This window comes from Priestia sp. SIMBA_032 (assembly GCF_046535215.1).
In the GTDB taxonomy this organism is placed as follows: domain Bacteria; phylum Bacillota; class Bacilli; order Bacillales; family Bacillaceae_H; genus Priestia; species Priestia aryabhattai.
On record NZ_JAWRXD010000013.1, the window covers coordinates 1 to 57,671 of the forward strand.

The 57,671-nt window shown below is 35.3% G+C and carries 62 protein-coding genes and 1 pseudogene (1 of these 63 running past the window's edge); 41 read left to right on the forward strand and 22 right to left on the reverse strand.

The annotated features are described in order from the left end of the window. Positions 1 to 161 precede the first annotated feature (161 nt). The gene (locus SB717_RS24900; protein WP_410905109.1) at positions 162 to 398 is read right to left on the reverse strand and encodes a hypothetical protein; all 237 of its coding nucleotides are present in this window, start codon (positions 396 to 398) and stop codon (positions 162 to 164) included. Between the two features lie 250 nt (positions 399 to 648). Here SB717_RS24900 and SB717_RS24905 point away from each other — a divergent pair, with 250 nt between their 5' ends. Further along, positions 649 to 1,866, forward strand: coding sequence for an IS110 family RNA-guided transposase (locus SB717_RS24905; protein WP_410905111.1), 1,218 nt, complete (start codon positions 649 to 651; stop codon positions 1,864 to 1,866). 461 nt (positions 1,867 to 2,327) lie between these two features. Further along, positions 2,328 to 3,308 (forward strand): aldo/keto reductase, encoded by a 981-nt coding sequence (locus SB717_RS24910; RefSeq protein WP_410905113.1) that lies wholly within the window; start codon positions 2,328 to 2,330, stop codon positions 3,306 to 3,308. 225 nt (positions 3,309 to 3,533) lie between these two features. Here SB717_RS24910 and spxA read toward each other — a convergent pair whose 3' ends face one another. From spxA to SB717_RS24925, 3 genes are all read right to left on the reverse strand, one after another. After that, positions 3,534 to 3,932 carry a transcriptional regulator SpxA gene (gene spxA / locus SB717_RS24915; RefSeq protein ID WP_274582840.1) on the reverse strand — a complete coding sequence of 133 codons (399 nt, stop codon included), beginning with the start codon at positions 3,930 to 3,932 and terminating at the stop codon, positions 3,534 to 3,536. A 494-nt stretch (positions 3,933 to 4,426) separates the two neighbouring features. Then, positions 4,427 to 5,239, reverse strand: coding sequence for a MetQ/NlpA family ABC transporter substrate-binding protein (locus SB717_RS24920; RefSeq protein WP_029325524.1), 813 nt, complete (start codon positions 5,237 to 5,239; stop codon positions 4,427 to 4,429). A 35-nt stretch (positions 5,240 to 5,274) separates the two neighbouring features. Continuing rightward, complete coding sequence (locus SB717_RS24925; RefSeq protein ID WP_410905116.1) at positions 5,275 to 5,787, reverse strand: GNAT family N-acetyltransferase; 513 nt, start codon at positions 5,785 to 5,787, stop codon at positions 5,275 to 5,277. Positions 5,788 to 5,929: 142 nt separating this feature from the next. On the opposite strand from SB717_RS24925, the gene SB717_RS24930 reads away from it, so the two are divergent. After that, positions 5,930 to 6,844, forward strand: coding sequence for a LysR family transcriptional regulator (locus SB717_RS24930; protein ID WP_410905118.1), 915 nt, complete (start codon positions 5,930 to 5,932; stop codon positions 6,842 to 6,844). A gap of 785 nt (positions 6,845 to 7,629) precedes the next feature. Beyond that, positions 7,630 to 7,830, forward strand: a complete 201-nt coding sequence (locus tag SB717_RS24935) for a hypothetical protein (protein WP_209152125.1) — start codon at positions 7,630 to 7,632, stop codon at positions 7,828 to 7,830. Positions 7,831 to 7,876: 46 nt separating this feature from the next. On the opposite strand, the gene SB717_RS24940 is transcribed toward SB717_RS24935, so the two are convergent. Both SB717_RS24940 and SB717_RS24945 read right to left on the reverse strand, forming a co-directional pair. Further along, positions 7,877 to 8,023, reverse strand: coding sequence for a hypothetical protein (locus SB717_RS24940; RefSeq protein ID WP_410905120.1), 147 nt, complete (start codon positions 8,021 to 8,023; stop codon positions 7,877 to 7,879). 185 nt (positions 8,024 to 8,208) lie between these two features. After that, on the reverse strand, positions 8,209 to 8,406 hold the full coding sequence (locus SB717_RS24945) for a DUF2292 domain-containing protein (RefSeq protein ID WP_410905122.1): 198 nt from the start codon (positions 8,404 to 8,406) through the stop codon (positions 8,209 to 8,211). A gap of 465 nt (positions 8,407 to 8,871) precedes the next feature. Here SB717_RS24945 and SB717_RS24950 point away from each other — a divergent pair, with 465 nt between their 5' ends. The 4 genes from SB717_RS24950 to SB717_RS24965 all read left to right on the forward strand — a co-directional run bounded on the left by SB717_RS24950 (position 8,872) and on the right by SB717_RS24965 (position 12,166). Continuing rightward, positions 8,872 to 9,312 (forward strand): cell wall hydrolase, encoded by a 441-nt coding sequence (locus tag SB717_RS24950; RefSeq protein WP_410904902.1) that lies wholly within the window; start codon positions 8,872 to 8,874, stop codon positions 9,310 to 9,312. Positions 9,313 to 10,028: 716 nt separating this feature from the next. After that, positions 10,029 to 10,328 (forward strand): hypothetical protein, encoded by a 300-nt coding sequence (locus SB717_RS24955; protein WP_410905124.1) that lies wholly within the window; start codon positions 10,029 to 10,031, stop codon positions 10,326 to 10,328. 12 nt (positions 10,329 to 10,340) lie between these two features. Next, the gene (locus SB717_RS24960; protein WP_410905126.1) at positions 10,341 to 11,474 is read left to right on the forward strand and encodes an FtsK/SpoIIIE domain-containing protein; all 1,134 of its coding nucleotides are present in this window, start codon (positions 10,341 to 10,343) and stop codon (positions 11,472 to 11,474) included. Then, positions 11,471 to 12,166, forward strand: coding sequence for a hypothetical protein (locus SB717_RS24965; RefSeq protein ID WP_410905128.1), 696 nt, complete (start codon positions 11,471 to 11,473; stop codon positions 12,164 to 12,166). The genes SB717_RS24960 and SB717_RS24965 overlap by 4 nt, the downstream gene beginning before the upstream one ends. 739 nt (positions 12,167 to 12,905) lie before the next feature. Here SB717_RS24965 and hutH read toward each other — a convergent pair. From hutH to SB717_RS25000, 7 genes are all read right to left on the reverse strand, one after another. Continuing rightward, entirely contained in the window at positions 12,906 to 14,444 is a 1,539-nt protein-coding gene (hutH, locus tag SB717_RS24970; protein ID WP_410905130.1) for a histidine ammonia-lyase, read from the reverse strand. A 143-nt stretch (positions 14,445 to 14,587) separates the two neighbouring features. Continuing rightward, positions 14,588 to 15,961: an MFS transporter gene (locus SB717_RS24975; protein WP_410905132.1), complete on the reverse strand. Its 1,374-nt coding sequence runs from the start codon at positions 15,959 to 15,961 to the stop codon at positions 14,588 to 14,590. A 464-nt stretch (positions 15,962 to 16,425) separates the two neighbouring features. Beyond that, the gene (locus tag SB717_RS24980; protein WP_410905134.1) at positions 16,426 to 17,757 is read right to left on the reverse strand and encodes an MFS transporter; all 1,332 of its coding nucleotides are present in this window, start codon (positions 17,755 to 17,757) and stop codon (positions 16,426 to 16,428) included. A 109-nt stretch (positions 17,758 to 17,866) separates the two neighbouring features. Then, positions 17,867 to 18,850 carry an agmatinase family protein gene (locus SB717_RS24985; RefSeq protein WP_410905136.1) on the reverse strand — a complete coding sequence of 328 codons (984 nt, stop codon included), beginning with the start codon at positions 18,848 to 18,850 and terminating at the stop codon, positions 17,867 to 17,869. Further along, a complete protein-coding gene (gene hutI / locus SB717_RS24990) occupies positions 18,825 to 20,120 on the reverse strand; it encodes an imidazolonepropionase (protein ID WP_410905138.1) in 1,296 nt (431 codons plus the stop codon). The genes SB717_RS24985 and hutI overlap by 26 nt, the downstream gene beginning before the upstream one ends. Before the next feature lie 19 nt (positions 20,121 to 20,139). Further along, on the reverse strand, positions 20,140 to 21,810 hold the full coding sequence (gene hutU, locus SB717_RS24995) for a urocanate hydratase (protein ID WP_410905140.1): 1,671 nt from the start codon (positions 21,808 to 21,810) through the stop codon (positions 20,140 to 20,142). A gap of 146 nt (positions 21,811 to 21,956) precedes the next feature. Continuing rightward, a complete protein-coding gene (locus SB717_RS25000) occupies positions 21,957 to 23,444 on the reverse strand; it encodes a helix-turn-helix domain-containing protein (RefSeq protein ID WP_410905142.1) in 1,488 nt (495 codons plus the stop codon). A gap of 254 nt (positions 23,445 to 23,698) precedes the next feature. Here SB717_RS25000 and SB717_RS25005 point away from each other — a divergent pair, with 254 nt between their 5' ends. Beyond that, on the forward strand, positions 23,699 to 23,809 hold the full coding sequence (locus SB717_RS25005; protein WP_328246892.1) for a small, acid-soluble spore protein, H family: 111 nt from the start codon (positions 23,699 to 23,701) through the stop codon (positions 23,807 to 23,809). A 269-nt stretch (positions 23,810 to 24,078) separates the two neighbouring features. Here SB717_RS25005 and SB717_RS25010 read toward each other — a convergent pair whose 3' ends face one another. The 6 genes from SB717_RS25010 to SB717_RS25035 form a co-directional block, all read right to left on the reverse strand. Next, a complete protein-coding gene (locus tag SB717_RS25010; RefSeq protein ID WP_053488389.1) occupies positions 24,079 to 24,306 on the reverse strand; it encodes a helix-turn-helix transcriptional regulator in 228 nt (75 codons plus the stop codon). A 322-nt stretch (positions 24,307 to 24,628) separates the two neighbouring features. Continuing rightward, a complete protein-coding gene (locus SB717_RS25015; protein ID WP_097826788.1) occupies positions 24,629 to 25,108 on the reverse strand; it encodes a MerR family transcriptional regulator in 480 nt (159 codons plus the stop codon). Positions 25,109 to 25,338: 230 nt separating this feature from the next. After that, the gene (locus SB717_RS25020) at positions 25,339 to 25,467 is read right to left on the reverse strand and encodes a hypothetical protein (RefSeq protein ID WP_261590053.1); all 129 of its coding nucleotides are present in this window, start codon (positions 25,465 to 25,467) and stop codon (positions 25,339 to 25,341) included. Between the two features lie 37 nt (positions 25,468 to 25,504). After that, on the reverse strand, positions 25,505 to 26,293 hold the full coding sequence (locus SB717_RS25025; protein WP_410905145.1) for a ParB N-terminal domain-containing protein: 789 nt from the start codon (positions 26,291 to 26,293) through the stop codon (positions 25,505 to 25,507). 109 nt (positions 26,294 to 26,402) lie between these two features. Next, on the reverse strand, positions 26,403 to 27,704 hold the full coding sequence (locus SB717_RS25030; protein ID WP_410905147.1) for a replication protein: 1,302 nt from the start codon (positions 27,702 to 27,704) through the stop codon (positions 26,403 to 26,405). Positions 27,705 to 28,284: 580 nt separating this feature from the next. Continuing rightward, the gene (locus SB717_RS25035; RefSeq protein ID WP_043978009.1) at positions 28,285 to 28,848 is read right to left on the reverse strand and encodes a helix-turn-helix domain-containing protein; all 564 of its coding nucleotides are present in this window, start codon (positions 28,846 to 28,848) and stop codon (positions 28,285 to 28,287) included. Between the two features lie 451 nt (positions 28,849 to 29,299). On the opposite strand from SB717_RS25035, the gene SB717_RS25040 reads away from it, so the two are divergent. The 17 genes and pseudogenes from SB717_RS25040 (at position 29,300) to SB717_RS25120 (ending at position 41,022) form a co-directional block, all read left to right on the forward strand. Next, positions 29,300 to 29,620: a hypothetical protein gene (locus SB717_RS25040; protein ID WP_043978010.1), complete on the forward strand. Its 321-nt coding sequence runs from the start codon at positions 29,300 to 29,302 to the stop codon at positions 29,618 to 29,620. Between the two features lie 39 nt (positions 29,621 to 29,659). After that, positions 29,660 to 29,950, forward strand: a complete 291-nt coding sequence (locus tag SB717_RS25045; RefSeq protein WP_043978011.1) for a DUF5592 family protein — start codon at positions 29,660 to 29,662, stop codon at positions 29,948 to 29,950. A 141-nt stretch (positions 29,951 to 30,091) separates the two neighbouring features. Next, positions 30,092 to 31,114, forward strand: coding sequence for a DUF3231 family protein (locus tag SB717_RS25050; protein WP_410905150.1), 1,023 nt, complete (start codon positions 30,092 to 30,094; stop codon positions 31,112 to 31,114). A 189-nt stretch (positions 31,115 to 31,303) separates the two neighbouring features. Then, complete coding sequence (locus SB717_RS25055) at positions 31,304 to 31,639, forward strand: hypothetical protein (RefSeq protein ID WP_410905152.1); 336 nt, start codon at positions 31,304 to 31,306, stop codon at positions 31,637 to 31,639. A gap of 10 nt (positions 31,640 to 31,649) precedes the next feature. Then, positions 31,650 to 32,537 (forward strand): hypothetical protein, encoded by an 888-nt coding sequence (locus SB717_RS25060; protein WP_410905154.1) that lies wholly within the window; start codon positions 31,650 to 31,652, stop codon positions 32,535 to 32,537. A 215-nt stretch (positions 32,538 to 32,752) separates the two neighbouring features. After that, a complete protein-coding gene (locus SB717_RS25065; protein WP_410905156.1) occupies positions 32,753 to 33,013 on the forward strand; it encodes a hypothetical protein in 261 nt (86 codons plus the stop codon). Then, positions 33,010 to 33,363 (forward strand): hypothetical protein, encoded by a 354-nt coding sequence (locus SB717_RS25070; RefSeq protein ID WP_410905158.1) that lies wholly within the window; start codon positions 33,010 to 33,012, stop codon positions 33,361 to 33,363. The genes SB717_RS25065 and SB717_RS25070 overlap by 4 nt, the downstream gene beginning before the upstream one ends. After that, a complete protein-coding gene (gene mobP2 / locus SB717_RS25075) occupies positions 33,360 to 34,556 on the forward strand; it encodes a MobP2 family relaxase (protein WP_410905160.1) in 1,197 nt (398 codons plus the stop codon). Before SB717_RS25070 ends, mobP2 begins: the two co-directional genes overlap by 4 nt. Positions 34,557 to 34,558: 2 nt before the next feature. Further along, positions 34,559 to 34,996, forward strand: coding sequence for a hypothetical protein (locus tag SB717_RS25080; protein WP_410905162.1), 438 nt, complete (start codon positions 34,559 to 34,561; stop codon positions 34,994 to 34,996). 46 nt (positions 34,997 to 35,042) lie between these two features. Next, entirely contained in the window at positions 35,043 to 35,318 is a 276-nt protein-coding gene (locus tag SB717_RS25085) for a hypothetical protein (protein WP_075422172.1), read from the forward strand. Further along, positions 35,311 to 36,267, forward strand: a pseudogene (locus SB717_RS25090) (ArdC-like ssDNA-binding domain-containing protein); the annotation flags it as partial. The gene SB717_RS25085 and the pseudogene SB717_RS25090, both read left to right, overlap by 8 nt. Before the next feature lie 452 nt (positions 36,268 to 36,719). Then, the gene (locus SB717_RS25095; protein ID WP_410905164.1) at positions 36,720 to 37,304 is read left to right on the forward strand and encodes a hypothetical protein; all 585 of its coding nucleotides are present in this window, start codon (positions 36,720 to 36,722) and stop codon (positions 37,302 to 37,304) included. 45 nt (positions 37,305 to 37,349) lie between these two features. Then, positions 37,350 to 37,772, forward strand: a complete 423-nt coding sequence (locus SB717_RS25100; RefSeq protein ID WP_410905166.1) for a guided entry of tail-anchored proteins factor 1 — start codon at positions 37,350 to 37,352, stop codon at positions 37,770 to 37,772. A 62-nt stretch (positions 37,773 to 37,834) separates the two neighbouring features. Continuing rightward, positions 37,835 to 38,824 carry a toprim domain-containing protein gene (locus tag SB717_RS25105; protein ID WP_410905168.1) on the forward strand — a complete coding sequence of 330 codons (990 nt, stop codon included), beginning with the start codon at positions 37,835 to 37,837 and terminating at the stop codon, positions 38,822 to 38,824. Next, complete coding sequence (locus SB717_RS25110; RefSeq protein WP_410905170.1) at positions 38,817 to 39,485, forward strand: restriction endonuclease; 669 nt, start codon at positions 38,817 to 38,819, stop codon at positions 39,483 to 39,485. The genes SB717_RS25105 and SB717_RS25110 overlap by 8 nt, the downstream gene beginning before the upstream one ends. A gap of 648 nt (positions 39,486 to 40,133) precedes the next feature. Beyond that, the gene (locus tag SB717_RS25115) at positions 40,134 to 40,694 is read left to right on the forward strand and encodes a L,D-transpeptidase (RefSeq protein ID WP_410905172.1); all 561 of its coding nucleotides are present in this window, start codon (positions 40,134 to 40,136) and stop codon (positions 40,692 to 40,694) included. Positions 40,695 to 40,776: 82 nt separating this feature from the next. Next, positions 40,777 to 41,022, forward strand: a complete 246-nt coding sequence (locus SB717_RS25120; protein ID WP_410905174.1) for a hypothetical protein — start codon at positions 40,777 to 40,779, stop codon at positions 41,020 to 41,022. A gap of 189 nt (positions 41,023 to 41,211) precedes the next feature. On the opposite strand, the gene SB717_RS25125 is transcribed toward SB717_RS25120, so the two are convergent. Together SB717_RS25125 and SB717_RS25130 are read right to left on the reverse strand one after the other, a co-directional pair. Further along, on the reverse strand, positions 41,212 to 41,496 hold the full coding sequence (locus tag SB717_RS25125; RefSeq protein WP_116078735.1) for an AbrB/MazE/SpoVT family DNA-binding domain-containing protein: 285 nt from the start codon (positions 41,494 to 41,496) through the stop codon (positions 41,212 to 41,214). Between the two features lie 226 nt (positions 41,497 to 41,722). Further along, positions 41,723 to 42,136, reverse strand: a complete 414-nt coding sequence (locus tag SB717_RS25130) for an Lrp/AsnC family transcriptional regulator (RefSeq protein ID WP_410905176.1) — start codon at positions 42,134 to 42,136, stop codon at positions 41,723 to 41,725. Positions 42,137 to 42,253: 117 nt separating this feature from the next. Between SB717_RS25130 and SB717_RS25135 the strand changes: the two genes are divergently transcribed. From SB717_RS25135 to SB717_RS25150, 4 genes are all read left to right on the forward strand, one after another. Beyond that, entirely contained in the window at positions 42,254 to 43,021 is a 768-nt protein-coding gene (locus SB717_RS25135; RefSeq protein ID WP_410905178.1) for an MBL fold metallo-hydrolase, read from the forward strand. A 47-nt stretch (positions 43,022 to 43,068) separates the two neighbouring features. Next, positions 43,069 to 43,521: an ester cyclase gene (locus tag SB717_RS25140; protein ID WP_410905180.1), complete on the forward strand. Its 453-nt coding sequence runs from the start codon at positions 43,069 to 43,071 to the stop codon at positions 43,519 to 43,521. 249 nt (positions 43,522 to 43,770) lie between these two features. Then, on the forward strand, positions 43,771 to 44,208 hold the full coding sequence (locus tag SB717_RS25145) for an OsmC family protein (RefSeq protein WP_410905182.1): 438 nt from the start codon (positions 43,771 to 43,773) through the stop codon (positions 44,206 to 44,208). Next, complete coding sequence (locus SB717_RS25150) at positions 44,165 to 44,347, forward strand: DUF1541 domain-containing protein (protein ID WP_410905184.1); 183 nt, start codon at positions 44,165 to 44,167, stop codon at positions 44,345 to 44,347. Before SB717_RS25145 ends, SB717_RS25150 begins: the two co-directional genes overlap by 44 nt. Positions 44,348 to 44,636: 289 nt before the next feature. On the opposite strand, the gene SB717_RS25155 is transcribed toward SB717_RS25150, so the two are convergent. Then, on the reverse strand, positions 44,637 to 45,224 hold the full coding sequence (locus tag SB717_RS25155) for a cysteine dioxygenase family protein (RefSeq protein ID WP_410905186.1): 588 nt from the start codon (positions 45,222 to 45,224) through the stop codon (positions 44,637 to 44,639). Between the two features lie 313 nt (positions 45,225 to 45,537). Here SB717_RS25155 and SB717_RS25160 point away from each other — a divergent pair, with 313 nt between their 5' ends. The 11 genes from SB717_RS25160 to SB717_RS25210 all read left to right on the forward strand — a co-directional run. Next, complete coding sequence (locus tag SB717_RS25160) at positions 45,538 to 46,245, forward strand: IS6 family transposase (RefSeq protein WP_410905188.1); 708 nt, start codon at positions 45,538 to 45,540, stop codon at positions 46,243 to 46,245. A gap of 403 nt (positions 46,246 to 46,648) precedes the next feature. Next, positions 46,649 to 48,514 carry a BglG family transcription antiterminator gene (locus tag SB717_RS25165; protein ID WP_410905190.1) on the forward strand — a complete coding sequence of 622 codons (1,866 nt, stop codon included), beginning with the start codon at positions 46,649 to 46,651 and terminating at the stop codon, positions 48,512 to 48,514. Between the two features lie 17 nt (positions 48,515 to 48,531). Further along, positions 48,532 to 49,410: a ketose-bisphosphate aldolase gene (locus tag SB717_RS25170; protein WP_410905192.1), complete on the forward strand. Its 879-nt coding sequence runs from the start codon at positions 48,532 to 48,534 to the stop codon at positions 49,408 to 49,410. Positions 49,411 to 49,425: 15 nt separating this feature from the next. After that, a complete protein-coding gene (locus SB717_RS25175; protein WP_197226408.1) occupies positions 49,426 to 51,348 on the forward strand; it encodes a PTS fructose transporter subunit IIABC in 1,923 nt (640 codons plus the stop codon). Positions 51,349 to 51,847: 499 nt separating this feature from the next. Then, a complete protein-coding gene (locus SB717_RS25180; RefSeq protein WP_410905194.1) occupies positions 51,848 to 53,809 on the forward strand; it encodes a BglG family transcription antiterminator in 1,962 nt (653 codons plus the stop codon). Between the two features lie 23 nt (positions 53,810 to 53,832). Beyond that, on the forward strand, positions 53,833 to 54,294 hold the full coding sequence (locus SB717_RS25185) for a PTS sugar transporter subunit IIA (protein WP_098590819.1): 462 nt from the start codon (positions 53,833 to 53,835) through the stop codon (positions 54,292 to 54,294). Between the two features lie 74 nt (positions 54,295 to 54,368). Beyond that, positions 54,369 to 54,686, forward strand: a complete 318-nt coding sequence (locus tag SB717_RS25190) for a PTS fructose transporter subunit IIB (protein ID WP_197226404.1) — start codon at positions 54,369 to 54,371, stop codon at positions 54,684 to 54,686. A gap of 25 nt (positions 54,687 to 54,711) precedes the next feature. Next, positions 54,712 to 55,803 (forward strand): PTS fructose transporter subunit IIC, encoded by a 1,092-nt coding sequence (locus SB717_RS25195; protein WP_098590821.1) that lies wholly within the window; start codon positions 54,712 to 54,714, stop codon positions 55,801 to 55,803. A 16-nt stretch (positions 55,804 to 55,819) separates the two neighbouring features. Continuing rightward, positions 55,820 to 56,677 (forward strand): class II fructose-bisphosphate aldolase, encoded by an 858-nt coding sequence (locus tag SB717_RS25200; protein ID WP_197226402.1) that lies wholly within the window; start codon positions 55,820 to 55,822, stop codon positions 56,675 to 56,677. 23 nt (positions 56,678 to 56,700) lie between these two features. Continuing rightward, a complete protein-coding gene (locus tag SB717_RS25205) occupies positions 56,701 to 57,609 on the forward strand; it encodes a ketose-bisphosphate aldolase (RefSeq protein WP_197226400.1) in 909 nt (302 codons plus the stop codon). Further along, positions 57,572 to 57,671, forward strand: partial view of a D-lyxose/D-mannose family sugar isomerase gene (locus SB717_RS25210; protein WP_410905197.1) — the start only. It continues 413 nt past the right edge of the window; only the first 100 of its 513 coding nucleotides appear in the window; its start codon is at positions 57,572 to 57,574; its stop codon lies off the right edge, out of view. Before SB717_RS25205 ends, SB717_RS25210 begins: the two co-directional genes overlap by 38 nt.

Here is a 57,671-nt window from a genome sequence, read left to right on the forward strand (position 1 = left end):
ATAGACACGGGTATGATGTTGCAATTTCCTCGGGTCTCTTAGGTATGGAAATGCAAGGAGCCATGACCATATTTGCCCTCAATTTAAAACGAATTATGACATTATTGAAAGAAACAAAGTGAAAAGTTACATAAGTTACATAAAGAAAGGAGACTTTCCGTTCATGAATGAACAGAAAGTCTCCTTTTTATTTTGCCATACTGATATGAGGTTAAAAAACGAAAGTTTTTCAGTGGCCTCATAAAACCTTCTCTTTTTTTATTTGTCTTTATTTCCTTCTCTTTAGGATCATGCTCCCACTGCTCTTCATTATGTTCTACTTTAGCCCTTGTTGGGACATCTTTAGATCTCTGGTCTATTTCATAGAAAATATAGGCGACTAGACCAATCCCTAACATATAAAACATACTAAGATTAGTAGTGCAGACCAAGGCATTGGTTAGCACTACTATTTTTTATATAGTAGAAGTGAAGAATGGGTCGTGCTCTTTTTGGGATCTTGAATCCGTATATAAAACTGACCTTCTTCACTTACCTTATTTGAATCAGATTTTAGTATGTTGGATCCAGCGAGATCGTGTATAAGAAATGGGAATCGATAAGAGTAAGCTGAAGTCTTCAATGAAATTGAATTATTTGGAGGTAAACATGAAACATGCAATCGCCTTTGATGTGAGTATGAGTAAGAGTTATGTAGTGATTTATAATGGTTTAAAAAAGTGTATTTTTGAAGGTGAAATTAAGCATACCAAACCTGAGTTTGAGAAGTTGAGGGAACGAATCAACGAACTTATTGAAGGGTATGGAGAACAGCCCAATATTGTATTTGAATCCACTGGTGTATATTCTCGACAATTAGAACGTTTCATGCAAGAAAACAATTACTCTTATTGCGTTCTAAACCCTTTGGAAGCTAAGAAACAATGCGATTCATTAAGGATTAATAAAACAGATAAAAGTGATGCACACAAATTAGCTTTAACCCACTTTTCGATCTCCCGTAGGGAGACGCAAGGAACGGACAGCCTCTTTCATCAATTAAAATCACTTTCTAGATTTTATAGTGAGCTTGATGATGAATTAACAGTTATACGCAGTCGCATGCATAAAGTAATTCAGTTGACGTTTCCAGAGTTGGAGAAACTCTTCACAAGGAAATCTGAATTATTTCTAAATATTGTCCAATTGTTTCCACATCCCGATCATGTTCTTGGACTATCAAAAACAATTATCAAAAATAAAATACGTGCCAATACAAGTAAGAATATCTCAGCAGCGACCGCAGAAAAGAAAGCACTGGCACTAATGGAAGCATCCCAGCAGTCCTATCCAGCAGTTTCTTCTGCAGATGTATTATGCGAACAACTAAAGTCATATGCTAGACGTTACCAAGAACTTCTCCAACAGAAGGAACAATGTATCAAGGATATGGTCCATTTAGCAGAAAAACGTAGCGAGTATCAGGTGATACTGAGTTTTCCCGGGATTGGATCTAATACAGCTGTCCGCCTAATGGCCGAAATCGGAGACATCCACCGTTTTGGGAATAACAAACAGTTGAATGCTTTTGCAGGTATTGATATACGCAGATTTCAGTCAGGAAAAACCTTTTTTAAAGACAAAATTAATAAGCGTGGTAATAAACACTTGCGAAAACTGCTGTTCATAATCATTCAGAACATGATTAAACAAAGACGTTTCGGACACAATCATATCGTCGAGTATTATGACAAATTAAAAACGCACCCCTATAACAAATGTCATAAAGTTGCGTCTATCGCCTGTGTGAATAAGCTTTTGAAGAACCTCTTCTTTCTTATTACACACAATATGAACTATGATTACAGGTTGGCCACCAAATCATAGTTTTTTACATAATAACATATTCCATTGTCCTAGTAAAAAAATCTAAGTTGGCTAGGTTTATTTGGTATACCCAAAATTCAGGCACTTTTCTCCAAACTTTTATGAAAACCCTATTATATACCTTACCTTCTAAGACAATAAAAAACAAAGAAAAAATTATTGACTAATCGTAAGAAAAAAGAGTACATATTCCATGACCATCTAAAGATCACCTACTGCGGTACATTTTCTTTTTTATTTCTAGAAGTAAACAGGCAACCTTGCTGCGGTACCTACATAGTATCTAAGGAATCACTACTTCCCTCATTAATCAGTATCTATTTATTTAATGTTACCGCTTATCTTTGCGCCAGAACCCTTATTCTTTACTCGTTTCTTAATCCTAGATTATAATAAAATTGGTTATATTCAGACAATTTTAACTATTTTACACCTTAATTTAAACAGGAAGGATGATTAATATGAAGAAAAGAACACTTGGAAAATCCGATTTAGAGGTTTCATCTCTTGGTTTAGGCTGTATGGGCATGTCTGATTTTTACAGTGGACGAAATGATGATCAATCAGTAAAAACCATTCATCGTGCCATCGAACTGGGTATCAATTTTCTTGATACAGCAGATATGTACGGCGTTGGCCAAAATGAAAAATTAGTTGGTCAAGCTATTAAAGATCGACGTGATCAAGTTATTATTGCAACAAAGTTTGGGAATGTAAGAGGGGAAGATGGATCATTTTTAGGAGTTAATGGCCATCCAGACTATGTAAAACAAGCTTGTGATGCAAGTCTATCCCGCTTAGGAGTAGATTATATTGATCTTTATTATCAGCATAGAGTAGATCCTAATGTTCCAATTGAAGAAACAATTGGTGCGATGGCTGAATTAGTTCAAGAGGGAAAAGTACGCTACCTTGGCATGTCTGAGGCAGCTCCTCAAACGATCCGCCGTGCTTATACAGTACATGAAATAACGGCTATTCAGACGGAATATTCACTATGGAGCCGAGATGTCGAAGACGAAATTTTACCTGTTATCCGTGAGCTTGGAATTGGATTTGTAGCCTACAGTCCTTTAGGAAGAGGCTTTTTAACAGGGCAAATTCAAACATTTGAAGACTTGGCAGAAGGTGATTATCGTCGCTTTTCTCCTCGCTTTCAAGGAGAAAACTTTACAAAAAATTTAGATCTTGTGAATCAAATTAGAGAATTAGCAAGAGAAAAAGACTGTCAGCCTTCACAGCTGGCACTTGCTTGGATTCTGTCTCAAGGTGATGATATTGTCCCGATTCCAGGAACAAAACGAATTCAATATCTAGAAGAAAATATTGGAGCCCTTAAAATTCAATTATCCAAAGAAGAACTTTATCGTATTAATAAAGTAGCCCCAAAAGGTGTGGCAGCAGGAGAACGTTATCCGGATATGGGCAGTGTTAATTTGTAAGGTTCTGGTGCAAAAACATTCACTAGAAACATAGAGATCCTGTTCCCTTTAATATAGATGATTATATAGTAAAAAGAGGAGGTTTCCCTTCTCTTTTTTATGTAGATGTAGTTGTGTTTACTCATTTTTAGAATCTGAAATATATGCCTTACTACACTGCCAATGCTCCTTATTACAATCTCCTTTAGAAGTTAAGGTATCCGTTGATTGCTCTTCTATTACCCTCTAATGATTACCTACTGCTGACTGTTCTATAATAGTGAAGGTACGAAGTCTCCGAGGAATAAAAACTCGTATCTCCTCCTCCTTATATCCAATTTGCAACATTTTCTCATCTTGTATAATGGGTCGTCTAAGTATAGTAGGATGGGTCCTTAACAATTTATATAGCTCTTGTAACGAAAGTGTATCTATCTCTATATTTAACTTTTGAAGTATCTTTGACCTTGTAGAAATAATTTCATCTGTACCCTTTTCTGTCATGCTAAGAATGCTTTTGATTTCATCTTCCTTAAGAGGATCATGTGATATATTTCTCTCAATATAATCAATTTGATTTTCCTCAAGCCAAGCCTTTGCTTTTCGGCAAGAAGTACAACTTGTTGTCGTATATAGATTAATCATTTTTTACACCTCATCGATATTTCTTTTCTCTTCGAAATATTTAATTAATGAATCGTGTTTAAACCAGGAACTCATGCTATATAGTGTTACAGAAATCAGGTTTAATTGCTATTCCACTAGATGCAGCAAGAATACCCGGATCTTCACCTTTGCGCATTTTCCATAGCTTCGCTGCAACTACGGATTTGGCAACGAGTGATTGGTATATATATTTTTACATTAACTAATCATAAATAAAATTAACTTTAACGTCAACGTTATCTTCATCCCATAATAGAGAGCTGTATAGACATAACTGATGTACGTATAGTTTAGAGGTTAATCTTTAGAAACATAATATATTAAATACGGTTCTAGATTTTCACTCAACTTAGGAAAGTGAGACAGTATATCTAATATAGAAACAGGAAAGAACACTGCACCAATTTCAGTGAGTGTTTTTTCTGTTGTACATATTGGCTAAAAGTTGCTGCCTAATGGTAGGCTACATTCATTTACTTAGTAACAGGTAGGACAGCTCCTTTATATTTGTCTGTAATAAAGTCTTGAATTTCTTTAGAGTGTAATACACTCATTAACTTTTTAATCTTATTCGAATTCTCGTCTCCTTTTCTAACAGCAACAATGTTAACATAAGGGGATTTAGATCCTTCTAAGATTAAAGCATCTTTATTAGGAGTTAAACCAGAATCTAAAGCATAATTAGTATTAATTGCAAAAAGATCAGCTTCGTTATTTTCATAAGCTTTAGGTAACAGCCCAGGGTCAATAGGAGATTTAAATGTAATATTTTTTGGGTTTTTATCGATGTCCTTGATAGACGCTGTAACTTTATTTACTCCCTTTTTAAAGGTAATTAAATTTTCTCTCTCTAATAGCATTAGAATTCTTCCCTGGTCTGCAGAATTACTGCTGATTTGAATAGTAGCATTTTTCTTGATATCTGATACCTTTTTATAGTTTTTAGAATAAATTCCAAATGGTTCAATATGAACAGCACCTGCATTTACTAAGTTATATCCTTTTTCTTTATTCTCACTCTCAAGGTATGGTACATGTTGAAAATAATTTGCATCGATTTCCTTATCCGCCAGTGCTTTATTAGGCATCACGATATCCTGGAATACCTTGATTTTTAAATCAAATCCTTGTTTTTTTAATAATGGTTTTGCTTTTTCTAAAATCTCAGCATGTGGTACATTAGCAGCCCCAATTACAATTGTTTTATTGTCTTGTTCAGTTTTGTTTCCACAAGCAGCCAAAATTAATATAAATAATGCTGTTACAATTAAGCTTATTTTTTTCATTGTTGTTAATTCTTCCTTTGTAGTTAGTATGTTTTTTAATCTTCTATAGGGTTTTCAGGTCCATTAAGTAATAACTGATAAAATGCTAAATCAAGCCATTGATTGAATTTGAATCCTGCTTTCTCTATTGTTCCTGAATGAGTGAAACCAAAATTCTTATGCATTATAATGCTTTTTTCATTTGTTGCTTCAATTCCACCAATTAACGTCATATACCCTTTTTCAGTTGCAATTGTGATCAATTCTTTTAGTAAAGAAGCTCCAATTCCTCTTCTTCTATATTTCCTATTTACATATATAGAGTGTTCTATTGAATATTTATAGGCAGGCCATGCCCTAAAAGGACCAAATGAAGCAAATCCAACTACTCTGTTGTCTTGTTCACATACTAATATTGGATAACCTTGCTCTATCTTTTGGTTATACCAAACAGCTCTGTCTTCAAGAGTTTCAGGTTTATAAGTATATACAACTGTAGTATTAAGAATTGCATCATTATATATATCTAGGATGTCCATTAAATCTTCTTTAGTTGCTTCCCTTATCATCTTTTCCTTCCTTTCAATACAAAGTTTATCTACATCTATTTTAAAGCGCGTCATTTAAAACGTAAAATTGAACTTTTTAACTGCGTGCTATAGAATAAAGTTATAACAAAACATCTGTTCATTAAAAAAGGAAGGTATAGATATGACACTTCAACAATTCCGATATATAGTGGAGATTGCCAAGCACAATTCTATGAGTAAAGCTGCGTCTGCGCTTTATGTGACTCAACCAAGTATTAGCAAGGCCGTGAGGGACCTGGAAAGAGAACTAGGAATTACTATTTTAGATAGGATAAATAAGGGTGTTGTCTTTACCAAAGATGGTACAGAATTATTATTTTACGCTAAAATGTTTTTAGAACAAATGGAGTCCGTAATTTATCATTTTAATAAAGAAAAGAAAGCAGACTTAACAAAGTTCTCTATTTCTTCTCAACACTACGGTTTTGCCATAGAGGCTTTTGCGAACTTAATGGATTACTTTGCTGAACGGAAATATGAACTGACGATTCGAGAAGGAAAGACCACTGATGTAATTGACGATGTTTATAAAAATAAAAGTATTCTTGGAATTTTATCTTTGACTGATCTAAATCGCTCCTTTTTTGAGCGCTATTTCGCATCGAAATCACTAAATTTTATTCCTCTTGCTACTTTAACTCAACACGTTTATCTCCGGAAGGAGCATCCTTTAGCTCATCTTAAATCCATTACCCTGGAGCAATTACACGACTATCCTTCTTTAACCTATCAAAAAGATGATTTAATGCTCTATTTTGCCGAAGAATCTATCGATATGTCAGGTATTGCAAAGGTAGTATACCTTAAGGATAGAGGAAGCATGATGAACTTACTATCGAATACAAATGGATATAATTTAGGAACAGGATGGGTGGGCTCTAATTATATCAGTTCGAATATTATTTCAATTCCCTTGAAGGAAAATAATTTAATTCAAGTAGGCTTGGTAAAACGTAATGATGTATCCTTCCCAGAAGAGATTCTGGTATATATAGAATTTTTGAAAATAGCTTTAAAAGAGTCTATATCTAAATAATATATAAAGATGTGACCATAATGACTTTAGATCTATATTCTTCCACAATACAGTATTTGTTTATGGGGAATGTCCAATGAACAAATTATTTAATCATAGGTGTCCGAGTAAAAAAGAGAAGGCTTTAGTCTTCTCTTTTTTATATAGTTGTCTTTGTTCATTTGCAGGATCTGAAGTATACGATTTTTCACTATGCTATTGTGTTGTATTAAGTTCTACTGTAGACATTGGGACATCTTTATTAGGTCCACCTCCAGCCTATAAAAACGAGCACATCTTACATAACTACCTACTCTTCACCCACTGCAGTAAGGGTTCTTTTTTATTTTTTAAGTGGGTAGATAAGCTCACTATAGTAGCTACATAGCATCTGAAGGGTTATTTATGACGTCATTTAGTAATCGGTTAGAGTTACTGCGTTAATATAAGTCTTATAAGTCCAGTGTAATCAACGTACAATGGATTGCAGAGTAGCTTAGTAGAGTGTAAATGTAATAGTAATATATTAACTTTAAGTTAAATTGTAAATTTTATATAAATTAGGTAATAAAAAGATTGTAAGTAATAAATTGGGGTTATATAATTACACTTGTATAAAAAAGGAAAAGCTGACTTGATGACAAGAAGCGCTAAAAAGGTTCTTCAGTATGATAGTAATTTGAATTACACGACACGGTACTCCATGTCTCTGTAAGCACTCAATTATTAAATACAGATAAGGAACTTTTTAAGCGCTTTTTATTTTCCTTTTTATTCAAAAACTACTCAATATGGAGGAATGGAAGATGGAAAAAATGTGTATGAATATGATGATGATGACGTGTATGGAAAGAATGATGTGTGAAATGAATAACATGAAAATGATGATGGATAAAGCATGCGATATGAATATGGAGATGAATATGGACATGGACCAGGTAATGTCTAAAATGCACAAGTGCAATGAAATGATGACATCCATGATGAGCATGAAGGAAAATTACTAAGTACATAAAAAGAAGCACCTTATCTTTTTTTAGATAGGGTGCCTTTTTATCCTATTATACAATCCAAAACAACTTTCAATTCAGAGATTGCTGCAATTTCCACTTTACCTAACACATCCATTTTCTTAATCTCACATGTAGCGTTGTCGTAGATCCATACAACTCGGTACTCTTCTCCTTTAAATAGGACCATAGTGCCTACTCGTATTTTTATCTCATCTCCCCCTAAGTTCTTTATGAACAACTGAAGATTTAAAAATACTAGATCCAGATAGACAGACGTCTTTTATACTGCTATCCATATTGGTCAAGATATCTTTATTTTCTGGCGTACAAATGTATCGAGCTCAAAAAATAGGCTATGTTAGTCCTCAAACTTTACCTATGTGACGTAATTAAACTTGCACCGTCTTTACGTCGAGAAAGCTGCTTATCAGGCAATCTAAATCGATGCTTTTCACTGCAATCTACCTGAGTGATTTCTCCATTGTAAATCGTAATATTTAATGATCCATACTGAAGTTTTTCTAATGCAGTCATTATATAGTTGATTTTTTGCTCGTCTACTTTTGCCACAGATACTTCCTTCTAATAGTTTTTTATAAATTTAGCAACAAATAATAAAATTACATATTCTTTGCTTGCTCACTTATTTGAATGACAAACACTTCGTTTAAAGACCACTAACAAAAAGAGGCCTTTCTTATACTGCTTTTTACTTAACGAATAAAATTTCTCATTTTTCAGTTATTTATATTTTTATAACACACATTATCCATATAGTTAAACTAGGTTTTGATTATCTAGGACAATCCTCAGCTTATAAAAACCAAGCACATATTCTATGACCATCTAATCATCACCTACTGCGGTAGCTACTTAGTATCAAAAGAATAACTACTTCGTTTGGTAATCAGTATCTATTTATTTAATGGTAATGATTAAATATGCGCGATGATATGTAAAAACTAAGCATTGCTATCTTATAAACACTGACATCAATAGAGGCTTTTTTTCATACTATATTTTGGGGGTGAGTAAATGGCAAGAGTAAGTTATCGAAGTGCAGACATTAACTTAATGGCAAGGATGATGCGAGCAGAAGCTGAAGGTGAAGGAAGACTAGGGATGTTATATGTCGGAAATGTAATTGTTAATCGTCTTGCAGCAAATTGTATAGACTTTAAAAATTTAAGAACCGTTTCACAAGTCATTTATCAAGTACAGGGGGGGAATTATTCGTTTGAAGCTGTTCAAAAAGGAAATGTATTTTATCAAAGAGCGAGAGGTGTTGAAAGAAGATTAGCAAAGAAGAATTTGGATTATTGGAGACAACATCCAGCGAAATTTGCTCTTTGGTATTTTAATCCACATGCCCCGTGCCCCCCAACATGGTACGGTCAACCTGCATCTGGTCAATTTAAAAATCATTGTTATTATGAACCAAAACCTGATACATGTGCTAGTGTTTATAGAGGCTAGGCCATCAAGGAGTTATGATTAATTCTGGAGTAGTATGGTGGAGCTGCGAATACAACATTTTAATCGTAGGTGTTGATAGCTAGCCCTATTTATTCAATGCAACTCCTATGGATCATGTAACAGTGGTCGGTTGAAAAAAACTTTGCCCCCCACCGTAGCCTATTTCTTTAATCTTTGTTTTGATGTATTTTTATCTAGCTTAATAAAAAGGGAACTTCCTCGTTAGCAGGTGTTCCCTTTTTTATATGAAACATCATAATTATTTATCTAAGAAAATACGATTACAAAATATGTACTTCAATTAAAGCTATGCTGTTTAGCTTCACTCTTAAATGGAGGACATCTTGCGATTTCTTGTCTATTTCATAAAAAAATAAACCACTAGGACAACCCCCAGCATATAAAAGTCAAGCACCTCTTACATCACCATCTACTGATCCCCTACTGCAGCAAGGGTTCTTTTTTATTTTTGAGTGGACAGGCAAGCTTGCTGCAGTAGCTACATAGTATCTAAAGAATTATAACTCCAATACCTAATTAGTATATAGTACAGCATCGCTACCGCGTTAATACAAGCTTTGTATGCGTAATGACGCTCTTCATGGAACCTGTAAGGGAGCTGAGCCGAAGAGGCGAAGGGGGCGACCGGATGCGTTGAGCTGAAATTATGCATAAATCAAGGACCAAAAATTGAATGAATGAAAGAAGGTATCAACATGAGAAAAACAAAAGGATTTACCTTTCAAAAAATCTTTCCTCCATCTCACAAACCATCTCTTACGAGACCTCGTCCCTTCAGGGCTTACTCCTTTGTTCCGTTTAGTCCACTAGCTATGCTTGACCCCACTATTCTGACCATAGGGGGGATTGTCTTAGGGATTGCCATTATCGAACGAATATTAGAGCGATGGGGTGTCATTGATCTTGTGGATCAGTTCGCAAAGGTGGTGTACTTTATCTTGCCTGTCACCTTCTATAGCGCCTTGATTTATTTTTTTGCGACCTTTATGTTTTGAGGAGGAATGTTCATGTTTGAAAAACTCAAAATGCGTGGCCAATTGATAAAAGCGTTTCGTACGGCAGAGATTTACCGGATGGTTAAACGTGGAGATCGTACCTCCTATCTGTTTCCCAAAATTCATCAAATCGATAACCATCGTACGTACACTCGGTACGCCTTTTCCTTACTAAATGGGATTGATCCTGAGCTTTTAAACAAAAAGAGATGGGCGTTACGCCAAGTATTAGGCAGCAATATTGAAGTGAATGGCAGCTTAAAGAACTTTAGTATTACGGTTCATCACAAAAGCCTACCTAAGATGCTCAATTATAGGTATGAAGTCATTCATTCTCATATTGAGAAAATGGAGCTTCCCGTATGCATTGGTCAAGATATCTATGGAAATCCTGTTTCATGGAATTTTGCCGATTTAGAAACCTTATTGATATCTGGCGAAATTGGAGCCGGAAAGAGCAGTCTCATGCGCGTTATCCTCACAACATGGGTGAAATATACGTCGCCTGATGATCTGCGATTAGTATTAGTCGATCTCAAGCGAGCTGATTTAGGGCTGTTTCATGGGATTGAGCATGTGGATGCGCTTTGTTTTGAAGCGAAAGACATGCGAAAACCTTTTGCCTTGTTACGAGCCGAAATGTATCGACGGGGTGATTTACTGTTAGAGCATGGCGTCACACACATTAGTCGACTTCCCTTTAAGCTACCTCGTATTGTTGTAGTTGTAGATGAGATGAGCATTATTAAGCGAGAAACAGACCTTGTAGAGATGATTCAACAGTTCGCCAGCCAAGGCCGTGCGTTAGGCGTTCATACCATTATTGCGATGCAGCGTCCTGACGCGGACTTATTAAATTCAGCATTAAAGGCGAACTTACGTGTGAGGATTTCGGGTCGGCAAGCCGATGCCACGAATGCAAAGGTTGCAGGAGTGCTAGGAGCAGAAGAAATTGATGCCGCAGCCAGGGGGCGTATGAAAATTAAAATTGATGAAGTCAAAGAGTTTCAAGCATATTTTTTAGATGAAGAAGCGTGTAAGGAAATGCTTTCTCCTTATAAAACACGGGTAAAAGATTCTGAACCTCAACTGGAGGTCGTATCACAGCCTATCTTTGGATTATTAGAGAAGGAGGAACAGCGATGAGCTTTCGGTTATCTCAGCGTGATAAAGACATCATTGGGTTTATCAATCAGTTTCGGGCTGTAGATCGAGACTCATTAGTGGAACTGTTCTTTAAACAGCTCAAATCGCCTATTAATGCCTGTAATAGTGTGATGATACGTTTATATCGATTAGGGCTGATTGAACGCACTCAGCAGTATTCTCCGACGGTATATTTACCTGTGGATGCGAAGATTAAAAAGAACTCTCAAAAAATATTACATTTCCTTTCAATTCTAGATATCTATAAACAAATGTGTACGTATAGTGCCCCTAAACAGGTTATTGTCGAAGATAAGCCCACAGGACGAAAAGGAGGCATTGAACCTGATCTCTTTTGTATCTTTAAAGGATCTCCGTTTTGGATTGAAATTCAGAGAAATCAGTATTCGGAACAGAAGATGCAGGCGAAGGTCAACCTCTATGAGGAGTTTTTCTTTTCGGATGAGTGGAATGACTTGCAATGGCAACCAGAAGGTCGATCACCTATCTTCCCTTCGGTTATTCTGATTACGCCTGTTCGGTATGCAGTGTCTTCAGAGCATATACGGATTATTCAAGTAGCAAGTATTCATGAACTGATGGAGAAATATAAGAGTTCTACTAAACAACAGAGGGAAGCAAAGCCGATAAAACAGCCCTCTTCTGGTGAGATTAGAATAAACTTAACCTAGAATGCTAAAAATGTAGCCCACAAAAAAAGCTCCTATCTAATTTTAAGCAAATGGAATAAGAAATCAGATAGGAGAAAGAAAAAGACACATATAAAAATATGCGCAAACAAAAGATAGATTCTAACATGTATGAAAGTAAACCTCTAAGTTATGTTTGCATGTAGGTTGGTATGGATAGATAGTGGGTAAAATTGATAAATGTAAAAAGATTTCTCCCTTCTCCTGACAAGGAAAGAAGAATCTTTTTACGAGCTGAAATGCATGATGAAACATGCCATACCGACCTAATGAATCGTAACATATCTTTATAACAATAATGAGGCAGTAGTGTTTCTTTTTATAACGATACTATTTCAGGTAGGTTACAGCATATATATAAATATATTCTTACTTTTTGTAATTTAAAAATATAGAGAGGAAGTTTAATAATTGATTAAAACAAGTATTAATTTAATGAAAGTTGTCATGGATACTACTATAAAGAGTAACTTAGTTATTATGAATCATTATCTTAATTCTAGGAAGATTGTTTTATCTAGATATAACAAGCCTTACAAGGGGTTTTTTTATGGAGTATATAGATAAAAAAGAATACAATACCCTACTTTTTTATAGGAACTAGCATATACATGGAAAAAGAATCCTTGGTGGAAATTCACTATCCCAAGGATTCTTCATTACATAGATTCAGTTAAGAGATATTATATTAAGTAGAGAAATAGTTCCTATCAATTCTTTTTTAGACTTGCAACTCTCCTATTTGTATCTCTACCTGTTTAACCAGTGCTCCTGCATGGATTAAATTTTCCGATTGGTTTATATCTTCTGATATGACTCGATCATCTTTTAGTGGCGGAACGTGCTGTCGAAGTAACTGATATGCAGCTTCTGTACCTCTTCCTGATTCTAAAGGCTTTAGAAAATCTAAACCTTGAGAACTGCACATCAACTCAATTCCAAGGACTTTCTCTGTATTCGAAATAACCTTCAATGCTTTCAAAGCAGCAGATGTTCCCATACTGACATGGTCTTCCTGTCCTGCTGTTGTAGGGATCGAATCGACTGAAGATGGATGGGAATATACCTTATTATCAGAGACTAATGCTGCCGCCACATATTGTGAGATCATATACCCTGAATTCACCCCACTCTTCTCAACTAAGAAAGGAGGTAATTCACTATGCTGAGGGGATAAAAGTCGAAAAACCCTTCTTTCAGAAATATTTGCTAACTCCGAGATAGCAATTGTTAAAAAATCCATAGCTAAAGCTACTGCTTCACCATGACAATTGGAAGAAGATATAGCAACCCCTTTTTCTCCTTCATGAAAAATCAGAGGATTATCAGTTGCTGAATTCATTTCCCTCTCCACCACGTCCTTTGCATAGTTCATAGCATCTTTACAGGCTCCGTGCACTTGAGGAATTGATCGAATGCTTAAGGCATCTTGGGTTCTATACTCCTTAAATGTCTCAGCAATTTTACTTCCATTAATAATTTTATGTATATTTGAAGTTGTTTTTTGTTGTCCTGGATGAAGCTTCACTTGGCTAATTCTTGGATCGAACGCATAGTAGGTTCCACGCAAAGCCTCAAAACTCATCATAGATATAATGTCGGCAGATTTGAGCAAATTCATAGCATCATAAATTGCTAAGGCTCCAATCCCTGTCATATCAACTGTTCCATTAATAAGAGAAAGTCCTTCCTTTTCATGCAATTCAAGTTCAGAAATACCTATGGACTGAAGGGCTTCTTTTCCACTCATGACTATCCCTTTGTATTTCGCTTCACCCATTCCAAGAAGAACTAAACTAATATGAGCCTGATGATTTAAATAACCTAAAGATCCTTCTTTAGGAACAATCGGTGTAACTCCTTTATTTAATAGTTTAATTAAAGCCTCCACTGTTTCTAGTCTTATACCTGAATAACCTTGTGAAAAGTTTTGAATCATCATAACCATAATAGCTCTGACCTGTTCTGTTTTTAAAGGCTCGCCTACCCCACAAGCATGGCTCATGATTAATTTTTTTTGCATTTCTTTAGACTCGGTTGTTGAAATTCTAACTTTTGAATTTTCTCCTACACCTGTCGTAATTCCATAGATAACTTGATTCTCTTCTACAAATCTCTCCACTAATTTCCTTGCTTGAATAATACACTTCTTCCTTTTCTCAGAGAGTTCTAGAGAAGCATGATGCCTAGCTACTGCTACCAGATCCTTAATGGTAAGGTTGTCTTCAATTACTACTTTCGTTTCTCTTACTTCAATCAAGGTTACTCCTCCTCAATGTGATGGTATTTAATCTGAAATTAATTTTTATTAGTAAATTTCTGTAGTCAGCTTTCCCTCTCTACAGTGCTAACCTTTTAGAATCTAATGTCTATATAAGAGAGCAAAAGCTGACCTTATTTTGTTTAAGCTTTACGATTCATAGAGTTTAGGGTTGTCTTATCTTCTACATGTAAAGGGTTATCATCTAAAGGGTTACTTGCTTCACTTAGAGAAAGAGATTTTGTTTCAGGCGCCCACATAATTGAAACAATAGTACCTAATAATAAAATCGCGGACATTCCAATCATTGTTGCACCTAATCCCATATTATTTAAGCTCAAAGGCAGTAGAAACGTTCCAACAGCAGATCCGATCCGGCTGAAAGCTGTCAAAAAACCTACTCCCGACCCGCGTATTTCAGTTGGAAATAGTTCAGCAGGATATGTCAATGTTAGATTCGAAGCTGCTGATATAATGAAAGTAAACATTAAAAACAAAGTGATAAGTAAAATATCAGGCCTCTGTAAAATACTCAGCATAAATAAACTTAGGGTCATCAATGCAAACGTTCCAATGGTAAAACTTCTCCGAGAAAGTTTTTCCATAAGCCAAAGTCCAACCAACGATCCAACAATTAGAAATATATTTAGCCAAAGATCTACTGTAAAATTTTCAGATAATCCCATGTTTTTTAATATTGAAGGTAAAAAGGTATAAATAGCGAAATAAGGAATAACAATGCAAACATAAAATATCCCTCCAAAAGTAGTGCGCCTCCAAATTTGTTTGTTAAAAAGTGATAGGTATCCTTGGTTTTGCTGATGCTCTGTTATCTTTTCATCAATTTCTGCATTCACCCCAATGTATTTTTTAACAATCTTGCGTGCCTCTTCATTACGTCCCATGCTAATAAGCCATCTTGGTGATTCAGGTGTACCAATTCTTAATAGCAGTACGATAACTGCAGGAATTGCCGATGTAGCAAGCATCCATCGCCATGATTCGTTGTCATTTGAACCTAAATAGTGGCCGACTATGGTCGCAGCAACATACCCAACTGTCCAGAGTACATTTAAAGAAGCTAGTAAGATACCCCGATATTTTCTAGGCGCAAATTCTGCAAGTAAGGTGGAGCCTACCGCATAATCACCCCCTAGAGCAAATCCTATTATTAGACGTAAAATAAATAGCTCTACTGGACCGTTTACAAATAACTGTAGAACAGAGGCAATGGCAACTACTAGAAAATTAAACAAATATATTTTCTGTCTACCTACACGATCGGATAACCCTCCAAGCACTAGACTTCCTAAAAAGAGGCCAATTAAAGCTGAGCTGCCTATTAGCCCTTCCCACATGGAATTAAGTTTCATTTCTGGTCCAATTAGAGCAAGAGCTATACCAATAATACCAAGAGCATAACCATCGGTAAAATTAGACCCAAAAGTAAGTGCAGTAATCTTTAAATGAAACTTATTAAGTGGAGCATCATCCATTTTAAATTTGTGTTCCGCCATAAGAAATTTACCTCTCCTTCAACTGGAGTAATATTCTAATAATTTTATTGGTAATACCTTGAAAAGGAGCTTGTATTAATTGTATTCTCCATTTACTTACTCTCAGAAAATCTAACTAAGTAAGATTTTAACCAAAGTTCAAAGTAAATGAAGGAATAAATAAGTAGCCAAGCGCTTTTTTGAGAAAGCCTTGGCTTTTTCTTATGTTTCAAAAATTTGTGTGATATTGATAAATGAAAATCTTGGATATCCTGTAGTAATAAGTTGATAAAAGAAAATATATGTCTAAAAGCATACAATAAAGTAGATCGATATCTGAGTAGTAGAGTAGAACAAAACTATTGTTTTATTAAGAAGCATGTTTGTTAACAGCTATTTATTTTCATGGTTTTATATTCCTTCGTTCTCAAATTAGGTATCTCTTTTTGATAGAAGATCTTTCTCCTATAGAAGAATAATGGTTACTATAATATGATATTTTCCTCATTAGGCATATCCGATATATGACTTCGTTGTCCTGGTTTTACAAATATCATAGATACCATTCCAATTATTACGGCAATGGCAGCAGCAGTAAACATAGCATTATATCCATGTGTCGCAACAAGGCCTCCTGTTAGCGTAGGAGCGATAATAGTAGCCAGGTTTGCAATAAAATGAGTTACTCCCCCAAAAGTTCCTGCTTTATTGGGTTCTGTATCAAGAACAACTGTCCAATAGATCGAATTAGGTAGGTAATTAAAGGCATTACCTATACACATTAATGAAAGTACTGAGGCCGCACTTCCAACCGTTGGGATTAGCATAAAACAAATAGCTGTAAAAAATAAGCAAACCACTGTGAACCAAGATCTAGCTATACGCAAATTGCCAGTTTTCTCACGTAACTTATCCGAAATTTTCCCTCCTACTAGTCCTGTAACAATAGCACCTACCCATGGAATCATACCTATATATGAAAGCGATGCTAAAGAATAATTAAATTCATCTTGCAAATATTTTGGAGTCCAAGTGAGTAATAGAATATTGACATACAAAAATGCAAAGTACCCAATGGCATTCATTACTAGTGTAGGGTTTTTAAAAAAATAATACCAAGGAACATTTTTGGAGTTTGTTTTTTCTAATTGTGATTCACCTTTTATTAAACTATCTGTGCTTCGAATTTTTTGAAGTTCAATTTGTGAAACTCTCGGATGATCTTCAGGTAAATTTGTAAATATTTTTCTCCATATTAATACCCAAACAAAACCCAACAGACCAAGAATAATAAATGTTACCTTCCAATTAGTAAACGTTAAAAGGCCCACTACGATAGGTGCGGTGACTAATGCTCCAATTGGAGTTCCAACTAAGCCAAGTGCTACAGAAAAACCTTTTTCTTTTGGAGATACCCAATTTGCCATCGTTCGGTTCATTGTAGATAAAGTAGGTCCTTCAGCTAGTCCAAACAAAACACGAAATACCGCAAAACCAGCTAATGCAGAACCCCCAAAGAACGCTGCACCTAAGTGACCAGCAAATATTGTCCCAATTTCAAATATAGACCATGTGGTTCCAGCAAGAATCCACATAAACTTAGGACCTTTCTTATCTGCCAACGCTCCTCCGAACAGTGCACCGAAAATATAACCATAGCCAAAATACCCCAAAATCGCTCCCCAGCTTACTGGATTTAAGTTGAATTCTTGAATAATTTCAGCCTGAGCGTATGAAAGTGCTCCTCTATCTATGTAATTTATAATGGTTATAATAACAATCATAAAAATAATAAAGTAGCGATAATTGTTTTTCATTAATTACTTCTCTCCTCTCTCATTTTTTCACTTTTCTTCCTGAGAAAGAAAGTTTCATAACAAATCGCTAGAGATTTGTTACTTTCAAAAGGATAAGGAAATTAATAGTTTATTTTCTATTTGCAAAGCCTGTTAAAAAATTCAAGAATACATGAACTCCTGCTTTAACAGTAATTCCTGATTTATCGCGTAAGGGATCTAAACATACAATATCCATTGCTTGGACTAATGGATGTGAGCCCGCAATGTATATGGCTTCAAATAATTCATCCGTTCTCATTCCTCCTGTTGTTCCTGCTGGTACACCAGGGGCATAAGCCACATCAAGAACATCCATATCTACTGTTAGATAGATGACATCCACATTCTTGGCTAAATCATCTAAGGCTTTTTCAACTGTATTAGAGATCCCTGTTTTTCTAGCTTGAAGTAAGGTCACGTAATTAACCTTGTGGGTATCTGCATACTCTTTGAGAGATTTTGAGTTATAAAACCCATGCAGGCCAATATTCCAAACGTTTTTGCCTTCAACTGTACCACTCTCAATTAGGTTTCGAATGGGTGTTCCATTTGAGGGTCCGTTATCTTCTAAACTGCGTAAATCGAAATGTGTATCGAATTGAAGAATCCCTATACGTTGTTCTGGATGCGACTCTTTCCAGCCTTTTACTAACATAGCCGTAATCGAGTGATCTCCCCCTAACATGATAGGCAGTGTATGGGGGTGATATTTCCGCATTGAAATCATTGCTTCTTTAATATACTGATGAGAAAGTGAAATATCTGTTACATGCTGTTTGACATCGCCTAAATCTAAAACCGATAAGGAGGTCAAATCCGTATCATATTCAATGTGATACGGATTAAACGATTTCCATAGTTGCCTCATGGCAAGGGGTGTTTCACTTGCCCCGGAGGCACTAATAGAAGATCTCGAAAGAGGGACTCCCAAAACGGTTACATCTACAGCTTGAAAATCTATTTCATCTTGCACTTCAAAAGTCTCGATCCAATCACTTACCTTAGGTTCAGTTGAACGCTGTCTTTCCCAATGAAAAGAGGGACGATTAAGTTGTGGGTACGGGTACGTCACGTAAAACCCCACCTTCCACAATCATTTGCCCTTTTTTAATCACAGTATCTACAAGGTTCACTGCATAGTTATATTGCAACGTTTGATAATTCGGTGCATCAAATAAAACAAGGTCCCCTTTCTTTCCTACTTCGATACTTCCAACTTCATCAGCTCTTCCAATGGCATGAGCTGCATTAATTGTACATGCTGTTAGGACTTCGGCTGGCGTCATCTTCATCGTAAGACATGCTAGATTCATAATAAAAGGTAAGGATTCAGTAGGTGATGACCCTGGATTACGATCAGTTGAAAGGGCAACCGGAACTCCAGCTTCAATCATCTTTCTTGCATTCGCAGGCTTCTCCATTAAAAAGAACGCTGTACCTGGCAACAAGACTGCAATAACACCACTTTTCGCCATTTGTTTAATACCTTCATCGGATGCCTGTAATAAATGGTCGGCTGAAACAGCCCCTACTTTTGCTGCAAGTTCTGCACCGCCAAATTGAACAATTTCATCCGCATGTATTTTTGGTTTTAAACCGTACCTTTTTCCTGCCTCGAGAATTTGCTCCGACTGTTGAATTGTAAAAACTCCTTCTTCACAAAAAACATCGCAATATTCAGCTAAATTTTCTTCTGCAACTCTTGGAATCATTTCCTCTATCACTAAACGAACAAATTTGTCTGGATTTTCTTTATATTCAACTGGAACAGCATGAGCTCCCATGAAGGTAGAAACTAAATCAACAGGGTGTTTTTCGTTTAGCTTTTTTGCTGCTCGTAGCTGTTTCAATTCATCTTCCAGTGTCAAACCATATCCACTTTTCGCTTCAATCGTCGTAACTCCATATTGTAGAAAACGATTCAGGCGTTTGGAGGTTTCCTGGATCATTTGTTCTTCTGTAGCTTCTCTGGTACTTGTTGTTGTTTGGAGAATTCCTCCGCCTGCTTTTAGGATATCAATATATTTAGCTCCGTTTAACCGCATCTCTAGTTCCTTTTCACGACTTCCCCCAAACACAATGTGAGTATGAGCATCAATTAGACCTGGAGTAACAATCTTTCCTGAAGCATCAATCGTATTTATATGTCCATTCAACGTATGAACATAGCGTTCTGCTTCAACATCTAATCCAACAAATGTAATCAACCCATTTTCCACTACAACACTGCCATGTTCGATAATACCGATATCGGACATATCTTGAGCACGTTTTGGTTCTTTAGTTCCGCCTCTAACTGTAATCAGTTGTGAGGCACGTTTAATATACGTAATAGATGACATAATGCTCACTCCTTTTCTTTTAGTCTAATGTTGGAATGTTCATGCCTTTTTCCTTGGCTGTTTGAATGGCTAATTCATAGCCTGCATCTAAATGACGAACTACGCCCATACCAGGATCTGTTGTTAATACGCGTTCAAGGCGTTTAGCCGCATCTTCCGTACCATCTGCCACTACAACCATACCTGCATGAAGAGAATATCCCATACCTACGCCACCACCATGGTGAACGGATACCCAGCTTGCCCCTGCAGCTGTATTAACTAGGGCATTTAAAATAGGCCAATCTGCTACAGCATCACTGCCGTCTCTCATCGCTTCTGTTTCGCGGTTTGGTGAAGCAACAGATCCCGCGTCTAAATGATCTCTACCAATAACAATAGGTGCTGAAAGTTCCCCAGATGCAACCATTTCATTAATAATTTTTCCAAATCGTGCACGTTCTCCATATCCTAACCAACAGATACGTGCCGGTAATCCTTGAAATTCAATTTTTTCTCTCGCCATTTTAATCCAGTTACAAAGATGAGTATTATATGAGAATTCACGTAAAATAACTTCGTCTGTTTTATAAATATCTTCTGGATCACCTGATAAAGCTACCCAACGGAAAGGTCCTTTTCCTTCACAGAATTGAGGACGGATATAAGCAGGTACAAAACCTGGGAAGTTGAACGCGTCTTTTACGCCTTCATCTAATGCTACTTGACGAATATTATTTCCGTAGTCGAAAGCAATGGCTCCTTCTCTCTGCATATCTAACATAGCCTGAACATGAACAGCCATACTCGCCTTAGATTTTCTTACATATTCCTCTGGATACTGATTACGTAATGTTTCTCCTTCCGATAGGGTTAATCCAATTGGTAGATAACCATTTAATGGATCATGTGCCGAGGTTTGATCCGTTACAATGTCTGGAATAAAGCCGCGTTTAATCATTTGAGGAAGCACTTCAGCAGCATTTCCAACTAACCCAATAGAAAGCGCTCTCTTTTCTTTTTTTGCTTCTTTAGCTATTTTAATTGCCTCGTCCAAACTTTCTACCACAATATCACAATAGCGTGTTTCAATTCGTTTTTCGATGCGTGTTCGGTCAACATCAATTCCAATGACCACGCCACCTGCCATTGTAACGGCTAATGGCTGTGCTCCACCCATCCCACCTAATCCTGCCGTTACAGTTATGGTACCTTCGAGACTACCATTAAAATGTTGTTTCGCACATTCAGCAAATGTTTCGTATGTACCTTGTACAATACCTTGACTTCCGATATAAATCCAGCTGCCAGCTGTCATTTGCCCATACATCATCAATCCTTTTTTATCAAGTTCATGGAACTTCTCCCAATTCGCAAAGGCCGGAACAATATTTGAATTTGCTAAAAGAACACGTGGTGCATCTTTATGAGTTTTAAAAACAGCTACAGGCTTGCCTGACTGTACTAATAATGTTTCATCTTCTTCTAAATCTTTTAAAGTGGATACAATACGATCAAAGGCATCCCAATTTCGTGCTGCTTTCCCTATTCCCCCATATACAACTAATTTCTCTGGATGTTCTGCCACTTCTGGATCTAAATTGTTCATTAACATACGAAGAACTGCCTCTTGGACCCACCCTTTTGTATTTAATTCAATTCCTTTAGGAGCGCAGTATTTGCGCAAGTTAACTGATTCAGTATTCATCATATAGTCCCCTTTCTGTTAATTAATAGTTTATTAAAAAAACACTAACAGAAACAGAAGATAATAATCAGAATATAAGTAATATTAAAACTATGGTAATCTTTAATATTACCAAATTCTTCATTAATTATAGGAAAATAACTAGATATCTAGATAAATATTTGATTTTTCCAGGTAGAAGGTGATACACCAGTCTGATTTTTAAATACCCTACTGAAATAATTCGGGTCTGAAAAACCTATAGAAAATGAAATTTGCTGAATTGACAGTGATGTTGTAGATAATAGATGTTTAGCTTTATTTATCCGAACATTCGTAAGGTATTGCTGAAATGTTTGTGATGTTCTCTGAGATAATACATAACTAAAATAACTTGGACTTTTATTAACATAATCAGCTACTACTATGAGATTTAAATCTGTCCGACTGAAGTGTTCATCAATAAACCTCAAACCGAGTTCAATAAAGTCATTTTGAGTATTTTTTTGCTGAGTTTTAACTTGTTCTAAAATTTTATCAATAAAAAGTAATAATTCCTGTACAACTTTAAAAAGTACTGGTGAATTAAGAACAATGTTAAAAATGTTTTGATATTGTTCCTCTAATGCTTGATTTTTTTCTAATCGATAGGATTTCATATGCCTCCGTATCTGTGCAAGAATACTAGTAAGGCTAATACGGATTAACTCAGGTTCAGGGTACCCGTTAGGAAAATTAGTGAATTTCTCATAAAGCCAATTTTTTATAGGTATTAGGTTTTCTCCCTCTAACATTTTAATCCATATTCGTTGTTCTTCAGAATTTAATAAAGGATCAAATTCTTCAAAGCTCGGGAATTCGGAAGCCTTCATAACTTGTGTATATCCCTTGTAAAATACCATTTTTAACGTCTGGATACACCTCATATAACAGGCATGTAAGGAGTCCTCAACTTTATTTATGGAGTCAATACTAATAAAAACTCCCCCGTTCAGTAATTTGATTGAATTACTAATGAATCTAGTAGAATCTATGTACAATTTGTCCATTTCAAAAACAGAAAAAAGACATACTATGTAATCACTAAATAATAAAACAACCGGTGTTTCCATAAATATGTATTCATTAATATATTTATAAAGTTCTTTTAAATCGTCTGGATATTCCGGTTTTATTATCATCATTCCTTTATAATCATTAGAAAACTTTACCTCAGTTTCTATCATCAATGATTGGTAATATCTATAATTTTCATCTTTGTTTTCTAAATGAATAGACTTCTCTTTAAAATTTGATAGCTTTTTTATACTCTTTTCTAATGACTCTTTTAGTTTCTCAGGTAACAATGGTTTTACTAATAAATTAACAGCTTGAAGTTGAATTGCTTGCCAGGCACGTTCAAAAATTGCCTCAGTAGTGATAGCTATTATAACTCCTTGGTAATTTTCCACTTTTCTTAAGATAATCTCCCAACTGTTAGGTGAAAACATTTCTAACTCTAAAATCAATATATCTGGTTCACTTTTTTCAAATTCATTAATAAACTGCCTTGCATCTTCAACTAAACATACTTCATTAAATTTCATAGAATAAGAATTTATTAACCATTTAATACCTATTCTTTCTGTAGAGTCTCTATCGGCAATTATTATTCGCATTACTCTATCCTCCTAGAAGTTAATAGGGAATAATTAGACTTAGCTATTTACTCAAAAGATAAATTGTAAAAAACTAAATCTGGATAATTCCTGCTCTTATTATATAAGTATATATAATACTTAGGCTCCTAGCACATAAGGTATTTAATGGAAAGTGGTCATCCTTCTTTTTTTGAAATAGAGGATTAAATGGATAAAAAATAATCAAAAACCAATACTGTCACTTTTATAAATAAAAAGGAGGCGAGATAAAGGTGGATGTACAAAGAGCACAAGAAATTACAGATTCAGTGGACATGGCCAATGTAATATATAATGGGAAAAGTATTTACATTGAGCATGTAGAAAGAGGAATAATAGCTTGAAGACAGTTAATTTAATAGAGAATGAGGTTTATTCTCTAAAACGATTATATGGGGACATTAACTTTAAAGATAAAAATTTATAGGCAAGTTCTTTCTAGTAGGAGCTCTAGATTGGTTTAACTAAATTTTATTAATTAGTTATAGCTTAAAAGAAGGCGAGATACTTAAAACAACCTTTATCTCGAACTGATCCTAAATCGAAATATAGCAACATAATTTACATTTCCATATAACACTAAACCCCATGTTATATATCATTTACATGGGGTTTAGAATTGAAAGAAATCATCAATATCTTTTGTTTTATCTACTTTTTGAACAGTGGCCATGATCTTTTTCATTACTCTAGGAGTTGGAATATAACCTTTGGTGTTACAAACTCGCCAAATAGTGTTTCGGGAAACACCACTTCGTTCAGAAAATTCACTTTGTGTAATTCCTTCTCGATCCAGCCAACGACCAAATTTACTGCGATTCGGGTTACGCCACCAAAACACATCTCTCACTCTCCTTTTTTATTAGCTTGTCCACTTTGCACCAAATTGAATCAAAAGTGTTTGAAAAATTAGGAATAAGGAAGGGTTTTTAGCATAGAATAAGAGAAATAAGATTCCTCTACACATGTTGTCGATATTTTTGTCATAAACATATAGCATGAATACAGTTAAGACCGCCTTATACACTGATACATAATGGGCGGTCTTTGTTATCGATATTCTTTACAATTGAACTTCACACAAAAAACCTTTTCCCTCTAGGCAGAGGAAAAAGGTTTTTTTGTGTGAATATGAGATAACGAGATACCATCATTCTAGCAAATCATTTTTCAAAAAAGGTTTTTAACCACTTATAAAAACTCTTCTTTTGTTGTTGTGCTTTTTTTAACGCCCGAATTTCACGAGCCATTGAAATTAATTGACGTTCGCGTTCCTCAAATTTTGCATCGATATAGCTTTGTATCTCTTTCATTTGCATCTCACGTGGTTCTAGGCTAAGGGTTTGCTTTTCAGTTGAAATGTTAGGTGGAGTGGCTGGTATTTGTACTAAGTTAAATTTTTTTGCAACGGTTATAACGGCTTTTTCTAAGGTCATTTCGGGATGAGCATAAATTCTTTTTAGTTCATGAAAGATGGTAACGTCGTCATTTGTATAAGCTAATCTACCTTGTTTTTTAGTAAAGTGCACACCAATTTTGGCAAAATGGAAGTTGTATTTTCGTATAGTTGATATGGGCAAACCAAGTATATCGGCTAATTCTTCGGTGGTATATGCTGCTTCTGCGGTTATGACTCTCAACATATGATCACCTCCTCTTATCAAGAGAACTATTCTAGGTATATACATAAAAACCTTCAAATAGTAAGAGGACCATATTTGGTATTTTGTCATTTTGCCGTTAATGTACCAAGGAACAGTTTTAGCTGCAGGTAAGATAGTGCGTTCACCTATTTAATTCATGAAATAAATAGGTGCCATACTTCCTCATTGCAATGGTTTCTCCTGCTTTAGCTTCTTTCTGTAACTACTTTTCATCTTCGTTCACATTTTTTCAATTCATGTTTTACCGTTAATAATCGACAGCCTAGTATTCTCATAGCCATGGGATAATCCAAGTCCACGTGCTCGATATTAGGGTTCTCTTTTTCACCTTGAGTCAAGATGTTCTCCCTCTACACCATTCTACTCTCACTTTATTTACTTTTGATATTCATAGACAACGGGAACTTGATCCATTTTGACCGTTTTGGCCACGATATAACGGCGGTATCCATCTTTTAAGACATTCGATCCTTTTTCAATCGTTAATGGCTCATCTAGGCGTCCTGTACGCTTCACAAAATCGATAACCTTTTGTGTTTTTTCAGGATTTGGGCGTGTCTTTAAGAACTCTTCAGGAACGATAATATCATCAAAGTTCAATAGATCCTGAGTTCCCTTCGGTTGGTTGGATAGTGTTGTCTTTTTTTCCTCGGCCTTTTTCTCTTCTGTAGGCGCTTGTTGTACTTCTGGCTGAATAGTCTTTACTTCTTTCTTCTCTTCCTTTGCTACAGGTTGAGAAACAGTTGCTTGTGCCTCTTCCTGTTTAGTAGGTTCCGTGTTCTTTTGTGTTTCAGAAGGCGCAGAAGCCTCTTTTTTAGGTTCTTTTTCTGCATCTGACTCATTCTTCTCTTTCTCATTTTTGTTCGGGAGAACAGTAATTTGAAAACAAATGACTCCTACTTCGCCAGGGCATTCATCAATGGGAATGTCTAACGTTGGTTCCCCTTGAATTAAGATCTTTTCATGCATGATGCTTTTCTTAGTTAGACCCGTTTTATTAAAGGCTTTCTTCGCAACAAACACTGTGTACGAAATAAAGGTACTCTTCTTTAATCCTTTAGGCGCAGATGGTGACCCTTTTTCACGCATATCAAAGGCAACATAGCGATCGTATTCACGTAAGGGTCCTGTAGCTGATCCAGTTAAGGTAATTTTGTGTGGCATAATAGTCTCCTCCTGCGTAGATTATTAGTTATTGTTTATTTAGAACACAGTTCTAAATAAACATATTCTATTAAAACATCAGCTTCTAAGGAATTTCTACTTTTTTTGACTAGGAAGCTGTGTCTTTTAACTGATTATGTTGACGTAAACATTCTTGTTCCTCTGGTGTTAAAGCTTGTCCTAAGTCCTGTTTCACCTGAGCTATCTCCAACAAGCTATACGTGGAGCTATGCTCCTGCAGCAATCTTTCTTCTTCTAGTGTGAGTTCTTGACCTAAATCTTGCTTCAGCTCAATCATTTCAAGCTTCTGCTCCAACGTAACTTCTGTTTCTTGTACACTCTCTTTTTGATCCTCTTCAGCTTTTAACCAATCAGGAACCAATTCTTTACGGATAATATGTTTCGGTTTGGCCAATGTTCTAGTTTCGCTTTCGTTATGTATAACTTCTTGTTGGTTTGCGTATACTGATGAATAATCCTGCCCTTTAGGATCTACGAATTCGTAGAATTGATTTTTCGCAATTTGATAGACTAATCGACACATATCCCCTAGGGATAAAGGATTGCCTTGTTGATTGGCTTCATGAACATATTTATCTAATCCAACAATGGTTGAATACGCAATTTCATGGACTTGCTCTTTTTTTATCTCAATCTCTGTATCTCGTTTCACAGCTTTTGCAGCATTTTGAATACGAGCATAAAAGTCTTGTAGTTGATGCCCATATTTACCTGCATAGACTTGATTGACTTTCTTAGGCACACCTTTGATATAGCTGAATGACTGTGAAACAGATATTAAATGATTATTTATATGATTTACAGGTAAATCAAGGTTAATAAAGGCATCAGGTGATTTATCGGTCTCTAAGCCTGTTATATCAACGTTTTCGGCCATTTCTTGATTCGTCACAGGAGTTGTCATAGGAGTTGTCATTTCTTCTTTTTGGACATTTTGAACCCCTGTCATGTCATGCGCAAAAAAGATCTCATCACAAATTTTGTCAAAGTTTTTATGACTTTTAAGGATAAATACATAGCTGTCAGGATGAGCACCGTTTGTGTCTTCTTTAATGTAACGAGAGACAATAATAAACGGCGTCATTTTTAACGAACGTACAAAACGAGAAACAGTGCTTTTGGAAACATTAAATTTTTTCATGAGCGTTTCAGAACGGATCGCTTGAATGCCCGTAGCCACTAGGTTATAGATGACGTGATCGAGCATTTCCATTCTCTTTTTAGGAAATTCTTTATGTATAGCTGATTGTTGTTGTTTAAAGTGGGTACGAAGAGTGTCTAAAAACTCTTCTTTCTTTTTCCGAAGTGTGGACTTGTTGGTCCATAGCCATTTGAACCGTCCATTAAAGGTATCTACATCTTTTAAATAGCAGGTTAATATCTTTGTCATTTGTTCATCTTCTCCTTTAAGGAACACAAAAAAGACACTGTTTCCCTGGAAAAAGGAAAACAATGCCTTGATTTTGATGAACTAAGCCCTTGAAATAGATGTCAATTTCATATAAAATAAAAACATAAGTTTTATTTTATAGAAAAACTAACTCTATTAACAAGAGACTTCGACAAGTGTTTTCCCTACCGTATTTAGGGTGAACGGTTTAAGAGTGTTGCTGCACTACTTAAACAGTTGAAGTCTTTTTTCTATTCCGGACATTTTTGTTAGTTTAATTATAGCGTTAAGTAGTCTCACAATTCAATAAAAAATTAGTAAAATATATCAAAAGAAGTATATTCAGCTATGCAGATGCCATATTAGTGTAGAGATGGAGTCCATCATATATGAGATTTTTAGTTTTGGGGAGGGGAATTTTTTTCCCCTCCCAAATTAGCTTAGAATGTGTTAAAATTGTTGTTTTTTATGCCAAAAACGTTTAGATTATGTAAATCTTCAAATGAGAATAACCCTTTTAGTAGGTGGAGACCAACTATATAAATAAAAGAACCCTAACGATTAATTCGTTGGGGTTCTTTTACTTACCAAATAGTTTTGAGAAGAAGCCTTTCGGTTCCTGTTGTTTGTCAGCATGAAGCTGTCGCATAGTATCTATCAACATTTGATCACGTTCAAGTTGTCGTTTTTCACGCTCTGCTTCTTTTTCTTCATTAGTTGCCGCCGTTTGTCGTATTACTTCAGCCATTGCCTGCATAGCATTTGCCATTTTTTCATTTTGACGTGCTAAGTCTTTATTTTGTGATTCCAGCGTTTCAACTTTCGTTAGGATAGTTTTATATGCTTCAGTCAATTGTGTCAAAACTGGAGCATTCTCATTTGTTTCCCCTTCAACAACAATATCATGACCTTCCGAAGCAAGCAAAGCACGAATATAGTCATTAGGATGCCCTTCGGCTTTCAAGTCTTCTATAAGTGACAATACAGGAAAAATAGATTCTTTGTATTTCTTTGTCCGGCCTTTTCCGACGGTGTGCGGTTCTATAAATTCCTTATATGTATGGAGCCAATCATAGACACTAGACCTTGAACGCCCTAGTTTGTCTGCTATTGCCGTCAAAGAATACACTTTTTCGTAGTCCATTACAAAAAACCTCCTTTGAAAAAATACATCATGACATAATGATAACATAATAAAAACGTTTTATACCGTACAAAACAAAATTTTGAACAAATAAAGGCATTAAGAAAACAAAAAGAGTCGTACAAAACAACATCTTGTACATCTTTCCGGCGAACATTCGGACAAGTGACGGCTTTAGTTGAACTTGTTGGGGTGATGGTTTAACTTGTCCGGAATGTAGTGTACATGTCGGGTAAGTTGAGTTCACCTTTAGTTTAACTAAATGTAAATCTAGATGAACTTAAAGTGAACTTATTTCGAGGCGCAAAGCATCGTCTGTATTTTATAGTGGTATTTATCTTTATTACATGAAAGAATTCAAACTTCTGGTTACGGCGGAAGTACAAGTGAAGGTGGCTCTTCTGTAGAAAACGTAAGCTATCCTACACCAACAAGAGAACCGTCTGTTTCCATGCCGACAGGGATGGATCAAGCCCAAGCACAAGTGGCAGCTACACAGGAACCTCGCCAAGGAAAACAACAGATTGAAAAAGACACAGTTCCTGCTTCTACAGACGATATTCCAATGCCAGATCAGAACCGGATAGAAACACGCAATATTGCACAAGTGGTAAAAGATAACTTTAAGGGAGGGGTAGGAAAGGTAAAAGAACGTATTGATAATTCGCAAACAATCCACAAAACAAAACGTTCTTATCAAATTGGACGAAATACAGGGCGAGATTTACGAAATCTTGGATCAAAGAAACGAAATAAACCAGAAGAGAAGTAACGCTTGTTACTTCTCTTTTTTATAGGGAGGAGAAGAATCATGGAAAACTATAACATTCCGAAAGAAATCTCGACGGAATTAAAGATTAATAAATCACTTTATCTCTTCGATTTGTTGTTCATTATTGGCTTACTTATGGTCACGATGATGTTACGTTTTTTTATTCATCCTATACTTCAAATTCCCTTTTATATCTTCATGGGCATATTTGGGCTATTGATGATCGTTAGACCAAGTACAAACCCTAAAAAACGGATGTATGAGGCGTTGTTGCTTACATTGGTACGGAAGAAGAACACGTATTGTGCCATTGATCGAGATCAAGAATAAAAAGGAGCTTATCATAAATAAGAAAAAACCATCCTTGGTAGAGAGGATGGTTCTGAATGGAGAGTCCAAGTTAAAATTCTCAAACTTCACGTTTATTATTAGCAAATTTTGTAAATTATAAACATGAATGGAGGATAATATATGGTAGAAATAAATAAATCATCGCGTCTTGCAAGCGCTGAAATCTCAAATCTTTGGAATACTTATATGAATGATAGTTTAAATATTTGTATGGTCACACATTTTTTACAAACGGTGGAAGACTCTGATGTAAAACCTCTTTTAGAGGAAACAATTAACGTAGCTCAAGGGCACCTAGTAGAAATAGAAACGATTTTTCAAAAAGAGGGAATTCCTAAACCAGTTGGGTTTCCAGTAGAAAAACACGTTAAATTAAGTGCGCCCCGTCTTTTTACAGATGTTTTTTATATGGCATATCTTCTACACATGAGTAAATTTGGGATGACTGCACATGCAGGTGGTATTACATTGGCCTGTCGGAAAGATATCCATCATTTATTCCATAACTATGTGGAAGAGGCTATTAGTCTTAATGGTGCTACACGAGAAGTCATGAAGGAAAAAGGTGTCTTTATTCGGCCACCTTATATGGATTATCCAAAGGAAGTAGAGTTTGTGACAGAGCAGAAATTTCTGACCGGATGGTTTGGGCACAAACGATCTTTACTTGCACTGGAAACCTCTCATTTATATATGACTTCACTTAATAATGAATTAGGGAAGGATATCCTTTTAGGGTTTTCTCAGGTAGCAAAGGATATTGAAATAAAAAAACATTTTATACGTGGCACGAAAATTACTTCAGATATTCTCTATAATACTCATAAGATGTTGCATGAAAGTGATATTCCTGCCTCTATGACGTGGGATACGTGTGTCACAGACTCTACTGTCGCCCCATATTCTGATCAGGCTATGCTTTGTTTTGTTAATGCATTGTGTGCACTTGGAGTTGCAACATATGGAAGTGCTATGTCCTTAAGTATACGGCATGATTTAGCAGCTCTTTATAGTAAATTTATTATGAAATCAGGAGCCTACGCTGAAGATGGAGCGAATATGTTAATTGAGCGTTCTTGGATGGAGAAACCTCCTCAATTTATTGATCGTGATAAATTAATACGGGAGAATAAAGAAAATTAGAGGAACCATGATTTATTAGTTATTTCATTTTTCGGAACCAAATATTTTTACTAAACAAATAGTATAACAACGTACAGTCAGAACGTGTTTTCATTGAAACACGTTCTTTCTTTTTGTCCATTGCTACAGGTTACTTCTAACAATTTAACTAAGTTCTATTCAAAAGTTAAAAGGGGGATACGTACTATCGTGATATTCGATGAAAAAGAAGGATTTGAGGAACAAAAGAAGGTTGCAAAATCCATCATGGACAAAGAGCTTTATGAGCAATTTTATCCTTCTGAAAAGTTCGTATATGGAGATAGTTACACTTCAGTTCCAAACGATTTACAGCTTTATGTACAACAATATGATGAAGGACAAGAAGAGGTCGAAGTGATTGCTGAATTTACGAATCATCTTGTCATAAAAGATGAAAATGTCGATGATCAAACGCATGACATTATTAAAGTTTCTCTACGGAAAGAAGAGAATAAATGGGTGGTTTATAGTATTGAAGAATTGAAAACAGAAATCATGAAATGAGGTGGAGCAGATGGCATTTAAGAAGCAATTTGAAGATTATCGATTTAATTTAAATCGCAATCGGTCATGGAAGTATACAGCAATGTTGATCTTTTTCTTTATCGGTTTTTTATCCTTACTGACATCAAAATTCTATTTAAAAACAGAAGATCCTTTGTATCATACCCAAACCTATGAGGCGGTTTCTTCAAACATTACTGGAACAGTCACGATTGAAAATCGTGTGTATCATCCGGCTAATGGCTCACTGGATATGGTTATCAAAATGGATCAAACAGATGAAGAGGAAGTAAGCTTCCTTGCACAAGAAAAAGCGCATCCAAACATCAAATTACCTGTTCATTTATTGTATGAAGATAATGGCTATTATGTGGTAAGAATCAGCGATTTATCTCCAAATTGGGAAGCACTTGCCTTTGATCTGTATCAAGAAAATGAAGAAAAAGAAACGGTAAATGTGGATGATATAACGAGTGATTCAGAAACAGATTCAACAGAGGAAATAGACGCTCATGCGTTAATTACGACACTCTATTCTGACCAACGAAAAACAAAAAGTGAAGAAGGAAAAGGAACAAAAAACAAGCAAGAATATGCGCTTTTGGTCAATGATTTAGAGAAGCAGTTTGTCAAAAGGAAAATGAAAAACTATGAAAAAGCAATCACAGTAGAAGCCAAACATAAGCGTCAAACGCAACAAGAAATGAACGAATTACAATGTGATATGAAGTACCAAGTGCAGGAGGAAAAAGCCGATACGGAATCAAAAATTGCGATGAAAAAGGATGCCATTCAATCGAGCGATGAAAGCATTCAGCTCTATGAAGATGAACAAAAAAGCTTGCAAGAAAAGCTCCAAAAATTGAATGAAAAGCAACAAGATTTAGCCATGAAGTGAAAAAAGAGGTGTCGCCACTAACTCGCCAATGTGTCGCCAGAGAGTCGCCGGACATCATTTTTGAGTCGCCAGAGAGTCGCCACTTTGGGCTTTTTGATGTACCCACGGTTTTGCTAGGCTTTGCCTAGCCCCCCACCCATGGTGGGGGCAAAAACCCCTTATGCTCTTCTCTCTGTTTTGGGGAGAGCACTAAAAATTGAGAGAGGTCGGATAAAATGGAAATTAAAGTTCGAAATGTTGATTCTATTGCAGTTAAAAAAATTGATGAAATGGCGAAAAGAAAAAACATATCACGTCAGGAATTTTTAAAAAGTCAGCTTGAAATGTTGGCTTTTTTTCATGAACAAACCAACAGAGAATTACAACTTGAAAACATGCTAGAGAAAGTTCTTCAAATGATGGGTCAGTGCTCAACAACAATGGAAAATATGAATGGCATAATGCATGAATTGATGGGAGGAGATGAACCGTTATGATGAAAGAGCGTATGAAAGTATCGTTACCACCTGAAGTGAAAAAGTATATCCAATCTTATATGAAAGAACATCACTTGTCATTTACGGGTGATGCGATTTCTTGTATCTGTCAGGAGCATGAGGAAGCGCAAAAGAGAAAGGATGATTCAATAAAAAGGATCGTAAAGGATGTTACTCAAAATATAGAGGATCTTTTACAGAGGGAACGACTTCATATTAAAAAAGAGTTGTTATATATGGAGCAAAATATTGAACGATCTACAAGGAACAGTTTAAAAGAAGTTGAGGATTATAGCATAGCAAAACGGGGTGAGCTTTTCGCTTCTTTATTGGAGGGATATGAAAAATGAATCAGTCCTCTGTTACACCAGGAGTCGTGCTTAAAACGAAATTTGTTACCTCTGATAAGAAAGAATTTCAGGAGTATGTGGAGTATGTTGATCGTGACGATGCAAAGAAAGATCAAGAAGCACATGAAAAACTATTTTCTCTTTATCAAGACTATATGAATAACCCTGATAAGACGTCCTCTTTATTTACAGAGTACTCAAATCAGTTAAATGAAGATGAGAAAAAAGAATTGAAAGGTTTATTTGAAACAGCACAAAAAAATAACAGTATCATGTGGCAAGATGTTATTACATTTCATAACCCTTGGCTCCAAGAAAATGGTTTATATGACGCTCATACTCATACAGTGGATGAAAAAAAATTGATGGAGGTTACCCGTCAGTCCATGAAGGAAATGCTTAAAAGGGAAAGGCTAGATCAGTCAGCTATCTGGTCAGCTGCCATACACTACAACACGGACAACATTCATATTCATGTTGCGACAGTAGAACCAAATCCTACACGTGAACGGGGCAAAAGAAAACCCAAAACGTTAGATGCCATGAAATCAAAAGTGGTGAGTCAGATTCTTGAACGTGGGCAGGAACAAAAAGAAATAAATGATTTAATCCGTAAAAACATGGTAGGAAGCAAGAAACAGGATTCCTCCTTTAAATGGAGAAATCGAGAGCTTAAACCACTCTTTTTGCACATCTATAATCACCTTCCAGAAGATAAGAGACAATGGCAATACAGTTATAACACGTTGCAACCTTTAAGATCCTCTATTGATACATTAAGTGAAAAATATATTCAAAAGTATCATGCAAAAGAGTTTGAACAGTTCAATAAGAAATTGGATCAAGAGGTAGAGGTGTTAAGGAAGGCATACGGTGAAGGAACGTTTGATAAGAAACGGTATGAACATTATAAGCAAAACAAAACAGATGAATTATATAAGCGAATGGGCAATGCTTTTTTAAGCGAAATGCGTGAGTATGATCGAAAACAAACACATATCAAAAAAGTATTAGCTTCTTCTTCTGGGGCAAAGCAAAAGTCCTATTCGGCTAACCATCTACCTGTACACGTTTCTCTAAAGAAAATGGAACGTGCTTTTAAATCAGAATATGAAAGCTGGAAAAATCGACAACATTATGAGCGTTTGCAAAAAGATATTGAACAAAATCGTGAAGTCGAAAGGGGTTATTAAAAATGGAGAAATACAGACATAAGGTGACAGTGGATGAAGAAACAGAGGCATACATTCAAGAGTATATGAAGGAACATAAACTTCGTTTTGCTTCAGAAGCGATTATTGATATTTGTGAGAAATATAGAAAGATTCAAGAACAAGAATGGTCATTGAAATATATTTCTGAAGTCGTTGGCAATAGCCTACATGATGTCATCAAAGAAGAACTAAAAAAGATTCGTCTTGGCGCAAACAGTGCGGATAAAAACACACAAATTTTAATTGAGTATATGAATGGATTATTTGCTCATCATGGTTTTAAAGGACTTATGACGACAAGTATGAGGGAAATGGATAGTACACGAATTGCGCGAGAAGTTGTCGGAAATCGTATTGCTCATCAACGTCAAAAGAAGGTTGATGCAGAAGAATCAAGAGGGAAACAACCATCTCATTGATGGATTTATATAAAGATAGATTTAAAAATGTAGAGGAGGAATGAATATGTTTTTTAATAAAGATTTAGTGTTAGCTTCAATTAAAGCTGTAGGAGAGGATCATGCCATTGTACAGTATCAAGACAAAGAAGTAGAGGTGAATTTAAGTCCAGAAGAAGCGAAGGAGTTTCATCAATATGTGGTGCATCAAGAGAATATGTTGGTACCAATGAATATTAAAACACAGAAGCTTTTTGTGGATTTAGAAGAACCGTGGTATGAACAAGAATTAGAAGAACTAAAGGGGATCTCCTATCAAGAAGAGGAGGGGGAAGATGAGTAAAACCTATGCGAAAAAATCTGTGGAAGATAAGCGTAAAGAGGTTGAAGAGCTAACGAAAGGGATGGAACAAAAAGTAGATCAGCATTTTCATTCTGCCGAAGAATTAAAAGACTATTTATCTTTTATGGGTAAGTTTTATCAATACTCCATGTCAAACACAGCCCTTATTCAGGAACAGTTCTTTGGTGCTCAAGCTGTTGGATCATTTAAATTTTGGAAAGATAAAGGGTTCTCTGTCAATAAAGGGGAGAAAGGCATTAAAATTCTTGTGCCAAATAAAACCGTTCCCAAATTTAAAGATGAAAATGGGAAATTAAAGTCCATTAATAAAGCCACTCCTCAAGAAAAGAAGCTGATTCAAGAGGGAAAAAAAGAAGTCACTCAAGGCCGACTGTACTTTTCAGTCGGACATGTTTTCGACGTCAGTCAAACGAATGCGACGACTAATGATTTACCTAAGATTTTTCCAAATCGTTGGTTAGAAGGCAATGTGGAGGATTACAAGGCGCTTTATAAAGGAATGGAAGCTATTGCTGAAAAGAATGGTATTTCTATTATTGCTCCTAAAGAAGAACTAGGCAGCGCAAAAGGCGTATCTTACACGTTAACAAAAGAAGTTGCGCTAAATTCTCGTAATTCAGAAAAGCAAAATGTAAAAACAATGCTTCATGAACTCACACATGCCAAACTTCATACAAAGGACACATATCTAAACTATACAGCTGCGGAAAAAGAATTTCAGGCAGAAATGACAGCTTACACAGTTTCATCTTATTTTGGGATCGACACCAGTTCTTATTCGTTGGATTACCTCTCAAATTGGACAAAAGGAAAGACCTTTGAAGATAAAACAAAACTCTTAAAAGAAGTACATGAAACATCAGTTGGCTTTATTGAAACCATTGAAGATACCTTAGTCAAAGAACGAGAAAAAAATCAGTCACCAGAAAAAAGTGATGATAAACAGCAGCAAGGAGATCCTCTTTCTTCTGAAAATGTACAAGAGAAAATGAAAGAAGGATATGAAGATTATAAACAAAAACAGCAACAGGAATCATCACAAAATGTAGATAGCATATTAGATCGTGTCACGGCTGAAGAAAAGTATTATTCAACCAAAACACAAGCGATTAAAAACGGATGGATGACAAAGGAAGAAGTCGTGAAACTTGAGCATCAGATTGGTTCAACTATGACTAAAAACGAGAAGGGGATCATCAATGGTCAAGTTCAAGAACAATCTCTTACTTTTCAAGACCGTATGGAAGTGGGCAGTCAAATGCAATTCCAAAAACGTACAGGCACCGTCAAAAAGAAAAAAGAAGAACAGGAACTCGAAAGGTAAGGGAGCGTAAAGAGCTCTCTTTTTTATTGCCTAAATACTACTTAAATGGAGGAAGAATGATGAAAAAAATTACGTCTCTTTCAAATGACCAATTTAAAACGCTTGTTTCCGATAAACGAGAATTAAAGAAGTTTATGAAGCACCCACAAAATGAAAAAATCGAGGCAGATTGGGCGAACATCAGTGAGAAACAGCTGCAAGACATACCTTCGGGCGCTGTTTACTTAACACAATCAGCTATAGGAGGGGAAAAACCGCAGGTTTTACTTGTTTCCACGGATGAAAAAGGACAAAAACAAGCTTATGAAAGTGAAACAACACTTGATTTTTTGAAGAGTCATGATGTGAATCCTGTTTTAGAGAAAGATCGAGAAACGCAGCTCAAAACAAGCTATATTACGTTTTTACAGGCTCATGACAAAGAGAAACCTCAAGATATTGATAGTATGTTAGCTCGTGTGAATGCAGAAAACGATTATGTCATGTTGAAATCAAGTGCTTTAAAGGAAAATACGTTCACTCCTGACCAATTGAAAGGCATGGAGAACGAGCTTTCTCATCAGTTCCAAGCACGAAAACAGGCACAAGAGAAGGACCGATATCAAGAAGATTACAAACAAGAGGTACTAGAAGTTCTGTAGCAGCCTAGTGACGAAGCACAGTATAAGCAACTGTTTAAGCAAAGCTTGTTAGCCCAATTAGGCATATCAGATGAAAAAGATTCTTCTAAAGAAGCGAAAAAGGAAGCTGAACCAGAAAAAGCTCCTGTCGAAAAGCAGCTGAAGCAAGAAACACCTCAAGAGAAAGAGCAGCGTTTGGCCAAAATGAAGGAGTTTGAACAAAAGCATTCCTTTGATAAGGTGTACAAATTAAAAAAAGAAGTGCTGCAGGAATTAAAAGAGTTGAATTTGACTGATTCTCAACGTGAGAAATTAACGAAACTCGAAAAAGCGTTAGATACGGAGAAAAAGGATCATGACAAACAGAAAAAAGAAGAGAAATCACAAAATGGATTCACCAAATTTTTCGCACGGAATAATGGAGCATTTTCTTCAAAAAAAACGGAAATATACCCAAGAAATAGAACGCTAAAAATGGCAAAAGATTAAAAATGACTGAGGGGGGCTGAAAAGCTCCCTTTTTGCATAGGGTGAAGTGAGGGAGGGATTAGATGGGAGAACGAAAACACGTCAAGGAGGAGGAGATTATGAAAGCAAGAGATATTGATTTGTTGTCGTATCTAGAAGCCAAAGGCGAAACCTTTGTAAAAGAAGGAAATTATTATCGTCATACGGAACATGATAGCTTACTCATCAAAGGAAATATGTACGCTTGGAATAGCCGGAATGAAACAGGATACGGGGCAATCAGTTTCGCTCAAATGTATTATGGGATGTCGTTCCCACAAGCTGTATTAGATATCAATAAAGGCGATTATAAAGAGCTTTCTCATTCTCACGAACAGCAGACTAATTCCAAATCTAACGAGCCTTTTCGCTATCCAAAAGAGTTAGAAGTGAAGGATCAAAGCAAAGTAAAAAATTATCTCATAAAAGAACGTAAAATAGATCCTCGGTTAGTGAACTGGCTCCTTCAAAAAGATTTAATCGCCCAGGACAAACGAAACAATGTGGTATTTAAATGGCGTGAGCATGGAGGTAAAGGAGAGGTGATTGGGGCGGATCGACAGGGAACAGCTTCGATAAAAAATAAACGAGGTTCTTTTAAACAAGTCTTACCGAACGATAACCCACATACAGGCTTTTCAGTTGATGTTGGTCGCCCAAACAAGATTCATTTCTTTGAAAGCCCAATTGATCTTCTTTCTTATTGGAGTATACAAGAGAATAGTTTGCAGAATACACGCCTTATTAGTATGAATGGCTTAAAACCTAAAACTGTTGCTCAATCTTATATCGAAGCTCGAAGAGAAGGCTTAAGCATTCAAGAAATGGTGTTAGCTGTCGATAATGACCAAGGAGGAAAAGAATTTATTGACAAAATGAACCAAATCGTGAATGCTGATTTAATAAGAGCAGATATTCCAAAGGGAGCGAAAGATTGGAACGAAGAATTAAAAAAGAATGGAAAAAGCATTCAACCTGTAGCATCACGTCTCCGGAATAAACAAACAGAACAGGAGCTTTCAATGAATGGATAAAGTGTTTCAAAGTGTGTTTTACCTTTTTCTTATCATCATTTTATTTAAACTTTCTCAATTTGCTTACCGTGTGATTCGTGAACGGAGGTATATGAAAGAGTTAGCTCAATCAGGTATGCCTTATATTGATAAGATGGATGGGTATCAATTTGAGGTATATTTGCGAGCACTTTTTCAACAACTAGGATACAAACCACAAATAACGCCAAAATCAGGTGATTTTGGGGCTGATCTAGTGATGAAAGGTAAAGAAAAAGTTGTGATTCAAGCCAAACGGTATAGTGCTAAAAATAGGGTCAGTCTTTCAGCAGTACAAGAAGTGTACGCGGCAAAAGCTTATTATAAAGCGAATCAAGCGTGGGTTGTGACCAATAGTTATTTCACGAAACAAGCAAAAGAGCTTGCAGCTGCATGTGATGTGACCTTAGTAGATCGTGCGGATCTTCAAAAGTTTATTAATGAAGTCAATCCTGTTTTTAAGGCACGAGAAATCTTTGAAAATATCACACCGGAACCTCGTAAGTGTCCTAAATGTGGGCAGGATTTAGTTGTACGAGATGGAAATGGCACTCGCTTTTTTGGCTGTTCCTCTTTTCCTGAGTGTCGTCATACAGAGAAAATCAATAAGGAAATAAGTAAGAGCAGACCTTCATTAAAGTAGGGTCTGTTTTTTCTTTCTCTAAAAAGGAGCCGATATTATGAGTTCATACACTGGTCTTAACTGATTGGTGAAAGGATATTTTTGTATAACTCATTAGATTCATCACATAATAACAGTGTAATGGTATTGTTCTCTTTCAAAAGAGATTCAATCACACTTACCCTACTTCAATCTTCCTTCTAACTAACTGATTGAGTGGGGTTCTTTTATATATATATTTTAAGACGCTGAAATTGCATCGAATGAGTAGTTATACGCAAAACAAAAGTTAATTTTGTTAGAGAGCGTTTCTCTGTAAGGAATAGAACTGAAATAGTGCCTAATAAAGAATAAAAACAGATGGGTTTCAAATAATATTGTTAGTTCACAAATAACCGGAGGTTTACTATGCGTTCAAATAATAATTTTGTGGTACTGCTATTCTTTTCTATTTTGGGTGTGGTTGCTACCACTGTTTTCAGTAGTGTTATTATTTCTCAGAATAACCGTCTATTAAGGGACAGAAAACAAAGATAAAATAAAAAGAGGTCAATTTGTTTTACAACAAATTGACCTCTTTATTTATTAAATAATTGTTACGATGAGCATCTTTCCATTTGGAAGGTGCTTTTTCGTTTTTTATAAAAATTAAAAAAGAGGAGAGTTTTTATGAAGAACATTTTTATTAAATCAATGACCGTTCTTACGTTACTAATGGTCGCATTATGTGGGGTCAATCAAGGGAAAACAGAAGCAGCAAGTAAACCAGCGAATCAAGATTTAATCATCATTAACAAGTACTACAACAAGCTTGCGTATTTTCATAATGGTTATATTGAAATTGTTGATCCAGTAGCAACGGGTAAAACATGGGACAAAACACCAGTTGGCTTTTTTAAAGTGGTGAACAAGATTAAAAACCGTCCTTACTATACAGGACATATTCCTGGGGGCGATCCTCGCAACCCATTAGGAAAACGTTGGTTAGGATTAAATGCAAATGGTACGTATGGCGATACATACGGCATTCACGGCAATAACAATGAAAGCAGCATTGGAAAATACGTGAGTCAAGGTTGTGTGAGAATGCATAATGCAGACATCGAAAAGTTTTATGATAAAGTCCAAGTAGGCATACCGGTTGCCATTACGTATTCTTATAAAAGCTTCGTTGATCTTACGAGCGTATACGGATATAAATTCAAAGGCTACAAGATGAAAAACAATTAATATCTGAGCAGCATTCCGTTTTTATAACGGGATGCTGCTTTTTCTTTGTCTTTTTACCATATGGCCCTTATCATGGAACTAGATGAATAATATGGTTAGTGAGGGTATGATTATGAGAGCAAAGATTGAAAAAGCTAAACATGTTTTAATGTTTAAAGCTACAGGGGAGTTTTATGCGCATGAGGTAAATCAAGATAAGGTGAAAATGGGCTTTTTTGTCTGTCCTTCTTGTGAAGTCAGAGTGTATTATAAACACGATCATTTCTTTTCCCGTGAACATAAACGAACGTGTGCCTATGTGAAAGAACAGTTTAAGAAAAAAGCTTAAAAGGTAAATGAATGCTGCACAATTTTAGTTACCGTAATTTCTCCTTCCGGAGCCCAGGCAAAAAACAAGCCCATGTGTATCAAGGGCTTGTTTGTTTTTAAAATGTATCATTTAGGAAGATTTTTATATAACGTTGAATGATCAACAATTTTAAAGCTGTTATGGTTTCAAGATTTGTATATTAAATGACTATTTACTACTTTCTATATTTTTGTTTTTCAATTGGTTGAATAATTGTTGGGCGCCTTCTGGGCTTAATACAAGATTCCCAGGATATACTTTATTTTCTTTCGTTACTTCTCCAGTGATCACACACGCTTGAGAGGCTTGATATTTTTGAAAAATAATTTGATTCCCCTCAACATAGATCTCTACTGGTGTTTGATCTTTGATATCTAAAACTTTGCGCAACTCACTAGGTAGGACAACACGCCCTAACTGGTCAATTTTTCTTACAATACCTGTGCTCTTCATAGCTAATCTCTCCTCATAATGTAAAATCTTTGATGCCTTATCATTGTAACACTTATTCTACGTACTAACTTTATTTAGCAAGTAATCTCCCATACTGTATGTACGCCTAAAAAGTAATTTACCTTTATAGACGATATGTTATTTTGAATTTTAGTTAACATAGTGTACTTTCTAGGTACTAAAAGAGCCTTATATTTTTATATAAGGCTTTTTTTAATATTATTTATTACAGCTTTTTAATAATAGTGGATATTTTATAATTTGCAAACTCATTTAAATTCTCTAGAAATTCATTTAAATATTCATTAGATGGAAATCTACATTCAAGCAGATAGCATCCATCCCCACTAATTTTATAGTTATTTAAGATGAATTGATTTTGTGTTTTTACAAATGAGAGAAATGGCCGATGATGGATGTCATTTAAATAGATATTAATAAAAGCATGCATAAAACACCCTAGCTTCGCTTGATTTACTATAATTGAATATCCTTCAATTACACCATTATCCTCTAATTTGGTTACCCTAGATGCAGCTGCTTGGCCAGTCAAATGGACTTTCTCACCCAATTCTTTCATTGTAATTCGACTATTTTTAGACAGCTCACGTAAGATACCCATATCCGTATGATCTAACATATTTTCAAATCCTTTCAAAAATCAAGTCAAACAACCAAAAGACTTGATTTTTTCTATGTAATACTCCACTGGGTATAGTATAAACTATACGTAGATTTAAAAAAAGGAGAGATAAAGATGAAAATTAACCAAATTCGAAATGCGACACTCATTGTCGAATATGCAGGCAAAAAGTTTTTAATAGATCCAATGTTAGCTGAAAAAGGTACGTACCCACCATTCCCAAATACACCTAGGCAGGATCAAAACAATCCTCTGGCTGAATTGCCAACACCTGTTGACAACATTATTCATAATGTAGATGCTGTCATTGTTACTCATTTACATTTAGATCACTGGGATGAGGCAGCTAAAGAGCTTTTGCCGAAAGATATCAAATTGTTTTCCCAAAATGAAGAAGATGCAACAGAAATACGAAACGCTGGATTCCGAAATGTCGAGGTTTTAACAGAAGATACAGTCTTCGAAGGTATCCAACTTATTAAAACTAAAGGCGAGCATGGAAGAGGAGACTTGATTAAACTGGCAGGTCTAGTATGTGGCGTTGTGTTCAAACACCAAAGTGAGAAAACATTATATATAGCCGGAGATACAGTATGGTATGAAGGTGTGCAGCAAGAATTAAATACCCATAACCCAGATATTATTGTCGTCAATGGCGGAGATAATCAAGCCTATGAAGGCGAAGATGCTTCACTCATCATGGGTAAAGAAGATATCTATGAAACACATAAGGATGCTCCAAATGCAAAAATAATCGTGAGCCACATGGAAGGTGTAAACCATTGGGGATTATCAAGAAAAGAACTCAAAAAATTTGTAGAAGAAAAAGGATTCGCTTCTAGCCTTCTAGTGCCAGAAGACGGCGAATCTTACACATTCTAAGAAAAAAATAAAGAGAGTGTGTCATTTTAATTGGGGAGGAAAAGAAAATGTTAATTGAAGAAAAAAATAAAGAAGTGGTAAGACGTTTTTATGAAGCGCTTCAACAACAAGACTTTGAAGCTGCTGCTGAGCTATGTCACCCAGACCTTGTATTCTACTTCCAAGTTGATACACCATTTAAAGGGGTAGAAGGTTTTATAAAGGCCGAAAAAGGTAGCTTTGATGCACTTCCAGACATCAAGATCTCAGTTAAAGAAATTTTTGCAGACGGTGATAAAGTGGCTGCTTATACGGAATTCTCAGGTACACATACAGGCGGACCATTTTTTGGCGTACCTGCAACAGGAAAAAGTGTAAAGGCATCAATCATGATGTTCTTACGTTTTAAAGATGGAAAAATCATTGAAAAACGGGCTCACTATGATCGTTATGATGCGTTAAAACAAATTGGTGTTGACCTAGATAAATATGTACAGCAACATGTGAAAGAGAACTTTTAAAAACTAATAGTGTAATGAATTCTTAATTTATTCATTCACCTAGTCAGAAGACCCTAAGAAGAAGGGTCTTCTTTATCAATACTATATTAGTCTCCATATTATAGTTGTTTTATAATGACGATTTAGTTTGATTGACTTATATAGTCAAAAGTCGATAAAGCAGTCTGAATCTTAATAAAATTTATACATCCAAAAACTCATTTATCACAACTATAAAATAATAAATTATAACTTAAAGGAGTGTTCGCTTTGGAAACAAATGTAAAGGTTGTTTGGCATGATGGTGTAAAAGGGAATGGTTCCCTTAAAGCAGAAGTTCTGGATACTAAGATTGCGGTTCCAACTGAATTCGGAGGTAGTGGAAATGGCGCTTCTCCAAAAGAAATCTTAATTGCATCTGCGACAGCTTGTTACTCGTCAGTTCTTACCTCTATGATTGAATCTAGAGACCTTCCTGTTGTAGCAATGACGATAGACTCTCAGGGAATGACTTCTGATAATGAATTTAAAATTATCCATCATCCCCATATCGTTTTATCTGAGAATGCAACAGAAAAGCAAATCCAATCAGCCGACCGACTATTTGTAGCAGCTGATAAAGGGTGCGCTATAGGAAACTTATTAAAAAAAGCTGACGTCAGAATTGAGATTCAAGGGCAAATCTCTACTAAACAAACTACGTCATGATTTAGTTGGTGCTTGTGATATTACAGTCTATACTATTTCCTATATACCTACTACTGGCGGAGAAAAAGAAAAAAATTATAAATGGGTAACAGAAAATGAACTTTCCGCAAAACAAAATTTGAACAAAAACAAGAAATAAACAAACCCATATCATCTTTTAATATGTGTATAAAAATTATGGGATAGATAATACTCTTAGTGGTGCTTTTCAATCACCTACTTTTCTTATTGACACTATAGCTGAAAGTATAAACAAATAGACTATCTTCGGAGAAGATAGTCTATTTGTTTTACTATTGAACAAGAAAAACTTTAATAAAAATGTTTATTCACTCTCTGCCTAAAGCAAATATGACGGCGTAAGTTAAAATCGCTAAATAACTTTTCTCACATCAATAAGCAACGTCAGGAGATTAGTGTATAGCAGCCTATAGCATATTTTGAGTACCAGGCACTGGAAGCCAAGGAGTCACTCCCACTTTTTTCGCCCCGGTTTGTGGATTATATATATGACGTTCAATTTTCCCAATATTGCGACCATAAACATGAATTCCCACGCATGGAACAGAGGAAGCACATTCTACCTGGTGAAGGTCTTGTTCAGAACTGCAACAGATGCCGACCTCTCCCTCTCGAATATAACGGTCTTTTAGAACAGTCAACGGTTCATTCTTGCTAGAGGGACGAGCATACTTAATCTCATGCTCTACTCCTTGTACAACTCCAATTACGCCCCATGTTCCATGATCATGCATAGGTGAGGGTTGACCGACGTTAAAGACCGTAATTGCAATAGAAAAGCTTTCATCCTGGGCTATATGCAGTGGATATAGAGCTGATTTGGGCTGAGGTTGCATGTACTGAGTAGGTAGAATATTTCCCAATTTTAATAGCTTTTTCATTCTCTCTGAGACCCTACTAATTAAGATCTTTTCACTTCCTCCCTCTTGAACAATCTGCTCTACGTCATGAATGAAAGAATTAAGTTCAGGGTGTCTTGTATTTGTATTCGCCATTTCAACATACCTCCATTAATAATATTTTTATACTACAATGATGCTATGCCAATAATATCCTCGTTAAATTCAGAGAATATAAGCCACGATGCCCTACAACGACATAAATGCTAATCGAGTTTGTTCGGTCCGATTAAAGGGCTTCTTACTTATTTATTAAACTAACATACCCCCACTGGGTATGTCAATTTTAGGGATGAAATTCCATTAATGACTTTACTGGTTCTGGTGCAAAAACTTCAAGACACTTGCAATTAACCTCTAAAACTTGTACATACTGATACTATTATTCTAAAAAAGGTGCGTGACCAGTATGGAAAAGCAAGATGTATTCAAATGGAAACATTATCATTATGATATTATTTTGCAGACAGTAAGATGGTACCTACGGTACAACCTTAGCTTTCGTGATTTGGTGGAAATGATGGAGGAACGGGGCTTATCCGTTGCTCATACAACGATCATGCGTTGGGTTCATCAGTATGGTCCTGAATTGGACAAACGAATCCGTCGTCATCCCAAGCAAACCAATGATTCTTGGAGAGTCGATGAAACCTATATCAAAGTAAAAAATCAATGGATGTACCTGTATCGTGCTGTTGATTCGAAAGGAAATACCATCGATTTTCACTTAAGCAAAACAAGAAACCACAAGGCTGCAAAGCGATTCTTCAAGAAAGCTTTGCAGTCCTTTCATATTTCTGAGCCTCGTGTCGTGACAGTCGATAAGAATCCAGCTTACCCTATAGCAGTTGAAGAATTGAGAAAAGAAAAAAAGATGCTAGTAGGCATCCAAATAAGACAAGTAAAATATCTCAATAACATAGTGGAACAAGATCATCGATTTATTAAAAAACGAGTTCGTTCGATGTTAGGATTGAAATTTTTTCGCACAGCTACATCCATTCTTTCTGGAATAGAAGCTATGCATATGATAAAAAAAGGGCAACTTGTTTTACAGGATAAGCCTGTCCAAAATCAAGTGAAGTTCATTCATCAACTATTTGGAATTGCTGCTTAAGAGCAGATCCCTTTAAGAATCTATATACCTCTTTAAAGTGGATGTAATCTTTGCACCAAAACCAACTTACTTATAATAAATTACGTTTAATAAAAAAAGAATCCTTTGCTGAAAAGCAAAGGATTTTCAAATTTATTTGAATAGGGGGGAATACGTTATTAGTCTGTACAGTTTTATAGATTGATATACATATATACTTTGAAAAGCATTTTAGAAAGTACTAAGTTTATAACTTAAACAAGTCACCTTGGAATCAATGGATTGAATACCAGAAAAAGAAGCTATGTAATTTATTATTTACGTTCATTCTAATATTAAAAACCTTCCTAACTATTAGGAAAAAGTATAGACTTGGTAAGTGTAAAGCGCTTACATTAATATAAAAAGTGAGGAGGAAATACTAATGAAAAAGCGTTACATTAAAATATTGGAATATTTAGAACAGTCAGGAAATGATTTTGTGAATGGAAGCGAACTTGCTAATCTATTTAATGTAACGACAAGAACAATTAGAAACGACATTAGGGAAATAAATGAAAGTTATTTAGATAAAGTCATAATTACTGGTAATACTCAAAAAGGATATAAATTAGTTGGGGATTTATCAAATATTCATCAAAATGAAGATGATTACGAGGAGCGTGCTTTTCACATAATAAAAACACTTTTATCTGAAACTGATTTTATAACTTATGATGAATTGGCAAAAAAACTTTACTTTTCCACTCAAACAATTAGGAAAGACGTACAAAAATTATTTCAAATAATACAAGCCGAAAAACGAAACATTGAGGTGGAGGCAATTATTTTCCAAGGGATAAGGCTTAAGGGAAGTGAAGTAGAAAAACGGCTATTACTAAAAAAGTTAGTAACAACAAATTGTTTAAAGAGAATGTCTCTTGATGAAGCGCTGCAATACTATTTCGATGATTGGTTTAGTCAGTCCTCAATTCAATTAGTATGTTCTTGTATTGAAGAAGAAGTCACTAAGTATAATTTATTACTAAGCTCTCAAGAACTATTCTCAATATGTGTGAACATAATTATTAGTTTAAAACGAGTAGGCCTTAATCAAAAAATTGCTGAAAAAGACATGAGGTTAGATAATACTAGCTTTGAAGAATTAAAAATAGCGAAGTTAATCCTTACTCGTTTAGCTAGGGAAATGAATGTACAGTTTAATGAGTATGAATATCAGTATTTATGCTACTTATTAATTGTTTTGCAAATATTACCAAAGAAAAATGAAATAATTGAGCAAGAAAACTCAGATGAAATAAAGGAAAAAGTAAAATCGGTTATAGAAAAAGTTTGGGTCCGATATGGTTTTTCAAACCGAAAAAATGAAAAGTTATTTAATGGATTATTGGTACATATTACAAAGTCATTATATCCATTAAAATATTACTTTCCTGTAGAGAATCCATTTATTTCTCAAATAAAGTCGGAATACATGAATGCTTATAATATTGCAGTGGTTTTAGCTAAAGAATTACAATTTTGCTTAAATATAAAGATACCAGAAAATGAAATTGGTTACTTAACACTACATATCATGAATATTATCGAAAATTCGCAAGAAACAAGGAAAAGAATTGCAATAATTTATGGGAAAAATCCTTTAGTAGGTAAGCTATTAGAAAGAAAAATAAATTTATACTTTCCAAATATTAAGATTGATGGTTTATTTGCAAATCATGAAATCCATTTACTTCCTGAAGGGATAGAAACTATAGTAACTACTAGTGAAATCTTTGATGAGCAGCACCTAAACGTGAAAAATTGTATTCGTGTTAGTGAAATGATTACAAACGAAGATATGAAGACTATTTCTATTCAATTAAATCGTGGTTTACTGAAATACTATTTATCACCGGATGATCTTTATTTCTTAGATGAAGAGACTCAAAAAGGTTTATTAAAAACACTTACAAGTACTGGAGGGATTCAACATCTATATACAAGCATTAATGAAAGAGAAAAGATGTCGAGTACTAATATTGGAAATTTAGTTGCGATGCCACATCCATTTGATTGTGGAAATAACGAAAAATTACGAGTGTTAGTAGCAATAAATAAACAAAAAATTTTGTGGGGAGATAAGATGGCTCAAATTATCTTTCTATTTATCCCTCCAAAAAATCAAAGGGTAAATAATACAAAGTTCTTTGAAGAGATTCATGATGTATTTAAACAAACAAATATGACAGAAAAATTATTGAATGTTGCTAATTATGATGAATTTTTGGAAGTTTGGTCTTCCAAATAATATTAGGAGGAATAGGAATGTTAGTTAATATGAGAGATTTACTTCAAGTAGCTTACGAGAATAAATTTGCAGTTGGATCATTTAATGTGGCAAATAGCGAATTTGTAAAAGTTGTAGTAAATGCTGCAGAGGAGCAAAAATCCCCAGCTATACTTCAAATTCACCCGAATGAAATTAATCTAGTAACGGATGAATTTGTGGCATATGTACGAGAGGCTGCGTCAAAGTCTAAAGTTCCTTTTGTAATTCATTTGGATCACGGGGCAACAATTGAAGATATTACTCGATCTATTAGAAATGGCTATACGTCTGTGATGATGGATGCGTCACATTTACCGTTTGAAGAAAATATGACATTAACAAAAAAAGCAGTAGAACTTGCTCATATAGTAGGTGTGTCTGTAGAAGGCGAACTAGGTACTATTGGAAGTAATGAGGGTAGTTCAGAAGGCGGAACAGACGAGATTTTATATACGGATCCTGATGAAGCAGCTATTTTCGTTGAAAAAACAGGAATTGATACCCTTGCTGTTGCTGTTGGAACTTCACATGGCTTATATCCAAAAACGAAGGATCACTCTATTAAAATTGATCGATTAATGAAGATTCATGAAAAAGTAAAGATTCCTTTAGTTCTTCACGGTGGATCCGACAACCCAGATGAGGAAATAAGAGAAGCTGTGAAACATGGGATTGCTAAAATTAATTTATCAACGGATATGAAGAGAGCTTTTTATAACCAATTAAGAGCTACTCTGGATGAAAATCCTGATGCTTATGAACCTGATCTATTAATGCCTGAAGCAACGAAGACAGCTATTGAATTAGTGAAGAAAAAAATGGATCTATTTGGTTCAACTGGTAAAGCATCGCTCTATAAATTAGGAGAAATTTAAAAGGAGGGATTATATATGAAGACTTCTAGTGTCCTAAGGCCAGAAAACATAATATTAGATCTAGTTTCTGAAACGAAAGAGGACTTAATTAATGAGCTGGCAGAAAAATTAAATAAAAACGGTTATTTACATGATCTTAAACAATTTAAACAGGATATTTGGGCTCGTGAAGATCAGGTTCCAACAGAAGTAGGGTTTGGTATTGCTATTCCACATGCAAAATCTGCTGGAGTTAAATCGCCTGCAATTATTATGGGGAGGTCCTTAAGTGGAATTAAGTATAGTTCAGAAAAATGTAATTTATTTTTCATGATAGCAGCCAGTAAAGATTCTTCAACTGAGCACTTAAAGACTTTATCTAAAATCTCCACTTTTCTAATGGAAGAAACCTTTAGAGCTAAGCTTATTCTTGCCAAAGATAGTCATGAAGTTGTCCAACTATTTGCAAATGCTGAAGAAAAAATGATGCAAGTAGATACGAATGATAAGAAGTATTTTGGCAAAAAATTGGTCGGAGTTACTGGATGTCCTACTGGAATAGCGCATACATTTATGGCTGCAGAAGCATTAAAAAATGCTGCTGAGGAGCTTGGTGTTCAAATAAAAGTTCAAACCAATGGATCGACGGGTATACAGAACAGATTAAATCAGGAAGATATTGATGAAGCAGATGGCATAATTGTTGCTGCAGACGTTAAAGTGGACATGGATGTCTTCGGTAATCGAAAGGTTATAAAAACGTCTGTTAAAAATGGGATACATCATGCAAAGGATTTAATTGAAGATGCTATTTCTGGAAAAGGGACGGCTTTAAATCAGGGAGACACCAAGTTAAAGGAAGCAAAAGAAAAAACACGGTTAAAACAACCTAAAATATACAGCCATATAATGAATGGGGTATCTTTTATGATTCCGTTTGTTGTCGCTGGCGGTATATTAATAGCAATCTCCTTTATGTTTGGCATTCATGCTTCTGACCCGAAAAGCTCTGAATATAATGCATTCGCTGCTTTTCTAGGTACAGCAGGTGGTAGTGCAGCCTTCGCGCTAATGGTTCCAGTACTAGCAGGATATATTGCATATAGTGTTGCGGATCGTCCAGGTTTAGCACCAGGTATGATTGGTGGTATGATGGCAACCCTTGGTGGTTCAGGATTTTTAGGTGGTATGATTGCTGGTTTTATTGCTGGTTATACAATCTTAGGATTGAAAAAATTATTAAAAGGCATTCCAGATTCATTACAAAGTCTTTCACCGGTACTTATACTTCCTCTATTAGGTACGTTTGTAACAGCCTTTATTATGCACTTTGTAATTAATAGTCCTATGGCGTGGATTAATGAGTCGTTACAAGGTTGGTTAAATGGTTTAACTGGTTCGAATGCAATTTTATTAGGGGCGCTTTTGGCGGGAATGATGGCGTCTGATATGGGTGGCCCTATCAATAAGACAGCATCAGCATTTGGCTTAGCAATGTTTGCAAATCATATTTACGAACCATCTGCTGCACTAATGGTTGGAGGGATGGTCCCTCCATTAGGGATTGCATTAGCAACAACACTATTTAAAAATAAATTCTCACTTGAAGAACGCAACGCAGGAAAAGCAGCTTATATTATGGGGGCATCTTTTATTACTGAAGCAGCAATTCCGTTTGCTGCAAGTGATCCATTAAGAATAATTCCGGCAAATATTGTTGGTTCAGCGATTGGTGGTGGGATTTGTATGGCATTAGGAATTTCTTTACAGGCTCCCCATGGTGGAATCTTTGTAATTCCTATTGCTGCAAGCAGTCCATTGCTATATATTGCATGTATTTTAATTGGATCAATTATTACAGCTTGTATAATTGGAATGTTAAAAAAATCTGTTTACAGAACACAAGGTAATACTAGTCATAAATCAGGAAATAAAACAGTAGCAATTAAAGCAGTATAATTTATATGAGTGAAAAGTTGCATTGATTTTATGAACGGCTAGTTTGTTTATTGCTGCTTGAGTCACATACCATACGTGTCCATACCTACAGTAGAGTAATAGGATAGTAGTTAGAGAAGTTTTGGCCTTCTGAGAACTTTGATTATGGTAACTAGAATTGCATATAACCTATACCAGAAAAAACAGAAGACAACTACCCACGGGTTAGGTAGTTGTCTTCTGTTTCTATATTATGGATGACAAGCAATGAAGAAAAGTCATTTTGATGCCTCATGGTTTCTTTTCATATTCCAATCTAGCTTAGTACTTTAAGCCTTTTATTAATAAAGTAAACATAAATATCGTATATAGACTACGTTTATCTCAATAATGTCCAGATGTATTCGTGGCCTTTTTAGTATAATAAAATGTCTTTAATAATGTGGACACAGTTTGATATTTTTCATTTATTCAGATGGTGATATTATTTGATTTAAGGAAGGATAGGAGGCGTTCCTAAATGAAAGCGTTATCAAATAGAGGTAATCAAATATTCAATTATCTATTGAGGCAGAGAAATTATGTGCCGGTAAAAGAAATAGCTAGACAAATGCACTTATCAGAAAAAACAATATACAGAGATTTAAAAATACTAGAGAAAGATTTAAAGTCAGAAGGCATTTATTTAAAGAAAAGACCAGGTGTAGGTATATTACTAGATTTAACAAAGGATCAAATGATAAAACTCAACATAGAATTTCTTTCGTGGAATAAAAAAATAGTCCCTAGCTTGTCAGTTGAGGCAAGAAGAATGAAGATTTTAACCAATTTGCTATATGATTCTCCTGAGGAAACTTCTATTAACAAACTTTCAGAAACATATTTTATTGGTAAAGCGTCAATTGTAAATGATTTGAAGATAATTGAAGAATGGATACAATCTTTTAACTTGCAGCTAGAAAAGAACAAAAATGGAACTCGATTAATAGGACGTGAAGGAGATATTCGCAAAGCGATGATACATCTCATAAACGAACTGATTAATGAAGAGTCAGAAATGGAGAAAGAAATTGATTTTAGAATCGAGCAGACCACCTTATGCGAATTAGTAAATCAGTTTGGACATCAAAATGTGGGGATTATTAAACGAATTCTAGATGAAACAGAATCTCGATTGGGATATTTAATCGGCGATCCATATTACATTAATATGTTTACTCATTTACTAATTTGTATTAAACGCATAAAAAAAGGAAACATCGTTTACCAAGAAGATATAACTTACAATTTAACCATAATGGATCAAAAGGTGTACGCCATATCAAAAGAAATGGCAGATAAAATCACAAAACAGTGTGGACTGGTACTACCTAAGGAGGAAATTTATTTTATTTATCAATACCTTATTTCTTCTGGTGTATGTGTTACATCATTAAATTTCGAAACTACGAACTTATTAAGTAGGGTAAATCCAGAATCAAGGGTAATAGCTGAAGAATTAATCAAAACTGTTTCTAATATTACGAAGCTGGATTTGAAGGGTGATAAGGAGCTTTATGAAGGATTAATCATCCATTTAAAGCCTATGTTGAATCGCGTAAAATACCAGATTACGATTAAGAATCCCCTTTTAGAGGAACTCTACAAGGAATATCCTTTCGTATTTGTTGCAGTAAGTCTTGGAATGATCTCTATTATGCGAGCCCATCAATTAAATGATATCAGTCAAGATGAAATTAGTTACTTATTACTACATTTTCAAGTGGCGATTGAAAAAAAGATTAAAAAGAAACGAGTAATCCTAGTTTGCTCAACAGGAATAGGAACCTCTCATTTGTTAAAGAATCGTATAAATCGTTCGTTTCCTGAATGGGAGATTGTTGATGTAGTATCTGTAAGCTGGTTAAATCGTTCTCTGGATTTAGCTGATATTGATTTAATTATTTCAACCGTTAAACTTTACCAAAGTAACCTTCCCATAGCCTATGTATCAACATTACTTAATGAAAATGATGTTAAGCATATTAAAGAAAAATTTGTTGAAGATGGGCTAAAGAGAGAAATGGATAGTCTTTCATTTCCATTACTTAAGAAATATTTATGTCCAAACTATCTATTTATGGGATTAGAAGAAGTAGAAAAAGAAAATCACTGTGATAAGATACTAAATAAAATGATAGATAAGACTAACCTTAATAAGAAATTGCCTAATGAAAAAATCGTTTCAGAGGTTAAAGTAAGTAGCCAGCTTTCTGTTTTTCTTTTAAATACAAAAGTAGTTAAGCAGCCAGCTGTTGGCATTAATATTACAAAAGGTTTGACATTCGCAGAGGACAGATTAGAGATTGTCATCGCTTTCAAAAGTGAAATAATGCTGAATAACCTATTAGTAGAGTTATTTTCTTTAGCTACTCATAAAGAATTGTTTGAGAGATTAACGCGAGTAAAGACTCTTCATGAATTAGAAGAAGTATTAATTTAAATAGATTGGAAGGAGCATTTCTCATGGATATTATTAAAATTATCAATGAAAATCGAATTGATCTACATCTAAAAGCAAAAACAAAAGATGAAGCATTATGGGAACTTGCACAGCTACTAGAAAACGATGGTGCACTAGCCTCAAAAGAAGAATTCATTAAAGATGTGTATTTAAGAGAGGAAGCTGGACCAACTGGATTAGAAAACCATATTGCTATTCCCCATGGAAAATCGGCAGCTGTATTAAAGACATCGTTGGCTATTGGACGCACTAAAAATGAGATTGATTGGGAAACTTTAGATGGAAAACCTGTTCACTGTATTATTTTGTTTGCCGTTAGGCTAGTTGATCAGACTACTACACATGTCAAACTACTGTCCCAAGTAGCTGGTGCGCTTGCTGATGAAGATACGGTTAACTTTTTATTGACTGAGAAGGATCCAACTAAAATTATTAATCTGTTTGATCAACGTCAAAGTGCTTAGCCACTATAAAGTGAATCTCTGGTTTTAAGCATCCAAATTCTATATATTCTAAACAATAAATGGGGGTCTTATTTATGAGAATTGTTGGTGTTGCTGCATGCACGGCGGGAATTGCTCACACTTATATTGCCAAGGAAAAATTAATAAAGGGAGCTAAAGCACGTGGTCATGAAGTGAAAGTGGAAACTCAAGGAACAATTGGAACAGAGGATGAATTGACATCTGAAGAAATTGCTGTGGCAGATGTTGTAATCCTGGCAACTGATATTAAAATCGGTGGAGAAGATAGATTTAAGGGCAAACGGATTGTTAGAGTCAAAACAGAAACCGTTATTAAATCACCGATTAAATTTATTGAAAAAGTGGAGCAATCATTGAATATTGCTAACTAAGTCACCTTAATGTGGAGGGGGAAACATGAGCGCTAAAAAGAAAAATGTAGGTTCAACAATAAAAAAACATTTGTTGACTGGTATTTCTTATATGATACCTCTAATCGTTGCAGCTGGTCTTTGTATTGCACTAGGACAAATTTTAGGTGGTCCGAATGTTGGAAAAGAAACTGGCTCTATTCCATATATGATTAATCAAATTGGTGGCTGGGGGATGAGTCTAATAGTCCCTCTTATCTGCGCAGCCATTGCTTATTCAATCTCAGATCGACCCGGTATTGCCCCAGGGCTGATTATCGGTTTTGTCTGTACACAGATTAATGCGGGCTTTATCGGTGGTATGGTGGGAGGCTTTTTGGTTGGCTATGTTGTTCTAGGGATTAAAAAGTACGTAAAATTACCAAAATCTATGCAAGGATTAATGCCAATTCTAGTTATTCCAGTATTAACGACATTAATTTGTGGATTAAGTATGTTTCTCTTTATCGGGCAACCAATAGTATGGTTACAAAATGGCCTAACACACATGCTTGAATCTATGCAAGGTGGATCAAAATTTGCTATGGGAGCTATTTTGGGAACTATGGCAACCTTTGATTTCGGTGGACCAGTTAATAAAACAATGTCTTTGTTTGCGGATGGAATGTTGGTTAACGGAATTTATGGACCGGAAGCTGTGAAATTTGTAGGTTCAATTATTCCTCCATTTGGTATCACAATTTCTTATTTATTGACCAAAAATAAATATACAAAATCAGAAAAAGAAGCGTTAAAAGCAGCATTTCCAATGGGTATCTGTATGATTACAGAAGGTGTGATTCCCATTGCGGCAAGAGATTTAGTACGCGTCGTTTGCTCTTGTGTGATTGGTTCAGCTATTGCTGGAGGTCTTATTATGGCGTGGGGAGTGGAAGCCCCAGTGCCTCATGGTGGATTATTTGTAGTCCCATTGTTTACGCATCCATGGCTTTTCTGTCTGGCACTGTTCATTGGATCTGTCATTTGTGGTGTTACGTTATCATTGATGAAAAAGGCGGTAACTGAGGTCGATGAAGAATTCGATGACACTGAAGATACTAATGTATCATATGATGATATTGTGTTTACAGTAGAGTAATAGGGGTGATAGTCTCATGTATGTTTCAATGAAAAAAATGCTAGAAGATGCAAACGTAGGTTATTATGCAATTTTAGCTATTAATTGTTTTAATCTTGAGACAGCAAGAGCAGCAATATCAGCAGCAGAAGATACTAAGGCGCCTATTATTCTCAATGTTGTTCAAGAACATATGGTTACACATGCTAAGGCAGAGCTTATAGTACCTTTGGTTAAAACATTGGCAGAACAATCTAGTATACCAGTCGCATTAAATCTTGATCATGGAAAGGATTTTAAATTAATTGCTTCGGCATTTAGACATGGTTTTTCATCTTTAATGATTGATGCATCAGATTATCCATATGAAGAAAATGTTCGTAAAACAAAAGAAGTAGTTAAAATGGCTTCTACAACCAATTTAAGTGTTGAAGGTGAGCTTGGACATGTTGGAGATGCTAACTACTATAATTCGGAATCATTCCGAAAATTATTTACCAACTTGAATGAAACAGCATCTTTTTTTGAAGAGACTGGTATTGATGCCCTAGCCATTTCATTTGGGACTGCCCATGGGCTGTATAAGGACGATGTGATACCAAATCTTGATTTTGACTTACTAAAGGAAATTAAGCAGAAAACTAACAAACCACTGGTACTTCATGGTGGAAGTGGTGCAGGTGATGACAATATTAGAAAAGCTGTCAATTACGGCATTAATAAAATTAATATCGGTGCAGATATATTCAAAGCCGGGAAAAAATGTTTAATTAATTTGTTAACAACAGACCCAGAATTAGATTTATTTGATTTACTGATGAACATGGAAAAGGCGTGTAAAGAGGCAATATTACATTATATTAATTTATCAGGATCCGCAGGAAAAGCTAATTAAAACTAAAGGGGATGTATCTAATTATGTTGATAACAATGAAAGAGTTACTTAGAGTAGCAAAAGAAAATAAATTTGCAGTAGGAGCATTTAATGTTGCAGACAGTTCTTTTTTAAGAGCTGTCGTTGAAGAAGCAGAAAATTTAAATTCACCTGCTATAATTGCTATTCATCCTACTGAAGTAGACTTCTTAACTGATGAATTTTTCTCTTATGTAAAGCACCGTGCTTATGTAAGTAAAGTACCATTTGTACTTCATTTAGACCATGGAGGATCAGTTAAAGATGTAATGAGAGCAATTAACTGTGGCTTTACTTCGGTAATGATTGATGGATCAATGTTACCCTACGAAGAAAATGTACAATTGACTAAAAAAGCAGTTGAAATTGCCCATGCAGTAGGAGTTTCTGTGGAGGGAGAACTTGGTACTATTGGTCAAACAGGAAACTCGATTGAAGGAGGAGTTTCAACAGTTACTTACACGGATCCACTTCAAGCAGAAGACTTTGTAAAACGAACAGGTGTTGATACATTAGCTGTCGCAATTGGTACAGCTCATGGTATATATCCAAAAGATGTAAAACCAGAATTACAAATGGACATCTTGAAAGAAATAAATGACCTTGTTGAAGTTCCATTAGTACTTCATGGTGGATCTGCTAATCCAGATAGTGAAATTGTTCAATCTATAAAATTAGGAGTAAGTAAAATTAATATTTCTAGTGATATGAAATTTGCCTATTTTAAAAAGGCTCGTGAAATTTTAAGTACTACAGAGTTATGGGATCCAAATGTAATTTATCCAGATTGTATTATAGAAGCTCGAAAGGTTATTAATTATAAAATGCGTCTCTTTAATTCTGATGGAAAGGCAGATTTATATGGAGGAGCAAGATATGAACAACGTCAAATTCCAAGTGCTAACTTATCTTGATAAGGCAGGTATAGTTTTAAATGAAGAAGAAAAAGAAACTATAGAAATAACGGATTTTGGTT

Excerpts from the sequence above, each read along its gene's own strand:
- SB717_RS24900 (WP_410905109.1), bottom strand. The coding sequence starts at position 398 with ATGTTAGGGATTGGTCTAGTCGCCTATATTTTCTATGAAATAGACCAG.
- SB717_RS24905 (WP_410905111.1), top strand. The coding sequence starts at position 649 with ATGAAACATGCAATCGCCTTTGATGTGAGTATGAGTAAGAGTTATGTA.
- SB717_RS24910 (WP_410905113.1), top strand. The coding sequence starts at position 2,328 with ATGAAGAAAAGAACACTTGGAAAATCCGATTTAGAGGTTTCATCTCTT.
- spxA (WP_274582840.1), bottom strand. The coding sequence starts at position 3,932 with ATGATTAATCTATATACGACAACAAGTTGTACTTCTTGCCGAAAAGCA.
- SB717_RS24920 (WP_029325524.1), bottom strand. The coding sequence starts at position 5,239 with ATGAAAAAAATAAGCTTAATTGTAACAGCATTATTTATATTAATTTTG.
- SB717_RS24925 (WP_410905116.1), bottom strand. The coding sequence starts at position 5,787 with ATGATAAGGGAAGCAACTAAAGAAGATTTAATGGACATCCTAGATATA.
- SB717_RS24930 (WP_410905118.1), top strand. The coding sequence starts at position 5,930 with ATGACACTTCAACAATTCCGATATATAGTGGAGATTGCCAAGCACAAT.
- SB717_RS24935 (WP_209152125.1), top strand. The coding sequence starts at position 7,630 with ATGGAAAAAATGTGTATGAATATGATGATGATGACGTGTATGGAAAGA.
- SB717_RS24940 (WP_410905120.1), bottom strand. The coding sequence starts at position 8,023 with ATGGTCCTATTTAAAGGAGAAGAGTACCGAGTTGTATGGATCTACGAC.
- SB717_RS24950 (WP_410904902.1), top strand. The coding sequence starts at position 8,872 with ATGGCAAGAGTAAGTTATCGAAGTGCAGACATTAACTTAATGGCAAGG.
- SB717_RS24955 (WP_410905124.1), top strand. The coding sequence starts at position 10,029 with ATGAGAAAAACAAAAGGATTTACCTTTCAAAAAATCTTTCCTCCATCT.
- SB717_RS24960 (WP_410905126.1), top strand. The coding sequence starts at position 10,341 with ATGTTTGAAAAACTCAAAATGCGTGGCCAATTGATAAAAGCGTTTCGT.
- SB717_RS24965 (WP_410905128.1), top strand. The coding sequence starts at position 11,471 with ATGAGCTTTCGGTTATCTCAGCGTGATAAAGACATCATTGGGTTTATC.
- SB717_RS24975 (WP_410905132.1), bottom strand. The coding sequence starts at position 15,961 with ATGGCGGAACACAAATTTAAAATGGATGATGCTCCACTTAATAAGTTT.
- SB717_RS24980 (WP_410905134.1), bottom strand. The coding sequence starts at position 17,757 with ATGAAAAACAATTATCGCTACTTTATTATTTTTATGATTGTTATTATA.
- hutI (WP_410905138.1), bottom strand. The coding sequence starts at position 20,120 with ATGTCATCTATTACGTATATTAAACGTGCCTCACAACTGATTACAGTT.
- hutU (WP_410905140.1), bottom strand. The coding sequence starts at position 21,810 with ATGATGAATACTGAATCAGTTAACTTGCGCAAATACTGCGCTCCTAAA.
- SB717_RS25000 (WP_410905142.1), bottom strand. The coding sequence starts at position 23,444 with ATGCGAATAATAATTGCCGATAGAGACTCTACAGAAAGAATAGGTATT.
- SB717_RS25015 (WP_097826788.1), bottom strand. The coding sequence starts at position 25,108 with ATGTTGAGAGTCATAACCGCAGAAGCAGCATATACCACCGAAGAATTA.
- SB717_RS25025 (WP_410905145.1), bottom strand. The coding sequence starts at position 26,293 with ATGCCACACAAAATTACCTTAACTGGATCAGCTACAGGACCCTTACGT.
- SB717_RS25030 (WP_410905147.1), bottom strand. The coding sequence starts at position 27,704 with ATGACAAAGATATTAACCTGCTATTTAAAAGATGTAGATACCTTTAAT.
- SB717_RS25035 (WP_043978009.1), bottom strand. The coding sequence starts at position 28,848 with ATGGACTACGAAAAAGTGTATTCTTTGACGGCAATAGCAGACAAACTA.
- SB717_RS25040 (WP_043978010.1), top strand. The coding sequence starts at position 29,300 with ATGCCGACAGGGATGGATCAAGCCCAAGCACAAGTGGCAGCTACACAG.
- SB717_RS25045 (WP_043978011.1), top strand. The coding sequence starts at position 29,660 with ATGGAAAACTATAACATTCCGAAAGAAATCTCGACGGAATTAAAGATT.
- SB717_RS25050 (WP_410905150.1), top strand. The coding sequence starts at position 30,092 with ATGGTAGAAATAAATAAATCATCGCGTCTTGCAAGCGCTGAAATCTCA.
- SB717_RS25060 (WP_410905154.1), top strand. The coding sequence starts at position 31,650 with ATGGCATTTAAGAAGCAATTTGAAGATTATCGATTTAATTTAAATCGC.
- SB717_RS25065 (WP_410905156.1), top strand. The coding sequence starts at position 32,753 with ATGGAAATTAAAGTTCGAAATGTTGATTCTATTGCAGTTAAAAAAATT.
- SB717_RS25070 (WP_410905158.1), top strand. The coding sequence starts at position 33,010 with ATGATGAAAGAGCGTATGAAAGTATCGTTACCACCTGAAGTGAAAAAG.
- mobP2 (WP_410905160.1), top strand. The coding sequence starts at position 33,360 with ATGAATCAGTCCTCTGTTACACCAGGAGTCGTGCTTAAAACGAAATTT.
- SB717_RS25080 (WP_410905162.1), top strand. The coding sequence starts at position 34,559 with ATGGAGAAATACAGACATAAGGTGACAGTGGATGAAGAAACAGAGGCA.
- SB717_RS25085 (WP_075422172.1), top strand. The coding sequence starts at position 35,043 with ATGTTTTTTAATAAAGATTTAGTGTTAGCTTCAATTAAAGCTGTAGGA.
- SB717_RS25095 (WP_410905164.1), top strand. The coding sequence starts at position 36,720 with ATGATGAAAAAAATTACGTCTCTTTCAAATGACCAATTTAAAACGCTT.
- SB717_RS25105 (WP_410905168.1), top strand. The coding sequence starts at position 37,835 with ATGGGAGAACGAAAACACGTCAAGGAGGAGGAGATTATGAAAGCAAGA.
- SB717_RS25110 (WP_410905170.1), top strand. The coding sequence starts at position 38,817 with ATGGATAAAGTGTTTCAAAGTGTGTTTTACCTTTTTCTTATCATCATT.
- SB717_RS25115 (WP_410905172.1), top strand. The coding sequence starts at position 40,134 with ATGAAGAACATTTTTATTAAATCAATGACCGTTCTTACGTTACTAATG.
- SB717_RS25120 (WP_410905174.1), top strand. The coding sequence starts at position 40,777 with ATGAATAATATGGTTAGTGAGGGTATGATTATGAGAGCAAAGATTGAA.
- SB717_RS25125 (WP_116078735.1), bottom strand. The coding sequence starts at position 41,496 with ATGAAGAGCACAGGTATTGTAAGAAAAATTGACCAGTTAGGGCGTGTT.
- SB717_RS25130 (WP_410905176.1), bottom strand. The coding sequence starts at position 42,136 with ATGTTAGATCATACGGATATGGGTATCTTACGTGAGCTGTCTAAAAAT.
- SB717_RS25135 (WP_410905178.1), top strand. The coding sequence starts at position 42,254 with ATGAAAATTAACCAAATTCGAAATGCGACACTCATTGTCGAATATGCA.
- SB717_RS25140 (WP_410905180.1), top strand. The coding sequence starts at position 43,069 with ATGTTAATTGAAGAAAAAAATAAAGAAGTGGTAAGACGTTTTTATGAA.
- SB717_RS25155 (WP_410905186.1), bottom strand. The coding sequence starts at position 45,224 with ATGGCGAATACAAATACAAGACACCCTGAACTTAATTCTTTCATTCAT.
- SB717_RS25160 (WP_410905188.1), top strand. The coding sequence starts at position 45,538 with ATGGAAAAGCAAGATGTATTCAAATGGAAACATTATCATTATGATATT.
- SB717_RS25165 (WP_410905190.1), top strand. The coding sequence starts at position 46,649 with ATGAAAAAGCGTTACATTAAAATATTGGAATATTTAGAACAGTCAGGA.
- SB717_RS25170 (WP_410905192.1), top strand. The coding sequence starts at position 48,532 with ATGTTAGTTAATATGAGAGATTTACTTCAAGTAGCTTACGAGAATAAA.
- SB717_RS25175 (WP_197226408.1), top strand. The coding sequence starts at position 49,426 with ATGAAGACTTCTAGTGTCCTAAGGCCAGAAAACATAATATTAGATCTA.
- SB717_RS25180 (WP_410905194.1), top strand. The coding sequence starts at position 51,848 with ATGAAAGCGTTATCAAATAGAGGTAATCAAATATTCAATTATCTATTG.
- SB717_RS25185 (WP_098590819.1), top strand. The coding sequence starts at position 53,833 with ATGGATATTATTAAAATTATCAATGAAAATCGAATTGATCTACATCTA.
- SB717_RS25190 (WP_197226404.1), top strand. The coding sequence starts at position 54,369 with ATGAGAATTGTTGGTGTTGCTGCATGCACGGCGGGAATTGCTCACACT.
- SB717_RS25195 (WP_098590821.1), top strand. The coding sequence starts at position 54,712 with ATGAGCGCTAAAAAGAAAAATGTAGGTTCAACAATAAAAAAACATTTG.
- SB717_RS25200 (WP_197226402.1), top strand. The coding sequence starts at position 55,820 with ATGTATGTTTCAATGAAAAAAATGCTAGAAGATGCAAACGTAGGTTAT.
- SB717_RS25205 (WP_197226400.1), top strand. The coding sequence starts at position 56,701 with ATGTTGATAACAATGAAAGAGTTACTTAGAGTAGCAAAAGAAAATAAA.